At 49.3% G+C, this 57,671-nt stretch carries 27 protein-coding genes and 1 pseudogene (2 of these 28 cut by a window edge); 17 read left to right on the forward strand and 11 right to left on the reverse strand.

What is annotated here, in order from left to right:
• Positions 1-45: the end of an Nramp family divalent metal transporter gene (locus tag AT705_RS20880; protein ID WP_058798296.1), read on the forward strand. It extends 1,173 nt beyond the left edge of the window; the window shows 45 of its 1,218 coding nt (coding positions 1,174-1,218); the start codon falls outside the window, past its left edge; its stop codon occupies positions 43-45.
• Between the two features lie 78 nt (positions 46-123).
• Here the strand turns inward: AT705_RS20880 and AT705_RS20885 are convergent, their stop codons facing one another.
• Both AT705_RS20885 and AT705_RS20890 read right to left on the reverse strand, forming a co-directional pair.
• Entirely contained in the window at positions 124-357 is a 234-nt protein-coding gene (locus AT705_RS20885; RefSeq protein ID WP_058798297.1) for a hypothetical protein, read from the reverse strand.
• 583 nt (positions 358-940) lie between these two features.
• The gene (locus AT705_RS20890) at positions 941-2,935 is read right to left on the reverse strand and encodes a winged helix-turn-helix domain-containing protein (RefSeq protein WP_058798298.1); all 1,995 of its coding nucleotides are present in this window, start codon (positions 2,933-2,935) and stop codon (positions 941-943) included.
• A 243-nt stretch (positions 2,936-3,178) separates the two neighbouring features.
• Between AT705_RS20890 and AT705_RS20895 the strand changes: the two genes are divergently transcribed.
• Positions 3,179-4,312, forward strand: a complete 1,134-nt coding sequence (locus AT705_RS20895) for an alpha/beta hydrolase (protein ID WP_058798299.1) — start codon at positions 3,179-3,181, stop codon at positions 4,310-4,312.
• Positions 4,313-4,517: 205 nt separating this feature from the next.
• Here the strand turns inward: AT705_RS20895 and AT705_RS20900 are convergent, their stop codons facing one another.
• The 5 genes from AT705_RS20900 to AT705_RS20920 form a co-directional block, all read right to left on the reverse strand.
• Complete coding sequence (locus AT705_RS20900) at positions 4,518-6,368, reverse strand: S41 family peptidase (protein ID WP_058798300.1); 1,851 nt, start codon at positions 6,366-6,368, stop codon at positions 4,518-4,520.
• 219 nt (positions 6,369-6,587) lie between these two features.
• The gene (locus tag AT705_RS20905; protein WP_058798301.1) at positions 6,588-7,433 is read right to left on the reverse strand and encodes an acyl-CoA thioester hydrolase/BAAT C-terminal domain-containing protein; all 846 of its coding nucleotides are present in this window, start codon (positions 7,431-7,433) and stop codon (positions 6,588-6,590) included.
• Between the two features lie 59 nt (positions 7,434-7,492).
• On the reverse strand, positions 7,493-8,191 hold the full coding sequence (locus tag AT705_RS20910) for a LytR/AlgR family response regulator transcription factor (RefSeq protein WP_058798302.1): 699 nt from the start codon (positions 8,189-8,191) through the stop codon (positions 7,493-7,495).
• On the reverse strand, positions 8,188-9,198 hold the full coding sequence (locus AT705_RS20915) for a sensor histidine kinase (protein WP_058798303.1): 1,011 nt from the start codon (positions 9,196-9,198) through the stop codon (positions 8,188-8,190). Before AT705_RS20915 ends, AT705_RS20910 begins: the two co-directional genes overlap by 4 nt.
• A 167-nt stretch (positions 9,199-9,365) precedes the next feature.
• Positions 9,366-9,620 (reverse strand): RebB family R body protein, encoded by a 255-nt coding sequence (locus AT705_RS20920; protein ID WP_058798304.1) that lies wholly within the window; start codon positions 9,618-9,620, stop codon positions 9,366-9,368.
• Between the two features lie 206 nt (positions 9,621-9,826).
• Here AT705_RS20920 and AT705_RS20925 point away from each other — a divergent pair, with 206 nt between their 5' ends.
• The 10 genes from AT705_RS20925 (at position 9,827) to AT705_RS20970 (ending at position 21,432) form a co-directional block, all read left to right on the forward strand.
• Positions 9,827-10,510, forward strand: a complete 684-nt coding sequence (locus AT705_RS20925) for a response regulator transcription factor (protein WP_058798305.1) — start codon at positions 9,827-9,829, stop codon at positions 10,508-10,510.
• Positions 10,507-11,850, forward strand: a complete 1,344-nt coding sequence (locus tag AT705_RS20930; protein ID WP_058798306.1) for a HAMP domain-containing sensor histidine kinase — start codon at positions 10,507-10,509, stop codon at positions 11,848-11,850. The genes AT705_RS20925 and AT705_RS20930 overlap by 4 nt, the downstream gene beginning before the upstream one ends.
• An 87-nt stretch (positions 11,851-11,937) precedes the next feature.
• Entirely contained in the window at positions 11,938-14,082 is a 2,145-nt protein-coding gene (locus AT705_RS20935; RefSeq protein WP_058798307.1) for a TonB-dependent receptor, read from the forward strand.
• 81 nt (positions 14,083-14,163) lie between these two features.
• Positions 14,164-14,460: a hypothetical protein gene (locus AT705_RS20940; RefSeq protein WP_157576941.1), complete on the forward strand. Its 297-nt coding sequence runs from the start codon at positions 14,164-14,166 to the stop codon at positions 14,458-14,460.
• A complete protein-coding gene (locus tag AT705_RS20945; protein ID WP_237113871.1) occupies positions 14,457-16,025 on the forward strand; it encodes a PepSY-associated TM helix domain-containing protein in 1,569 nt (522 codons plus the stop codon). The genes AT705_RS20940 and AT705_RS20945 overlap by 4 nt, the downstream gene beginning before the upstream one ends.
• The gene (locus AT705_RS20950) at positions 16,019-16,315 is read left to right on the forward strand and encodes a DUF3325 domain-containing protein (protein WP_058798309.1); all 297 of its coding nucleotides are present in this window, start codon (positions 16,019-16,021) and stop codon (positions 16,313-16,315) included. The genes AT705_RS20945 and AT705_RS20950 overlap by 7 nt, the downstream gene beginning before the upstream one ends.
• 204 nt (positions 16,316-16,519) lie before the next feature.
• Positions 16,520-17,116: an NAD(P)H:quinone oxidoreductase gene (gene wrbA, locus AT705_RS20955; protein WP_058798310.1), complete on the forward strand. Its 597-nt coding sequence runs from the start codon at positions 16,520-16,522 to the stop codon at positions 17,114-17,116.
• 281 nt (positions 17,117-17,397) lie between these two features.
• Positions 17,398-17,778, forward strand: a complete 381-nt coding sequence (locus AT705_RS20960; protein WP_058798311.1) for a RidA family protein — start codon at positions 17,398-17,400, stop codon at positions 17,776-17,778.
• A 38-nt stretch (positions 17,779-17,816) separates the two neighbouring features.
• A complete protein-coding gene (locus AT705_RS20965; RefSeq protein ID WP_058798312.1) occupies positions 17,817-20,267 on the forward strand; it encodes a LodA/GoxA family CTQ-dependent oxidase in 2,451 nt (816 codons plus the stop codon).
• Positions 20,268-20,316: 49 nt separating this feature from the next.
• Positions 20,317-21,432: an FAD-dependent monooxygenase gene (locus AT705_RS20970; protein WP_058798313.1), complete on the forward strand. Its 1,116-nt coding sequence runs from the start codon at positions 20,317-20,319 to the stop codon at positions 21,430-21,432.
• 115 nt (positions 21,433-21,547) lie between these two features.
• Here the strand turns inward: AT705_RS20970 and AT705_RS20975 are convergent, their stop codons facing one another.
• On the reverse strand, positions 21,548-22,405 hold the full coding sequence (locus tag AT705_RS20975; protein WP_058798314.1) for a hypothetical protein: 858 nt from the start codon (positions 22,403-22,405) through the stop codon (positions 21,548-21,550).
• Positions 22,406-22,434: 29 nt separating this feature from the next.
• Between AT705_RS20975 and AT705_RS20985 the strand changes: the two are divergent.
• Positions 22,435-23,651: pseudogene (locus AT705_RS20985) on the forward strand (IS3 family transposase).
• A gap of 93 nt (positions 23,652-23,744) precedes the next feature.
• Here the strand turns inward: AT705_RS20985 and AT705_RS20990 are convergent.
• Positions 23,745-24,971, reverse strand: coding sequence for an AraC family transcriptional regulator (locus AT705_RS20990; protein WP_058798315.1), 1,227 nt, complete (start codon positions 24,969-24,971; stop codon positions 23,745-23,747).
• A 111-nt stretch (positions 24,972-25,082) separates the two neighbouring features.
• Positions 25,083-26,393 (reverse strand): AAA family ATPase, encoded by a 1,311-nt coding sequence (locus AT705_RS20995; RefSeq protein ID WP_058798316.1) that lies wholly within the window; start codon positions 26,391-26,393, stop codon positions 25,083-25,085.
• A gap of 458 nt (positions 26,394-26,851) precedes the next feature.
• Between AT705_RS20995 and AT705_RS21000 the strand changes: the two genes are divergently transcribed.
• Positions 26,852-29,020, forward strand: coding sequence for a fasciclin domain-containing protein (locus tag AT705_RS21000; protein ID WP_157576942.1), 2,169 nt, complete (start codon positions 26,852-26,854; stop codon positions 29,018-29,020).
• Positions 29,021-29,094: 74 nt separating this feature from the next.
• On the opposite strand, the gene adhP is transcribed toward AT705_RS21000, so the two are convergent.
• The gene (gene adhP / locus AT705_RS21005) at positions 29,095-30,108 is read right to left on the reverse strand and encodes an alcohol dehydrogenase AdhP (RefSeq protein ID WP_058798318.1); all 1,014 of its coding nucleotides are present in this window, start codon (positions 30,106-30,108) and stop codon (positions 29,095-29,097) included.
• A gap of 964 nt (positions 30,109-31,072) precedes the next feature.
• Between adhP and AT705_RS21010 the strand changes: the two genes are divergently transcribed.
• The 3 genes in view from AT705_RS21010 to AT705_RS21020 are tightly spaced (at most 2 nt apart) and all read left to right on the forward strand, a layout consistent with a single transcriptional unit that may run on beyond the window.
• Positions 31,073-41,089: a hybrid non-ribosomal peptide synthetase/type I polyketide synthase gene (locus tag AT705_RS21010; protein WP_058798319.1), complete on the forward strand. Its 10,017-nt coding sequence runs from the start codon at positions 31,073-31,075 to the stop codon at positions 41,087-41,089.
• Between the two features lie 2 nt (positions 41,090-41,091).
• Positions 41,092-51,003: a non-ribosomal peptide synthetase gene (locus AT705_RS21015; RefSeq protein WP_058798320.1), complete on the forward strand. Its 9,912-nt coding sequence runs from the start codon at positions 41,092-41,094 to the stop codon at positions 51,001-51,003.
• A protein-coding gene (locus AT705_RS21020; protein WP_058798321.1) for a non-ribosomal peptide synthetase crosses the window boundary here: on the forward strand, positions 51,003-57,671 show its 5' portion. 5,367 nt of this gene lie beyond the right edge of the window; 6,669 of the gene's 12,036 nt are visible here — the first part of the coding sequence; it begins with the start codon at positions 51,003-51,005; its stop codon lies beyond the right edge, outside the window. The genes AT705_RS21015 and AT705_RS21020 overlap by 1 nt, the downstream gene beginning before the upstream one ends.

The raw sequence follows: 57,671 nt of genomic DNA on the forward strand, positions 1-57,671 counted from the left end.
ATGCTGGGTATTCGTTTGATAGCAAAATCTCTGGGGTGGATTTGACACGGCAAAAGCACCAAGCGGGGAAATGAAAAGCTGGAGCGCGTTATTCGCCCCAGCTAACTTTACATCGTGATGATATTAACCCGGGTTACCTGTGCCTTTGATTTTTCTTGAATGAAATATCGCCAGGCCAATATACACGCAGGTTGCATAGATATTGATAAAAGGGATTAAAGCAACGAGCACTGCAACGGCTTTGCTGTATTGATATTTATAAGCAATCAGTAAGTTTACGCCTACACACAGGATAAACTGTAGCGCAAGTACTGTGGGGGCTAACGGAAGATCTCCATTTCTCAGCATTTCTAACATAATTTAAGTCCTTGGAAGTGGGGTAATAATAACTCGTCCAGTAGTTCCACCAACACTAACCACTGTTACGCGAATGCCATACTCGGCCGCTTTCTCTATGAAGCGCTCGAGTTTATGTTGCGAAGAAAACTCATAGGTGCCTGCGATAGATCTGCCAGCATCGGGAATCGTATTTCCGTCTGAATCTGTTGAGCTATCTGGTACGTAAGTCATCCGGAGCCTTGCTGACCGAATGGTTGATGCGCGCATTGTGATTTTTGAGCCATCATCGAACTCGAATGGCGACTCTTGTTTGCCTTTTCCATAGCAGCTTAGTCCTTTGAGTTAACTATAGTGTAATAATGTTAGCACAGATTTGTGCTTGTGTAGCTTATTTGTAGTAATAAAAGTCAGAGATTTAACCATCAGGGTTAGTTAAAGTATATCGCCTCTGACTTTTGAGGTACTGACTGACGGTTACCCTTTATCTGCTGACATGCGGCTAAACAGATAAATCATAGCTGAGTTCGCATTGAGTCATCACTTTGTTTTTGTCAAACGAGGTACAAAATTAGTGTTAGTTTGTTCATATGTGAATCGCGTTTCAATGTGCTATTTGTGAAAGCATCAGATCGCTGTCCGAATTTTGCCAGTGGGAATAATAATAGGTAAGGGCATTTTGCTCGGTGTAAAAAGCACTGGTAACAAACTGCGCAGACTCGGGTAGCGGCCGCTCAGACAACAGGGTTAGATTGCGGTCAAACTCAAGCAGGCGCTGGGCATCCTGTGTTCCTATCTGCACCAGGATACGCTCATCAACACTAAAGGCGTTGCGTATCTTACCGGTGTCGGGTTGCCAGCTCAGGCCCGCAGATGTAATAAGCGTATTGTCCTGCCAGTCAACTCTGTGTGTCTCGCTTGCATAGATAAGGTGTTCGGAGCCCGATAACAACTCTGCCTTCCCGGAGCCGATGTGATACTTCACTATATTCGCCTGTCCTGCGTGGGCCAGGTAAAGCACGTCTTGCCCTGATAATTCAGATGTGTGCCAGTACTCGACGCGTGCTATTGGCTGAGTTATAGGTAACTCAATAAGCTGGTGGGTTGCGACGTCAAAGCGATAAACTTTTTGATCCGCTGCAAAGACCAGGTGTTGTGCAGCACGGTGCCAGATAGCACGTGAAATAAAGTCTTCCTGTCCGGGATTGGTGAAAATAACCTCGGGTTGTTTACCGTGCTCTGACAGATAAAGTTGTGGGTAACCGCTGCGATTCGAAACAAATGCCATACTTCGGCCATTTGGCGAAACAGAGGCAAGATAGTCTTCATACTTACTGTCAATCAGCGCAGTGCCAGAATCTTGGCTGCTGAATACATTAATGGTTTGATGAGCCTGACTGGTGAGGAGCTTGTTTTGATATAGGTCCGCATCAGTGACACCTGCCGTAAGATCATGTTGAAACGGCACCAGCTGATTATGTGAGTCTAGTGTGAAAACGCCCGGTTTTAAACTGTCCAGTACGATAAGGCGGTCAATGTAATCAGACCAGGCAAGCTTATAGCGCCCGCCGAGTTCGGCGTTAATCATGGTGACTGTCTGTGAATCGGGCTCAATTCTAAGTAGCTTGTTGCTCTTTTTATTTACAAACAGCGAAACATAAAGGCCATCAGGTGTTGCGGCCAGGTCAATGATATCTTGTGTATCGGGCAGGTTTATCAAGGTTTTATGCTCAAAACTGATTAAGTCCAGCTGCATGATGGCACTGTGCCGAAGGCTGGTTTGGTCCTGAGCCTGACTTGATTGATATGAAACAAAGTAAACAGAGGAGCCCGGCCCTCTGAACAGGTGCTTAATGTCCCTCAGGTGTTTGGGTACCGGAAGACTTTGCTGGGCCTGAATCCCCGAGCTTGTCAGTTTGTATCGATGTAGCTTAACCCCTGCGGGGTCTTTCACTGCAACCAACAGCTGTTGGTTAGTTAACCAGGTAAAGTTGCGGATCTGTGCATTCTCAACACGCAGGCTGAGATCCGATTTTCCTTCTTGTCGCACCACTAATTCGGTTTGCTTATCAGCACTGTGACGTAAGAATGCAATCGCCTTCCCATCAGGTGCAAACTGGCCATTAAATTCAGTCAGTGAGGTAAAGGTAAATGGCACGGTAGATGTGAGTGCTGTACTCGGCCTAAAGTAATTATAAGCAATAAAAACAATAGCTAAAACTATCATTGAGAGTGCAGGTATAAGTAATTTACGCGTTTTCTCAGAGCGTGGCTTTGACCGTGAAATAGTTGCTTCTAAGCTATAGCCTTGCTTGGCATGGGTAAAAATGAGCTGAGGTGATTTCGCACTGTCCCTGAGAGCTTTTCTAACCAGCGCAATCAGCCGTTGCAATGAACTGGGTGAAAAAACACGCCCAGGCCAGATTGCGTCAAACAGGGACTCTTGTTTAATTACGGTATTGGGTTGTCCCGCAAGAATACATAATAGGGTCATTGCTTTTGGTTCTAGCGTGCAAATCTCACCCGGGTGCTGCACCTGGTTGCGGTGGGGATCAATAACTATGTCGTTTATTACAAAAGCCTGCGTTAATTTTTCCATGCCTAACTTATTGAATTATATAGCCTAAGAATTTCCTAAGGTAAAAATTAGGGCAACTGCATGGCCTAACAGCTTGCTTCGTGTTGTTTTACTTGGCGCAGTCATTGGGAGTACCTAACCCGAATATGCAACCCATTGGGCGCGTTTGTATTCATTAGCATGCTCACAAATAGACGTCTTTGGATACTCATGGGGAGAGTATTTAAGCGCTTTTTAATAATAAACACAACGGAGTAAACAGAAATGAAGCAAGTTTGGCTGGTGATATTGTTACTAGTATCTGGCACAGGCTGGAGTAATGAAAGAGAAGTTGAGATAGAGATCACCTCTACCGTATTCGAAGAAAAGCGTAAGGTGCACATCTCTTTGCCAACAGGCTACTTTGACAGGGCAAACCAAGATCGGCGTTATCCGGTATTGTATCTGACTGATGCACGAGCACAGATGACGCATACCGCAAGCATGATCCATTATCTGCAAGGGGGCATCTCTGAAATGATTGTAGTTGGAATAGAGACGCCTTCACGAAGCCGGGATTTTAGCCCATATGACGCGGACGGTCAGGTTATCGTTAACCCAGCTGAGCACTCGCTGCTTAATTTTATTCGTACAGAAGTTAAGCCGCTTGTAGCGCGACGTTATCGAACGAACTCTTTTGCTCTGCTCAGTGGCCATTCGCTGGGCGGTTTATTTACTTTGTACAGTATGCTGACAGCTCCCGAGCTTTTTGATGTCTATATTGCGTTATCACCGGCAATGGGGTGGGGGAGCAAAAACTTACTGCCTTTTATTGAGCAACACCCTGCGCGACTAAAGCTGGATAAAACACTCATCATAGCGACCGAAGCGGATACGCCATTTGAGCAACAAATACCTAATTTTATTCGTCTCAGAAAGAGCCTGGACGCGCACGCTGGTCCTCAGCTAAATTGGCAAGCCAGTCTTTATGAGGCTGAGGACCATATGACGATAGCGCATATTGGTTTATATGATGCTGTACGTTACGTCTTTCGTAATTGGTGGATCACAGGTGAGCGGATAAAGGGAAACAAACTTAAATTTGATGCGCATTATCAGGGGTTGTCCGACCGCCTTGGCTATGAAGTCGTGCCTGAGTTTAATGAAATGTGGGGGCTGACTAATTACCTGGTCGTCAAAGCGTACCTCGAAGAGGCAGAATACATCGTAAATAAGTGGATCCAATATTATCCGCATACGGCAGAGCCTTACGCTATGCTGAGCCGGGTGTTTATGGCCAAGGAGTCACCACAGCGGGCACTGGAAGCGGTGAACGAGGCCATAAAACTGTCAGTGAATGATACGCGTCAGCTGGACAGGCTAAAGAGACAAAAAGATAAGATCCAACACGCACTGTAATGTAAAAAGAACAGATGGGTATCTACCTGGTTCAGCTATCTGGCTGGCATGATAAATAAGTCTGATCAAAGCGCTATTATCTGCCAGCGTTGTTGCTGTAGGCGCTCTCGGGCAGTAATCCAGCTCAAGTGAGCCGATAGCTATCAGGCTCAGTGCTTTCATCTTAAGGTTTGAAGACTGCACTGAGCGTGTCGAACAAGTTGTTTTACTCAAGCTGCGCTTTTAAGTACTCCACAGCAGCGTCCAGCTGGTTATCTTGATGTGTTATGACGCTTTCTATCGTCCGGGGTACCCATATGTCAATTTCGACGCCCGCGTTGATCAAAGGATCACCATTGAGCCGGTTTGCAAGCATATTGGTAAAGACAAAAATACTATCCCGAGACAAGTTATCCGAGAAGTTAAAGAAATCCGCTTTAAAGATTTCCCCGTTGATCCCTGATGTGGCTTCACCCAGGACTTTTATTCCGCCAGCGCGTGCAAACACAAGTGCATGCTCATTCTGACTTTGGCTTTCCCTAGAGGCCAGTGCAATTGCCGGAATATTCAGTGAGTCTTGTGCGATGCGGATTGTCTGTGGCAGGTTTTGTATCTGCACGTCAGTTTGATTAGGAGCGCCTTGCCAGTAGTGGGCAAGCGTGTTGTTAACGGCATCCGTTTCAATAAACCAACTGAGTACCCCCTGCCAGCCTTGCCAACTGGTTGGGTAATGGCGCATATCCAGCACAACGGCTTTGGCATCTGCCAACTGTGACTTGAGTGAGCTGAGGGCTTGCTGCTCGACATTATAAACGTTGATACGATAAATGTTGTCACCTAAAGGTTCCAGCACATCAGGGCTGTGAGGTACATATCTGAGACCGCTGAAATTGAGAGGGCTCTCGCTCTTAAGCGGGGTTACGGTTTGCTGGATCAGACGCTCATCTGGCTTTTTTATCTCGTAGCGAACGGGTGTTGAAGAGGTTTGGTAAAAGTGCATGCGTGCAACCCGGTTAACCCCTTGTAGTTGGTTGTAGAAAGAACTAGCAGTTTGGTTTTGCAGATAAGCCTGCACCGCTTCACCGTCAATGGAGATTATCTCGTCGCCAATCTCGATTTCCGACGGATTATTTTGCTCCGTGCGCGTAACAATGGCTTTTCCTTCAACAATTTCGAAGAAAAAGGGCATGTAATAATCAAACGGAGGCAACTCGGGGTTTGGCAAGACAATATTGAGGTGGTTGTCATTGAGCTTTGTAAATTCGCTATAAATACGCGTGTTTCTTTGCGTAAGGTCCGACTCAGTACAGGCATTTAATAATGGCTTAAGGCTTTGCGTCCAGTTCAGTTGGACCTGGTGAAAATAAGGCCAAAAGTGTTGGATCATGGCCCACATGCCAGCGACGGTTGCCATACATATTTCCGGATGTTCAAAGTTTTCTGTCAGTTGCCAGCGCCCGACCTGAGAAAACGTATCGCCCGTCAACTGAGTTTGTGCAGGCAGGTACAACGGGACATAAACTCTTTGCTGGCCGTAGTCCAGCGTCGCATATCGGTTGCTGGGCAAGTATGGCTGGTTACTGAGTGAGGCGTAGTTGCCTGAGCGCAGATCTCTTTCATAGAAACGCTGAGAAAAAGGCGCATTTTGTTGCCAGGCCATCACTTGTGTTTGCTGCTCTAGTGTGGGCAAGTGGTCTAGTTGTGTTGTGACATAGGGGGCGATTTGTCTCAGTAACTCTATGCCCTTGTCTGAACGAGCTGTCTCTTCTGTCTGGCTTAACTCGACAATACTTTCGGCAATAAAGAGTGGCCAGTCTGACGCGCTTACTTCTTCAGAGGGATAAAAGTACTGCACTGAATGGGCCAGCGTGACAAAGTGTTCTACGTCTTCAATCAGTGCTTCATTAAATGTGATATCGGGACGCGCCTGGGGAGAGTTTGGTAAGCGGTTATTATCTGGAGGAGACACAGGGCTTGAGCCAGGAGGTTGGGTGTTCTCATTGCCATTGTTACCCCCACTGCCGCCACAGGCCGTCAAACACAAGCTTACGCATATAAAAAGCAACTGATTTCGCATCACACACTTCCTTTTTTATCATTATTAGGTACGAAACTAGCGTTAATTTGTTCAGCTGTAAACCCCATAAGCAGGGGGGAATTTATATGTTTGCTTCAGTGAGAGGGGGGTGGACACGAAGGTTGCGTTATTGGTCGACAACCTCCTTCAGCGAATTGGCCTGAAAAACCGACTAGTTACGAAAAGTGGGCCTGTGTGAAAGCCAATTGTAAAGCCCGGCTACTGACACTGGTTAACCAGTGTTCTGGTTAGAAACTGATTGACCTGGTTTTGGGTCTCTCGGTTAAAACTATAGTGGCCACCGGGTAGTGCTATGTGTTGATATGGATGAGAGAAGTTAGCCTGTTCGAGCGATTCTGTGATTTTGTTTGCCATCGCGTGAGACGGCCAAATCTCATCTTGTTTAGCTGAGACCAGGAGGATTGGCCCGTTGGTTGTTTCCACCGGGATCCTGGCTGCTTCCAGGGTCGTGGTGTCGGCTTTCTCCAGAGCGGCGTTAAATGCGGGTGTGTATGTGCCGCTTATCACGCCCTTTTGCATCTGCCAGGAGAGCAGTGGCGCATCTACGTAAGCAAGTGGTGTTTTGTTCAGCTGCCAGCCCGGTTGTGAGGTAACAGTTTTTACTGCGTTCCAGCTGACATGACTGGGCATTATTGCGACAGCATGGTTAATGTGCTCAAAGTGAGCTGCCAGTAACAGCGCCAGCTCAGCCCCTTTGGAAAACCCATACACCGCAATGCAGTTTGAGTTGATTTTTGGGTCATTTGCTAAAGCACTAATTCGCTCTGCAATGTCATCAAGTGGCAACGCGATTTGTCTGGATGGTGTGCCCGAAGTGCCATAATAGGCTAGGGCCGCAACCGACATGCCGTGGTCATGAAAGCGCTCAAGCAAGGGTGCAAAATGGGGCTTAGCCAGTGTGTTACCGCCCTCGCTGCCACCGAGTAAAATGACCAGCGGATGGGGCTTACCATCATCAATAAAATGGCGTTTAACATCGGGGTCTGAGGATGATGAGCAGGCACTAAGAAGCCCCGCCAACAGAATCGGCATTGCGTGTTTCATATATATTTCCTTTGATTGTTATTGTTTGTCAGGTCGGTTTTGCAGGGGCCGACTTTGGTTTAAATTTGCAGTTTTTTCCTCAGTAGCCTGGCGCCACTGCGACTGCTTATCACCTGCTGCCCTGAGTGTGCAAATCCGATCAGATAACCTCCAGTGACCCAACGCTCTAATGTGATGATCTTTAGACGGTTCACAATGGCGTTGCGATGGACGCGTATAAAGGTATCAGGCAGGGTTGCCATCAACTCTTCCAGGGATGAATCTATGGGGTAGGTGCTGTCGGTGGCGTAAGCGATGGCATGCCCATGCTCCAGCTTAATGACCTCAATTCGACCTGCTTCTATACGTGTCACTTTATCGCCAACTTTGCTGGTAAGCATCAGTTGCCCTGGGTCGGGTGTGTGGTGCGCTGCTACACGAGACAATGCCAGTGCAAGCCGTTCATTGGTATAAGGCTTAAGTAAGTAGTCTGTTGCGCCAAGAGTAAAGGCATCTACGGCAAATTCACTGTAGGCGGTGGTAAAGACAATCTGACCTTTGAATCCGGCATCCCGGAGTTGTTTACTGAGTTCTACGCCATTGAGCCCCGGCAGGTTAATATCAAGAAAGAGCAGATCAACCTGGTGTTGTCTGAACGCAGATAAAAAGGCTGCGGGTTCCTCGCTATGGTAAACCAGTTTGTAATGACCCAGTTGCCCAAGTTGCGCTTTGAGCTTTTGTAAGGCTGGCAATTCATCTTCAATAATCGCGATATTCATCTGTACTCCCTTAGTGCAAACTGGGCCTTGGCTCCCCCGTTGGGCAAATTTGAGAGTTCGAGTTGCGCGTTAGCCTCCAGTTTGAGCCTGGAGCGGGTAATTGCCAAGCCGAGGCCACTTTGGGCATCACCATGTAAAATAGCTTCAGCAAAGCCAACCCCGTTATCAGAGACAGAAATAACCGGCCGTCCCTGTTCACTCTGAGCACGTATCTCTATATACAGAGGCCGTTGCTTAGCGTGTTTGATGGCATTCTCAATCAGTGGCTGGATAACCATAGCTGGCAGAATTACGCAAAGCAAAGCTTCGTCTATGTCGAACTCAATCTGTAAATTATCGCCAAACCTGCACTGTTCGATTTCGCACCATTTGTGTAACACTAAGAGTTCATCCGACAGGCTAACAGCTGGGGGGACTGTATTATCAGATACAGCATGCCTGAGTGAATAGCGTAGTATTGCAGACAGGTTGTGAACCAGTGTCTCGGCTTGTCTCGGGCGAGATGAGGTTAGTGCGGCTATGGTATTGAGGCTATTGAACAAAAAGTGCGGGTTTAGCTGGCTGTGGAGTAACTTAAGCTCAGCCTGCTGGCGTAGTGATTGTTCATCCTTGAGGTGTTTTTGGGTCAGATAAAACTTTACCAGCAGAAATATTCCGCTACTCCAGGGTAATGCGATAATCAGTGCTTCGCTCAGTTCAAAAGACCTTGTGCCAAGCAAGTGTGCTCTGAGCCAGCTAAATGCCAGGGCACCGGCGGCCATTGCCAGGTAAAGAGTTGAAAAGTGGGCCATCCAGTGCGAGATTTTGACGCGTTGTATCAGCACATAACTGACCATCATAGGCAGCCAGTACAGACATAGTACTGCCGCCATAGATGAAAAAAGAATGGGCAGAGAAAGTGGGATTGCGCGCTGTATCCAGTCGGTAAAGCTAATGGATACACTCACCATTGCGATAATAGCCAGTGCTATAACCTGCTCATTACGTTGTAAAGAAATTCCTGACATCTCAATATATTAGGTATAAATTTTGACGATAGTTTACCTTAAATGAAGACTGATGCAGTAAAAAGCACAGCGAGCTGTCATTTTTTCAGGGCGAATGGCTAGATACCAATTAGTGTACAGTAATTTGCGTGTAATATGGGTACACCCCGTTGCGCTACATAGAAGTATTATCTGAATATCCTGCTAGTGCCTACAGCTGTCGTAGCCGTGTCTATGCTGTACAACAGGTCCACGCCCTGTGCAACTGGGGTCCTGGAGAACCTTTGTGAGAGCGTAGCCTGGTGCGCAGCATTGGTTTGTGCCTGATTTGTAGTCATCATAAAGTTGCCTGTCGCGACGGCTGGGGTGTCTCCAAGTACCTTGGTATTTGCTTGTGAGACGGAATCTGTGATCTGACTGTTTACTGCGGTAGGAAATGCCATGAGCTTACTCCTTGTTGGGATTATAAAGTGCTTTATTATTATGGTTCAGTCTTAACCTCTGCACGATTACACCTTATTGCAGCTGTGTTCATCAGCTAGTTGCGCAAACATCACTATTCCTCATGTGCGTACAATTTACATTTACTATTTCAGTCCTTATGATAGCCACCTGCAACTGATTATCATTTTTATTCTTGGGGTCTTGTGTGGTACAAAAAATACTCTTAATTGAAGACGACAGTACGTTAAGCGCCTACCTGGCTGATTTATTGCGTAAGGCGGGCTATCACATAGATCAATGTTTTGACGGTGAAAGTGGGCTTGAAGTAGCAAGAACTCAACAGCACCATTTGGTCCTACTGGATAAAATGTTACCTAAGCTCGATGGGGTGACTTTGCTGCAAAAACTACGTGAATCCAGCCAGCAGCCAGTGATCATGGTCTCTGCTAAAGGTGCAGAAGAAGAACGGATTGTGGGCCTCAGTCACGGTGCGGATGATTATGTAGCAAAGCCGTTCAACGCAACGGAGTTATTGCTGAGAATTGAGCGCCTGTTAAAGCGTAGTCACGGTAATACTGCACCTATCACTCAGTCTGAAATTACCGTGGATGGTCTCAGGCTCGCTCTGCAAACGCAGTCTATAACGCTGCATGGCAAGCCGCTGGATTTTACGCCGATCCAGTTCAAACTGCTGTGGGCACTCATATCACAGCAAAATACCATAGTCCCTAAAGCTGATCTCTATCTGTCGGTACTGAACAAAAAGCTTGGTGCATACGATCGCAGTCTGGATATGCATTTAAGCCGGGTACGCAGAAAACTCAATGATGCCAACTGGTTTGGCGAGCGGCTGCAAACGGTACATGGTCAAGGGTACTGTTTTAAATGAAACGCACATTTCTCTGGAAGTTATGCATTATTGTGGCAACGGGCTTAGTGGCATTTTTCTACCTGTTACATGCACTGACATTAAAAACAGAAGAAAGCATGAGCATGATTGCAAAAGCGGATCGTGCAGAGCTGACGCAGTGGCGCATCAAGTCCGAACAACTCTATATGGCAAATAATACCCAGGTACTGAATGCCTGGTTAGCGCAACTGATGAAGGAAGAATCGACCTGGGCATCGGTTGCCAGTTTCAGAGCGATCCATCTTGCCGGCGAACCGATAGACAAAGACATTGTCGGCACTTACCATTTTGGGCGCAGTATTGAGTGGAAGATTCATCTCTACTTTTCCGCAAATCCGGTGATGGAATTACCCTTTGAACACAGCAATGCCAGCTTGCTGATAAAGCTGCCCAGCAGGATGCGCCCCGGTACTTACTGGGCAACCACTAAGTTTTTGCTTCAGGTCCTGATCCCAATGGGGGTATTAGCTGTGCTGTCAGTATTACTTTATCAGCACATTATCACTCCGCTGCGCAAGCTGGACAGTGCCACATCGGCGTTTAGTCGGGGTAACTTTAAGGTCAGGCTGGGCAGATATTTGGGTAAACGTAACGATGAGTTTGCTCACCTGGCTGCTACCTTTGACCAGATGGCGGCCAAAATTGGTGAGTTGATCGCCAGTCAGCGACAGCTCATTGCCGATCTGTCTCATGAGTTACGCACGCCGCTTACTCGTCTCGACATTGCGGTAGAGAGTTTTGAAGTGGATGATGCTCAGACACACCTTGCACGGATCGCACGCGAGTCCGCTCAGATCCGAAAGCTCGTTGAAGATGCATTGACACTGGCTTGGTTGGAAAATGAAAAACCAGTGCTAAAAAGAGAAAACGTCGACTTGGTGGATCTGCTCGATGTGCTGGTGGAAGATGCCAGGTTCGAGTTTCCTGACAGGCGTATTGTTTTTGAACCACCCGCTAATGCCATTGTACAAAACAGCTGTCACCGTGCTTTGTGTCCTGCCGTAGAAAACGTCATTCGCAATGCGCTGCGTTACACGCCGGTGGGCAAGCATGTGCAGATCACGCTAACACTGCAAACTGAGCTCTATTGCATTCAAATTCAGGATCAGGGGCCCGGTATCCCGGAGGTGTTTCTTGAGAAGGTGTTTGAACCATTTTTTCGCGTTGACAATGCCCGTCTTGCAGAAAATGACAGTTTTGGCCTGGGTCTGGCGCTGGCAAAGCGCCACCTGGCGAGTGTGGGGGCCAGTATCTCGGCACAAAATCCCAGCACCGGTGGTCTTTTGGTTACGATAATGATTCCCATTTCCCAAATGTAACAGTTGTAAAAGTGATTGCCTGAAAAGTCTAAATGACAATAATTCCGATTTAGACTTTTAACTTGTTGTTTGACTGAGATGTAAATCATGCCATTTGCCCCACATATAAATCATTTGTTTAAGAAAAGTTTGTTAGCCTGCTCGGTTGCTTTGAGCTGTTTTGGAACCAGCGTTTATGCTGCGCAGACTAGCGATGAGACGGACGAGCAGAAAATAGAGCGGATCGCGGTCGTTGGTGCCACAACCAATTCAGAGATCACGTCTGAGGTGTTAGAAAATTATCAGGCGAATGATCTGGAAGACGTTTTTCGCCATACTCCGTCGGTTACGGTCGGCGGCTCGTTGGGGATTGCACAAAAGATTTTTGTCCGGGGCCTGGAAGATTCCATGGTGAATGTCACGGTGGATGGCGCGCCGCAAACCAGTACTTTGTTCCACCATATTGGCCGGGTTGCAATAGAGCCTGAATTGCTGCGCAGCGTTGAAGTGCAAGCGGGGGCTGGTGAGGCAACGGCAGGTTCGGGCGCCGTGGGCGGTGCTATTCGTTTTAAAACCAAAAGTGCTGATGATTTACTCAAGGCCAGTGAACGATTTGGCGGTACAGTTAAAGCGAGTTATTTCACCAATGATGGTCACAAAGAAAGTGTGTCTTTATACGGTAAAGTCACTGATTCGATAGGTGTGCTGGCCTCGTATGTCACTGTTAGCCGGGAGAACATGGAAGATGGAGATGGTCAGGAAATTCCGGGCACTGCTGCTGATCAGACCCTGGGTTTTGTGAAAGTTAACACGCAACTGACTGATAATCAGGAGTTGGTTGTTAGTTTTGAGCGCCGAAAAGAAGAAGGTAAATTTGGTAAGCAAACCAACTGGGCACCGCTGGAAACCGATCCTTTGTTCTCATCTTGGGGTGAGCGCGAAACCTTGGTACTGAACCATACCTGGTATCACAGCGCTTGGGTTAATTTAGAAACCACAGTCTATCAGACTGAGTCATCGTTTAAGCGTGAGTTGTATACCTGGGATGCATCTATTGAAACGACCGGCTTTGATATTCGCAATACCAGTGACATCGGTGCGCACACCGTGACATATGGTATCGAGCGCAAAAATGACAAAGTAGACTCTGAGTCTTATGGCGATTTTGGCGGCATCTACGATGAAGATGGCACAGTGACTGGGCTCTATGTACAGGACCACTGGCAACTGCGCGATGATTTACTGTTAAGTTTTGGCCTGCGTCACGATAGTTATGAACTCGATCACAGCGGTATTGATGCAAACTGGGTGAAAGTGGATGGTGTCTGGGTAATCGAAAAAGATACCAATGGTAATCCGGTGACAACCAGCAACGCATTTTCAACGAAAAAACAGGATGGGATCAGTACGAACTTTGGTCTTGTGTATGAGCTTGCCGAAAACCTCAAGCTGTCGGTGGGCTATGCCGAAGCGCTGCGTGGCAGGCAGGTGGCTGATGCCTTTACAGTCGGTGAGTTAACACCCAACGAAAACCTGAACCCTGAAGAGGTTGAAAATACTGAACTGGGCTTACAATACAACGATGGTACCTGGATGCTGGAAGCGTCACTGTATGTCAGTACCATAGATGATGTGGTGTTTGACAAGTTTAAAGGCCGAGAGGGCGTTTTTTATGAAAACATCGGTGAGTTAGAAAGCAAAGGGTTTGAGCTGGTTGCTGGATATCAGGCGGATAATTTTGATGTGATCCTCAGCTATAACAACAATGATGTTGAGCTGAATAACGCCGTATTTAACTTGCCAGACCCGGCAGCCCCGGATTCGACTAAACCCGTTACAATCAATGGTATCGATATGGCTGCCTATGAATATGGCGGGCTGGGGAATGCGGTTGGCGATTCGGTTAATGTTAATTTTAACTACCGCCTGAATGAACAGCTCAAACTGGGCTGGAATTATAACTATGTCGCAAGCCTAAATGATATCGAGGTTTTCCATCGTTCTATGGAGCTGGGCTGGGTTACTGAACTGGAAACCATCAGCAAGCCAAGTTATCAACTGGTTGATGCTTACATCAGCTATGCGCCGTTTGAGGCGTTAAAAGTGGACTTGTCTGTTCAGAACCTACTCGATGAATCATATCGCAGTCACGGCAGTGTCGCCGACTATGGTCATATCCCTGGCTATGAAAAAGTGGCTGGTATCAAAGAAGCCGGTCGTGACATTCGTTTGACGCTGGCCTATCAGTTCTAACCTCAAATCATCTTAGCCATAGTACTCGTTTAGGCTGTGGCTGAGATGGCGCCTATTTCTTCATATTATGGTTTTAATATCATGAGCTTATCAGCAAAGCCTGTTCAAGCTTTTGCGCTTGGCTGGCGGGTATTACTTGCCCTGGTTGGGGGATTTGCGATTGCTAACCTCGCCGCCATAGCCATTTCTCAATTACCCGGGGATAACAAAGTGGATGGCATCGTTGCCGGTATGATGTGGAGTTTTGTTGTTTATACGCTGGTTGTGATCAGTGTATTTACAGTCAGAACTGCATGGCGTGCAACAGTGCTGGTATCGACCCTAATAGCCTTGCTGTATGGCCTAATCCACTTACTTTCTGTATCGGAGGCCCTATGAAAGCAAGGTTTAGACAGTCCATGGGCTGGCTGCACACCTGGAGCGGCGTGGTGTTTGCCTGGTTATTGTATTTTATCTTTGTAACTGGCAGCGTCGGTTACTTTGAAAATGAAATTGACCGCTGGATGAAGCCCGAAATTGTCATAAGCAATGATATTTCGGACAAACAAGCCATTGATTTGGCGATGGCACAGCTTGGAGAACACGCTGATGATGCGTCTCAGTGGTATGTGAGCCTGCCTACCTCGCGGGATCCTTACATTGAAATCTCCTGGTTACAGCCCGGCGACCCTGAGAAGCAGGTTCGTCGTCAGTGGTATGAGAAGCCGCTTGAGCCAAATACGGGAGACATTACGTTTATCCGGGATACCAGTGGCGGAGAAACCCTGTACCGGCTGCACTATAACTTGCATTACGTGCCGCCGCTGGTGGGTTATATCCTGACCAGTCTGGCAGGCATGCTTATGTTAATTGGCTTGGTGACCGGGGTGATTATTCACAGGAAGATTTTTGCTGAGTTTTTTACTTTTCGAGGTGCAAAAGGCCTGCGTTCCTGGCTGGATATTCACAATGTCTTCAGTGTGTTGCCATTGCCGTTTCATTTAATGATCACCTACAGCGGCGTTATGCTGCTCATGGGAGTGACCATGTCCAAGGTCATTGATAGCCAGTATGGTGAAGGCAGGCAGATGCATCGTCAGTTTTATGATGCCTCTCAGCTGGAGGATTACATCACCCTAACCACAGAGATTTTGCCAGCCCAGTTAAATGTGGATGCAGCTCTGTCTGACGCAAAACGGCGAGTGACCGATCAGGCGATCAACTTTGTCGGTGTCATTGACAGGGGCACTGACACTGAACACATAGAGATCTGGTTTGAAACCAGTGAAGGGGTTGAGTTTGCCTCATTGCTCAAGTACCACGTCCGCGCAGAGCGGGTTGAAGTTGAGATAGCAACCGGCAAAGCCGGACGGGCTGCGGCTGTGTATGATCTGCTTGAGCATCTTCACGAAGGCCTGTTTGCCGATATTTATTTGCGCTGGGTTTATTTTCTCTGTGGGTTATGTGGTGCTGCGATGATTGCCTCCGGGATGATCATCTGGCTAAAAAAGAAGTTGATGAAAGAGGTCACACCTTCATTACTTATTAACTTAATTGTCAGACTAAACAGAGGTGTTTTACTCGGCCTGCCAATTGCGATTGGCTGCTATTTTTTAAGCAATCGACTGCTTGTGCCTGATATGGCGGACCGGGCTGCCTGGGAGATGCATGTGTTGTTTACAGCTTGGGTGCTGTGCTGTTTGTATTGTTTAATCAATCGGAGTCGGGAACAGTGGTCAACTTTGCTTTGGAGCGCAGCTCTGGTTTACTTTGCGATTCCTCTGGTCAATATGCTCACCACACACCACAGTGTCATAACCAGCCTGTTCAACGCAGACTGGCTGATGCTCGGTTTTGATCTCAGTATGTGGTTGTTTGCAGGCTGCTTTGGATTGGCAGCGACTGTCGTTTCTCGAAAACATAGAGGCTCGACTATGGCGAAAAAGGAGCCGTTAGTATGCTGATCACTTCGATACTGGTGTTATTGTTGCTCGGTTTTGCGCTGCTCTGCGTGGCAATGCACCGTAATTTTAGTCGGGTTGCTGCTCCATCTGTATACCTGTCTAAGCAGCGGTTGTGGTTATTGCGTATCAGTGGCACTGGTTTGAACCTGATCGCTTTGTTTGTCTGTGTTTTTGTCTGGGGCGTGACACGGGGACTTGTATATTGGTTTGGGAGTGCAACTATGGTCGTGTTTACGCTTGTTGTTATTTTGGCATATCGTCCCTGGCTGCTTAGATGGCTTTGTAGGTAAGTGGCGGGATGCGACAGTAACATTCTTTTTATTAGAACAAACCTATCACTTTTTACGTAATTACGTTCTTAACCAGCTATGCAATCATGTCATCGGTTTAAAGGTACACGTGCCTATATTTAACGAAAGAAGTAATCAAACATGTTTAGTTGGTTAAAACAATGGTTGTTGGGGAGCCCTTCAGCAGCACATGGAGAAATGAAGATGACAAAAGTACTGGTTTTATATTATTCAAGCTATGGCCACATCGAAACCATGGCACATGCCGTTGCTGAGGGAGCTGGATCGGTTGATGGTGTTGAGGTAACCGTTAAACGTGTTGCTGAGTTAATGCCGGAAGAGGTTGCTAAGAATGCCGGGGTTAAGTTGGATCAGGCGGCTGAGATTGCCACACCGGCAGAGCTCGAAGGTTATGATGCCATTATTTTTGGCACCCCCACGCGATTTGGCAATATGGCGTCGCAAATGAGAAACTTTTTAGACCAAACCGGTGGTTTGTGGGCAGCAGGCAAGCTGATTGGAAAAGTGGGCAGTGTATTTACTTCAACGGGGACAGGTGGCGGTAACGAAACCACCATACAGTCTTTTCATACGACCTTGTTCCATCACGGTATGGTGGTGGTTGGGTTACCTTATGCTGCGGCTGAGTTAACGGATATCTCAGAAGTCAGAGGTGGATCGCCACTTGGTGCAGCCTGTATTGCGGGTGCAGATGGCAGCCGTCAGCCATCAGACAAAGAGCTTGCGCTGGCTAAGTTTCAGGGTCAACACGTAGCCGGTATCGCTGCGAAATTGCAGTAACACGGTTTAACAAAGCGTAGTGCGGTGTCATTACGCTTTGTTCTTGCTCAAATAAGCCTCTCCCACAATCAGACGCTATCTCACATCATACTGAACCGTTTAGTTTGCAATCGATGCGTTTGGATCCCGTGCTTATCTTCCAGGTGTAACAGCTTGTAATGGAATAATTTTAGTTTCTCTCTAGACTTTAGCCCGGTTCTTACGACTGAGACCTATTTGCAGTTGAATGCGTAGCCAGTCGGTTTTTATGTATATATACGGCAATTTCTTAAGGAGGAATTATGTCTATTGAAGCGGTTCAGGCTCCCCTTTATCCACCCTGTCGGGTTGTTGGCGATTTGGTCTTTGTATCTGGCCAGAATGCAGAGGTAAATGGCTACATTCAGTCTGACAATATCGTTGATCAGACCAAGACAATTTTTGAGTTACTGGCTGTCACCCTGGCCAGCGCTGGCTGTAGTTTTCAGGATGTGATTAAAGTTAACGGTTTTTTGCATACCGAAGATGACTTTGAGCAATTCAATCAGGTGTACCGGGAATATTTCGGCCCTCAGCATGGCAGCTATCCTGCGCGCTCCATGGCGTTGGGTGTTCTGACCCAAAAGCATCAACAAAACAAAGCGCTCATTGAAATCGAGTTGGTAGCACAGAAGCGCGCTTAACGCAGTGCTCTGACTATATTCATTGCTAAGGAACTAACATGTCAAACAGCAAATACAAAATTTATCCGCCACTGGGGATCGCACGCGTCGGTAACGGACCTGCGTTAAAATCGTTGGCAATCCAGACTCCCGAAGTGCCATGGGCGCATTTGTACGATACTGAGGTTCAGTATCTGGTCACCGAACAAGAGTTATCTTCATTGGTTGACGATGTACTAGATCAAGCTGTCAGAAAAGAACTTGAAGAGATTTATCAGTCCCTGAATAACAGTGGTAAACCAGTGCTGGAATCAGCAACAACAGCGCGTATAGTAGCTTTACTGAGTTTGTCCCATATTGTTACTGCACCACAAATTATTCGAGAACTAGACGATCTGGCACTGGAAGCTGCAAGCGATGCCGATGGGTTTGTTGCGTTAATCAGAAAAGTAGCACTCAAAGTATTGAGTAACCAATACTTACATGCGGTGAAGAAGCAAGCTCAGAATTTTTATATTTATCAATGTGATGAAGATGGTAACCCAACTGAAAGGCTCCAGCTTGAGGCGGGAGACAAGGTAACATGGCATGTTGAGGTCGCGAACAAAAAGTCGTTCTGGTACGACTATAATAATGCGCTCGATTTGTCTTTAATGACAGAAGGCAATGGTAACTTGAGCCAAAACGTCAGCAAACACCGCCTTGCACCCGCACAGACTGCGAAAAGACGTAACCCTAATGTGATCACAAACAGCCTGCGTAGACAACTCGTCATTGCCAGTCAGGGCTGCGTTTCGAGCGAAGCAAATTCACAAGTGCCACTGCGCGGCAAGTTTCCCGCCAATGAGCCCGACTCGCAAAACCGCCTGAGTGATTTACTGAATATGTCACAACGGCACAAAGTACTTCAGGGGACGATAGAGTGTAACAGTGAGGGTGTATTGACCTTTTTTGCGGGTGATGGCATTTCACAGGCGTTGTCTCCGTCTTCATTGAATACGGACTTTGCAGATAACTCTAACTGGTTTGATGATATCTGTGATGGTCGTGTTACTGCCGTTGTAGAGCTAAAAAATGGCGACACATTCACTATCGACAGCGAGTCGGACAGTGCCTGGGTTGCGACCACGCCTCCGGATTATGCACCTCAAATCGAGCCTTTGGTGACTATGTATGACATGGTGTCAGGGGCATCTCTGAAAGAAAAAGAATTGGCTCAGTTAAACACGCAATTCAGCGACGTTTTCCCGATTTTGTACCGGCTATACAGAATGCAATGGGTGAATCAGGCGGACTTTACTGACAATGCAGTGAACACCCAAATTCGTGAGCTCAACAGTGAAGGGGCTTTTGGCCGCTTACTGGATAGTTCTGCGACTGAAAAAACACTCAGAGAGAACATTTTCAAACAGTTCAGAAATCCGTTATTTGATCAGGACGTTGACGTCGAAGACGCGGGCCAGTCGAGCAGTGAGTGGGTTAGCACCAGCCGTATTATTCCGAGTAAAGATGCCACCAATATTGCAAATGAGCCAGCAACGTCCCGATTGCAAATCCCATTTTATCCCAATGATGGAGTTGATTATCCTGGCAGTCCGGTACAGTGGTTTGCAATTCCTCCGTTTATGTATCAGCACCTACAAAACTGGGCAAACGGTGACTTCAGCGTGACCGATGCAGAGAAAGCCTGTGCAGCAACCATAGATGAACTAGGTCGCTTCTACAGTGAAGTGTTCCAGCGCTCTGAAAACAGTGCTTTACTATGTGCTCGTGGTGCCCTCGACGCCTTGTATGGCGGTGGGTTCCACCCTGGTGTAGAGCTGACCTGGCCTATGCGTCACGACCTGATTTACAGTGACAACCAATACCAGGGCGGAGTCACACCAGAGATTAACCTGCTGGGCTTGAGAGAGTTCAGACTGAGACAAGATCCAGCCGGTTTGGCGTCTGCCAATATGTATCAGGATTTTGGTCATGTCATCAGTGTGGAGAATGTGGCAGAGTCAATCATTCCGGGCTCTAAAGCTGCCTGGTTGTGGCAAAATACGCCTGGCGATCTGACTAAATGGATGGGGATCCCCTGGCAATCGGATGCCGCGAGTTGTCAGGCTGTCTACACGCCAGAAGACTTCCCAATTCCTTCATGGTGGGCGGCTAATTTGCCTGTTCATATCTTGCCATTGGCCAGATATAACAAGTTTAAAGACAGTCAGTCAGTGGATGCGCCTGTTATCAACGGTATGCAACACTCTGTGGCACAGGGGATGTCTCAAGAGACCTTTGAACACTTGCGCCTGGAGCAGTTTTCGCAACGGCTTGATTGGCTGCATACCGCCGACCTCGGGTTTGTGGGCTACCATGCGGAAGGTGGTTATACCAATGGATTGATCCAGATGGTTAGTCAGTGGAAAAATATGGCGATGGTTATGGCCCGGCCAGTGGATAACCCTGGAACGTCCGGTATACCAAACGTCGTGTATGTTGCATACAGCGAAGCCGACAAGGACTAGTACCAGATTTGAGAAGCACTCAGGTGCTTCTCATCAATGAGGAAGTATTATGTGTGAGAGCAATAAGTATGATTGCGTTATTATTGGTGGCGGGATCTCGGGCACAGTCGTTGCCTGGCAATTGTTCAAGCAGGGCCTGAAAGTGGTGATAGTTGACCCCCAGAATACACCTGTTATGCATCTAGCTGAGAGCTTGCCTGCCAGTGTTGAACCCATGATGCACCGCCTGGGGTTGTTTGAATTACTCCAACAGGAGCCACACTCTTTGCATTCTGGGCAGCTTTCGTCATGGGGAGAATCCGTGCTGCGTAAAGCACCTCTGAGTGACCGCCATCATGGCTGGAAAGTTGATAAATCAGCGCTGACGACACAAGTTCAGGCACAGTTGCCGGAACACTGTCTGTTTAGCGGAAAAGTCGTCGAGGTTTCTGAGCACAAAGAGGTATGGTTTTGTCAGGTAAAATCGGCGCAGGATGGGTCTGAACATAGTTTGGAGAGCCGGTTTATTGTCGATGCCAGTGGTCGGCAAGGGTACTTGCCCCGAGTATTGAACCTGCCAAGACACACATTCGATAAACTGACCGCCTTTGTCGCCAACGTACCGAGCACCGTTAATCCGCAGGGTATATCTCCATCTGTGGTGGTTGAAGCCTTCGAACATGGCTGGACGCTGATATCTCGCCTGAATGCAGAGCAAAATATGCTGGCAATTTTCTGCAATCAGCACACGCCCGGCTTCAGTCAGCTTAAACATAGTCGCAACTGGCACGATATAGCAGCCAACACGCCAGCCTTTCACAACGCTTTACCTGAGCAGCCTTTTACAGTGAAAGCCATTAATGCCAGCAGTCATATTCTGGGGCGTTTGAGTGGCCAAAACTGGCTGCTAGCCGGAGATGCAGCTATGGCTTTTGACCCATTGTCCTCTCATGGTATGACGACGGCGATTTATATGGCAGAAAAAGCGTCGCTGGCCATATCAGCAGCACTGAAAGGTGAAGCTACAGCTTTACCCCAGTACAGTAAGTCTATGACTGAAATCTATAACAGTTATCTCAATGAGTTGTTTGGGTATTATCGCCGTGAACAGCGCTTTCCCGACTCCGAATTCTGGAGGAGTAAGCAAGGTATACAACAGGCTGAGGTCCGTAATGTGATCGGCTAGTATCGCAGAAAAGACGTCAGCTAACTCTATCTGCATTTATTGATACAATGTGCATTATTGGCCTGCCACGATGTTTCTTAGTTATGGAAGAGGACCGTGGCAGTTACTTACTTAATTATTGTTGATTGCTTGGCAAGTATTGCTCCCAGGATGACACCATAAACGGATATTCTCCGGTGACATCAACCCTGCTGCGCCAGAATTGCATCGCACCTGTGTTAATACCCTGATAGGTAAAAATCACGTCCGCGACTAATCTGTCGCCACTTTGGCTGGTTTCGACATTCACATTGACCAACTGGTAGCCATTGGGGTTTGGGCCGTCACGGCGGCTTTGATAGCATAAATGGTAAGATTGCTGATAAATAGTCGGGTTGTTGTATAGCGTATAATTGAGTGCGCGCGTTGCATCAGTATCGCCGGCGGATATATCGAGAGACGAGATCTCTTTTACCAGATTTTGAAATTGTTCTTTGCCATGGTTATCTCCATGCGACAGCTCACCAAATGGGAGCACACTGACTGGCACTATGGCCTGTACCTGTATGGTGTTGAGGGGTTGCACTTGCCCAATAACCACTACTTGTGCCGCTTCATCGTTTTGTGTCCGTCCAAGTGCTGCAATGCACTGTGTAAGCAGTTCATCGGTTGGGATGAGCAGGGTATACATTTGTTCATTGTACCGATTGTCTAACAGCCACTGCATGCCAGAGGCAATATAACGGTTTTTGACCAGACTCAACCCTTTAAACAGTGTTTGGTATAGCTGGTTATTTCGGTTTAATCGTTGTAATGCGATGTCATCATTGATGTTCTCGAGCATAGGTAACTGGGTTTCGTTACTGCCCATCAGGCTATTCTGATAGAGTTCTTTTTCCAGGTTTAGATTGGGGAACTTTGCGTTTATAAATCCAACGGCATAGGCAATGTAGTGGCATAGTGATTTTGGCCACCTAAATAGAGGTGTTATGATTTATCTCATAGCAGTAATAGGTGACACAAATGACGAAGAAATCTCGCCCAAATTATCCGGCTGAATTCAGAAGAGAGACAGCCCAGCTTGTTTTAGACAATGGCTATTCGCATTAAGAAGCAGCTCAGGCAATGGGGGTTGGTTATTCAACTGTTGGTAAGTGGGTCAGACAGCTCAGAGTTGAGCGTAAAGGTGAAAGCCCTAAGGCTGCACCTATGACGCCAGAGCAAATCAAAATTCGTGAACTTGAAAAGCGCATTAAAGATATTGAATTAGAAAAGGAAATTCTAAAAAAGGCTACAGCTCTATTGATGTCGGACTCCCTGAACAATTCTCGATAATCGAGAACCTCAATAAGAGCAAGAAATATCCGGTTAGTAAATTGTGCGAGGTATTCGGGGTTCACCGCAGCAGCTTTAAATACTGGCGCAGTAAGCCTAAAACAATCGATGCTGAGCGCATTCAGTTACAGGCTGAAGTTGCTGAAGCCTTTAACATAAGCCAGGGCTCGGCAGGTGCCCGAACAATTTCAGGGATATTAACGACTAAGGGCTTTAATGTTGGCCGTTACCTGGCACAAAAGCTCATGGAAGAACAGGGCTTGGTGAGTTGTCAGATTCCATCACACAAGTATCAAAAGCAGAGTAAAGAACATGTTGAGATCGCGAATCTGCTTGACCGCCAGTTTGCCGTTGTCGAGCCAAACCAGGTTTGGTGCGGTGATGTGACCTACATCTGGACAGGTAGCCGGTGGGCCTACCTGGCAGTGGTGATTAATCTATTTGCGCGCAAACCAGTGGGCTTTGCTATGTCGTTATCACCGGATAGTGAGTTAACCAGCAAAGCCTTGAAAATGGAGGGGTTAACGCGAGGTAAGCCTAAAGGTGTAATGTTCCATAGCGACCAGGGCAGCCATTATACCAGCCGCAAGTTCAGGCAAGCGGTTTGGAGATGCCAGATGAAACAAAGCATGAGCCGTGCTGGCAACTGCCTGGATAACAGCCCCATGGAGCGATTTTTTAGAAGCTTGAAATCGGAATGGGTACCAAAGACAGGATATAAGAGTTTCGCTGAAGCCAAGAAAAAGATCACGGATTACATTCTTGGATATTACAGCTAGGTCAGGCCGCATCAGTACAATGGCGGTTTGACACCAAACGAATCAGAGCACAGGTTCTGGTTAGACTATAAAACTGTGGCCAATTTTAGTTGGCCACTACAGGTAGGAATTGGCAGTAACGATTAATCTGATTGGTATATCTGAGTGACAAGTTGGTAGATTTGTTGATGTCTGTCAGTGCTGACAATAGATATCATCAGCGCCAGGTTCGTTGGGCGGTTAGTGTTTAGTCCTCTGGTCACGGTAAACACCGGGGCTGACACCCACGACCGATTTAAACTTTCTGACAAAAAAGCTTAGATCAGAAAAACCAACATCATCACACACTTCAGTTACCTGACTGTATGGATCTTCCCGTAACAGGGCCATTGCCGTTTTGATTCTGATCCTCAATAAAGTTTGTTTGAATGACTGACCTACGTAGCGTTTGAATAAAAATGACAGGTGAGAAGGGCTGACACACGCATAGCTGGCGACCTCGCTCAGGCTAAGTGGCTTTTTGAAATTTTCATCTATATATTCCAGCGCTCGGGCGAGCGCCGGATGAGGTTTACTGGCCGCTTGCAATTGAATAACCGGGGCGGGATACAGATCTGAGTCTGTATGCTGAGATTCAAATTCATGTGGGTCTTCGCAGGCCGTCAGAGACTGAATTAATGCGCTGAATTCATCATTTACTTGCTTTGCGGAAACGGGTTCTAGTGTCTCTGAATATTGATTTTGTGCATCATTCATAGCGGGAAAGATCTTAACCAATGTTGGTTTGGTGATTTCCTGCTGATGACTCAAAAAAGACAGCTTATCCAGGCAACGCTTAAGCTGTTTTGCATTATGTGGCCAGCAGTAGTTTGTCAGCAGTACCATGGCTTGTTCATCTAATTGAAGCTTTGCGATGTGCTGACAGGTTGATTTGTAGTGATTGAACAGCGCCGGTATGTCTTCCCGTCGCTGTGCCAGCGTGGGGATACTCAGTTCAAGACAGTGATAATGTAGCCAGTTCAAAAAAGAACTTTGCTGTGTCTGTGTTAATGCTTGTTGATGCTTTTGTATTGAGGTTGACGTTATCAGCCTCGGTGCCTGGGAATTGGTGTTGAGGTTAAGCCAGTAGTCTTTGATAGCTTCAGCCTGGTTATTAGCTAACGCATCTATGTTTTTCAGGTATAGCGTGCCTTTCAGTGATTGTGAAATAAGCGTATCCAGTTGCGTGACTGCACACCTGCCATCCCAATGGTTCACACATGAAACGATCAGTGGCTGTGATTCGGTCTTGCCGATTTGATGCAGATGACTAACTGCTAAGTGTTTACCGCTGCCTGGCTGGCCAATGATATGGACAGGCAGATTGCATTGAGCGAGCAGGTTGATTTGCTGTTTTAAACTAAAAAGAGCGTCACTACTGCCAATCCAGGGCTGTGTCTCGGGTGTTACCTTTATAAGTGTTGACATGGTATTTCCTTGTTTTCAGAGTGTATGAAAAACAGGCGCTTCCAGCGGGGGCTGGAAGCGCATGCCGTGTGGTCAAGGAAAATGTATTTTTTTATGTGCCCCGATATTGGGTCAGTTACTGGTCACTTGATTCGGGCATTGATTGGGATGATGGTGCCTGGGGTAGGTGTACCAGCTGAATTCACTGTGTGTTGTCTGGCTCTTAAGTGCTTCCTGAACAAGCGGATGTACAAAGCAAAAGTGTTCATCACTTTGTTTAACCAGCCCGCTGCAGAGCATTTTGTGTAATACACATAATGGCGCGCGGATTTTTTCATTGTCATTGAATTGTTGTAGTTGGTGGGTGTTGAAACACAGTCCGAGACTAGCTGCGAATTTAAGCGTGCTGGCTACTTCACAGGGCATTGAGTTTAAGCAAGTGCGGGCAAAGTGTTGTAGTGCATCAGGGAGAGTGACAACGGGATCCAGGTCAGATAAAAGCTGCTTCAGGAAATAGGGGTTACCTTGCGCACGCGTTATGGCATCAGCTGTCTGCTCCCTGTGTTTATCAGGCACTTTGCCCTGGCAGAGTAATGTGTGACTGGCAATCTGCATCATGGTGTCGGGGTCTAACGGTTTAAGGGTGATGGTGTGGGCATGGCTAAGCCATTTTGGTGGGTGAATAAAGGCGTGTTTTTGCTGCGCCGAAATAATAAATGCGATCGCTTGTTGAGCGTCACACGAGGTGAATAATTGAATGAACTGGAGTGCATTGGCTGGTAAGTTGTGTGCACCATCAATCACAATCACTGCCACCCCTTTGTGGTGTGCATAAGCGAGCAGGTTCCGCGCAATCTGTTTATCTAATTGTTTAACTCGAGTTTGGGATAACAGAGTAAGCGTATCAGCTTCACACTGAGTTAAGTTGTTGCCCAGCCATTGACGTAAGCGCAATGTGCAAAGTGCACTGCTGGCTATCAGGTCTATTTTGTGGCGAATGTCATGGCTGGGCGTTGTATCATTGACAGACATGAGTGCTTTGATAAAAGACGGCACAGAGAAAGGGGATTGCGCGTTTTCAGTCGAAGCATCACATGAAAAAATAAGGTTGCGTTTACCCGCTGTGGTCAGTTGTGTGGCAAAAGTAGTCAGCAAGCTGGTTTTCCCGGCGCCTGTCATCCCTTGCAAATAAAGCGTTTGCAACGCACAGCGGTTGAGCGCCAGGTTGAGTAGAGAATGGAGGTGATTGAGCTCCCAGTCTCTGCCATAGCAGGGATTGGGCATATCTTTTACTAAATGACGATAAATCCAGGGGGGCGCATCGGTATCGTTAATGAGGGTGTCAATACTGACCTGAAAGTAATTGGCAAGGCTCTGTATAGTGCGACCGAGTACTTGTTTTCCAGCTTCAGCACGCTTTATTGTGGAAACCGAAACAGGCAATCGTCTATTACTGCACTCCTGGGCAAGCCTCTCCCGGCTAAGTGCTTTTTTTTCTCAGCAAACGCAGAGTTGTTTTATTTACTGCAATTCTTCCGTGGCTGGAAGTGTTCATAGTTAGCTCCTTTGGCATGTATTTAATTATTACGACATTATTACTATCAAATTATTTACTATCCATGTCTTTAATTTTATTTTTATGTTAATAGTTTTGATATTACAAGTTATTACACCTACTTTTAGGGTGTTTATAGGCGAATAGGTATTTTTGCTTTCTGGTGCGTGCTCTTGAAGGCTCGTTTGAAGCAATTTAAATGGGAGTATTTGCCTGTCTTATATATTTTTGCACGCGCTTTAACCGCAAATAAAAACGACATGTTTAAAGATTTTTAAATTTTCTTGATCTTTGTTTCACAAGAGTGCGTATTGCTCGATTGTTGACCACCTTGATGGAGAAGAACGTGAAAGCACTGATAAAAATAATGTTTATAAGTACCCTGGCCTTGCTCGCGGCTTGTTCCGACGACGATAATGAAGTCGTGATTACACCACCAGAAGAGAACTCGGTTTATGATGCTGCAAAGGCAGCTGGTAGTTTTAATACGCTGGTAGCGGCTATTGATGCTGCGGGTCTGACATCAACGTTAGACAATACCTCGAACACCTTCACTGTGTTTGCACCGACTGATGCAGCCTTTGCTGTACTAGGGGAAGAGGTCATCAATGGCCTGCTCGCAGACCCGGATACCCTGGGTAAAATACTGACCTATCATGTCCTTGCGTCAGAAGTAAGAGCCGAAACAGCGCTAAGTCTGGCTGGACAGACAACTGAAACTGTGAATGGCGCTAAGCTTGCCTTGTCGCTGTCGGGCGAGAACCTGCTTATCAACACGGCGACAGTCACACAAACCGACATCATGACAGACAATGGCGTGATTCATGTCATTGATGCTGTCTTGATGCCGCCCAGTGACGCAACGTCAACGGCAAATATTGCACAGGTAGCGACACAGGCAGGCAATTTTACAACCCTTCTGAAAGCGGTCGAAACAGCGGGATTGACCAGCGCACTCACTGGCAGTGACGAGCTGACCGTCTTCGCTCCAACCGATGCCGCTTTTGCTGCATTGGGCACGGCAACCATAAACACCTTACTGGCAAATCCTGATGTGTTGGGCAGTATTCTCAAGCAGCATATTGTAGCGGGCAAAGTGGACTCTGTGACTGCTATGTCATTGAACGGCAAAAATGCCACGACATTGGAGCAAAACCAACAAAGCGTCGCGATTGATGCTGCAACTGATATGCTGAAATTTGCTGGTGTAACGGTAACGCAAACCGACATTCCAGCTTCAAATGGGGTGATTCATGTGCTGGATGCCGTGGTAGTTGGCGATATTAGCGTACCTGAATCTTTGGGTCTTATTCCTGAGGTCGCAGCAGGTGCTGGTTCATTTAACACTTTACTGAGTTTAGTAACCGCGACAGGGCTGGATGCAACACTCGGAGATCCGACTACCAAATTTACCGTCTTTGCGCCCACTGACGCTGCCTTCGCAGCGCTAGGTCAGGAAACGCTCGATGCGCTGGCCGCAGACACCGACAAGCTAAAAGACATTCTACTTTATCATGTTGTGGCAGGGCAGAGTGTGATGTCAGATGCCGCAGCGGGGATTGCCTCGTCAACAGATAATATGGTGGCTATGGCAAATGCCGACAAAAGTGCTTTGAGCATAGTGGATAGCATGCTGTTTATTGATGACGCCGTTATTCGCACTGCCAACGTGAAAGCAGACAATGGCGTTATTCATGTACTCGACAAAGTGATCATGCCTCCTATGGATAAAATGGCCAGTGAAAAAACCATTGTAGATGTCGCGGTTGAAACGGATGAACTGTCAACTTTGGTCACAGCACTTGAGGCAGCAAACCTGGTTGAAGCGCTATCCGATAGCACCAAGCAGTTCACCGTTTTTGCGCCAACTAATCGCGCATTCCAGAAAATCCCAGCGGCAGAACTGACTGCATTGTTGGCTAATCAGGCAGGGTTAACACAAGTGTTGACTCAACACGTATTACCACTGGAAGCATCGTCTTCACTGGCTTACAGCTTAAACGGCAAGCAGGTCGAAACACTGGCGACCAATATGCTGGACCTGAAGGTGGTTGATTTTGTGTCTACGACCAACACTGAGAACGACATGATAGCTTATGATGCAGCCAACCAAAGACTGGTATCTGGTGCCGGTGCAGCTATGGCAGGTAAAACATTGTACGTGTTCGATGATGACCTGACTTTTGCTAACAGTCAATGTGTTGATGCGTGTGCGACCAACTGGCCACCTGTGATTGCAACGCAGGAGCAGGTCGCGAATATTCCGGGCTTGTCACTGCTCGCCAGATTGGATGGCAGCATGCAGGCTGTCTATTTAGGTCGCCCACTATATATGTTCGCGCAAGACGCTAACCCAGGTGATGCAACAGGACAGGGTGTTGGCGGAAAATGGTGGCAGGTGAGCTTGCCCACGTCTGGTTTACAGGTTGAAGGTAGCAATATTACCCAGGTTGATATTTACACTGCCAATGGCGTAGTACACCTGATTGATACCGTGATCACTGCGGTGGATTAATTCCCTTCCTCATCTTTCCTATGAGGCTTTGGCGCAACGACCTTACTGTTGCGCCTTTTTTAATGGGATGATTATTAATCAAGCGTCAGAACAATTCTGCCAGTGATGTTATTATTGAGCATGCTATCAAAGACTTCATTGATGGCTTCGAGTGGTTTGGTCTCAACAATGGCTTTTACTTTACCTTCTGCTGCAAATTGCAGGCATTCAACCAGATCCTGGCGGGTACCGACGATACTGCCAACGACACTGATGCCCTTGAGCACGGTATCAAAAATGGGAATAGGCATTTCCTCCGGTGGCAGGCCAACCAGAACACAGACTCCACCACGTTTAACGCTATAAAAAGAAGCCGTAAAAGCTGATTTAGAAACAGCTGTACATACTACCGCCTGAACGCCGCCAAGTTGTTCTTGTATCGTGGTGGCAGGATCTTGCTGTGTATAATCCACGACCATATCGGCACCCAGAGAGCGAGCCAGAGCCAGCTTATCGTCGCCGCTGTCTACGGCCACGACATTAAGGCCCATGGCTTTGGCATATTGAATTGCCAGATGGCCTAAACCGCCCGCACCTACAATCGATACCCAATCACCCGGTTTTACCCCTGAAACTTTAAGTGCTTTGTAGGTTGTTACGCCAGCGCAGAATAACGGTGCTGCTTCGACAAAAGGCACATTTTCGGGGATTTTAACAACATAATTGGCATCAGCTTTAGTAAATTGCGCATAACCACCATCGACCGAATAGCCACTATTTTGTTGATCTGCACAGAGGTTTTCTTCTCCTTTTAAGCAGTGTTCGCAATGGCCACAGGCACTGTGCAGCCAGGGCACGCCAACTCTGTCTCCGAGGGACAAATGGGCCACATCGTCGGCCTTTGCCACGACTGTGCCCACACCTTCATGACCTGGGATCAGAGGGAGTTTAGGTTTTACGGGCCAGTCTCCGTGACAGGCATGTAGATCTGTATGGCATACACCACATGCAGCAATTTCAACCAGTACTGACCCCGGGGTTAGTGAAGGCTTGGGTACTGTTTGAATTTCTAAAGGTTGTTTAAATGCATGAACGAGTGCGGCTTTCATAAGAGTCTCTCCTCAAGGTGTTAGCCACGAGTATAGAGATTTAAAACTGACATAGTTTGATCCGGCGCAAACTCGCCAGCGACTGTGTATTCATTTTAGGCTCGTGACTGCGCTGCTAACTTTTGTTCAGAACGTAACGATTGTCATACACCTGGTTCAAGATATCTGTGCGTTTTTAAAAAGAGCAACTAAACTTCATGCAAAATAGCAGCTTGTATTAACTTCCTTTCACTAAGCGAGTGATGTCACAGAAATCAAGTTGATCCTTTTGTAGGTACGTAAGCGGCTGTAATTTACCAAAGCAACCAGCTGCGTTAAATTTGGCATATAGTCTGTCTTGTCATTCATCGCTGATTATGTGGCGTTCAACGCAGGCAGCATAAGGGGTTGGCGCTTACTCCGACTTAACATGCAAAACGAACGCGGTTGCATATTTGTTAAATTTGTATTCTATTTTGCTTTATTTTTTAGTGCTTTGTGATAGCATCAGTATGAAAACCACCAAAAAGGAAACGTTATAGCTGTTTATAAAATAGCTACAAGTAGATAAAAACAACGTTAGGGAATGGTATTTTTAGTTCAGTAGTCGTCCCGCCAGATTAACACTAACAAAGAATTTGAACCTGATTGAACACAGTATGTCTTGGTTAATTTTATTATTAATCAAAAGCTTGTGCTCTTCGGGTGTTAAAGGTGTAGTTGATTAGCAAGGCTTGCGGTTTTAAGCGGTTAGTTAACCTTTAAACCACAATGACAGGTTGATACGACTTTGCGGTTATCAGCAGCCACAGAGATAGCACTTTGTCATTGTGCTTATGTAATTAATTGGTTTTTTCCAATTTTACGGTTCAGACAACTGTGCTTAATACCAACCGTGGTGCTAGTTAATATCGCCCATGCAGGGTCATTGAGTCAGATGTTCTGATCAAAGGAACTTACTCAATAAACCTTGTATGGGTATGGCATGAATAACGACTTAGTGGCTACATTAGTGACATTGGCCCGGACACGTGGCGATGACATTGCATATCAGTATTTCTTCGAAGATAACCAACCGGCAGTTTCCCTGAGCTACGCGGAGCTCGACTTAAAATCCAGAAAAATCGCAGCACGTTTGCTCACTTACTTTGACAGAGGCGACAGAGCTTTGCTTCTGTACAACTCAGGGTTTGAGTTTGTTGAAGCCTTTTTTGCCTGCTTGTACGCCGGTATTGTAGCGGTGCCTGTATATCCGCCAAAAAAGAATCAAAATACCGATAGACTGAGGAGCATCATCGAAGATGCTGGCGCGACGGGTGCGCTGACCAGCAGCAAGATTTATGAAATCGCTCAGCCGCTATTTGAAGCTGAAACCAGTCTCAGCAATGTGTCTATCATTGCCACCGACAGTGAAGGAGTCGAGCAGGTCGAGCCTATGGCCTGGCAGGATATTCTTATAGCACCGCAAGATTTGGCCTTTTTGCAATATACCTCAGGCTCGACGGGTAGCCCCAAAGGGGTGATGGTGAGCCACGCGAACATCATGGACAACGAAGAAATGATGAAGCTGGCCTTCGGTCATAGTGCACAAACCCCCATCGTCAGCTGGCTGCCGCATTTCCATGATATGGGGCTCATCTTTGGCATCCTGCATCCCATTTACATTGGTGCCCCAGCGGCACTGATGAATCCGACATCGTTTCTGCAAAAACCTCTGCGATGGCTGAAGTTACTGAGTGAGACCAAAGCGGTGACTTCCAGTGCCCCAAACTTTGCCTATGACCTGTGTGTTGACACAATCAAAGAAGAAGAGCTGGCAAACTTAGACTTATCGCATTGGCAAAGTGCTCTGAATGGCGCTGAACCTGTTCGGGCCAGTACACTTGAGCGCTTTTATCAGAAATTTAAACGCTGCGGTTTTCGTCGTGAGGCAACTGCGCCTTGTTATGGCATGGCTGAAACCACCTTATTTGCCACGGGCGGACGTTTAATGAAAACGCCGTCAGTGCTGCAGCTGGATAGTAGAGAGATGCATCAGGGGAAAGCATCGTTACTGACTGAACCTGCGGCGCGCACAGAGTTGTTTTACGATCTGACTGTTGCGGATAACACGCCAACAGATAATCAGCCCTATTATGCGGTGTCATGCGGCAGCACCTGGCATGGTCACACCCTGGCGATTGTGAACCCTGAAACTAAACAGCGTTGTGAGGATGGGCATACCGGTGAGATCTGGGTAAAAGGCGCCAGTGTTGCTCAGGGCTACTGGCGCAAGGCTGAGCAGACGAAAGAAATTTTTCAGGCGCGTATTGCCGATGATAATGACGGCCCTTATTTGCGTACTGGCGACCTGGGTTTTGTTCATCAAAACGAGCTATATGTCACGGGGCGTGCCAAAGACGTGATGATTTTCCGCGGTAAAAACTATTACCCTCAGGATATTGAGCTCACTGTGGTGGAGGCGCATGCTGCTATGGACAATAATGGCGGCGCGGCGTTTTCCTATTTGTCTGAACAAGGCGAAGAGCGTCTGGTTATCGTGCAGCAGGTTAAACGTACGGCCGTACGCAAACTGAATGAGCAAGAGATCTTTGCGGCTATTACTTCAGCGATTACCGAACAACATGGCATTACACCTCATGAGGTTGTGTTGATTAAGCCCGGGCGGATCCTGAAAACCTCTAGCGGTAAAATTCAGCGTCAGGAAAATAAACGCCATTATCTGGCAGATACCTTTGATGTGTTAGCCCGTTCACGAGCCCAGCAGAGCGGGTCAGACAAAGCGTCACACCCAGCAAAAAATACGCATTATTCAGACATTGAAGCAACGTTACGCACCGTCTTGCAGGAAGTGGTGGGGCTCGAAGTTGACCGCCAGCCGAACAGCCTGGATGTTGACGCCACCTTTTTATCTCTGGGTGTCGACTCGATGAAAGCCGTACGGATCTCGGGCGAGTTGATGGAGCTGCATGATATTGAGCTCGAAGCCACGGTACTTTACGAGTATCCATCGATTGCCCTGCTTGCAAATCATCTGAGTCAGTTTGACTCAGTGCGAGAACGATTGAGTGCACTAGTGCCTGAACACTCAGCGCAGCAAGCAACAAATTCGACGACCACGCAATACAAGAGCGAAGCGCGTGTGTGCACGGATAATATCGATGTGGCAGTTATTGGCATGGCATGCCGTTATCCGCAAGCCACAGGTCTCACAGGATACTGGCAATTGCTGATGGATAAACGCGATGCCATTAGTGTGCCAAACGCAGTGCGACAGGCGCTGTGTCCAGAGCTGGGCCAGACGCGTCTGGGTGGTTATCTGGATAATATTGAGCAGTTTGATGCCGGGTTATTCGGTATTTCACCGGCAGAAGCCAGATACATCGACCCACAGCATCGTTTGCTGCTTGAAACCAGCTTCCATGCCATTCAGTCTGCCGGCATGATGCCCGCAGAATTGGCCGGTCAGCCCGTTGGCGTATATGTGGGTATTTCTCAGAATGATTACTTCAATATGTCGAACAAGGCACAGCAGGGTAATGCGTACCTCGGTACCGGCACTGCACTGAGCATTGCGGCCAATCGTCTGTCCTATACCTACAATTTTACGGGCCCGAGTCTATCGGTGGATACGGCCTGCTCTTCCTCTTTGGTTGCTTTGCACCATGCGCTGACCGGGCTCCGTGCGGGTGATATGCCTATGGCGCTGGTGAGTGGTGTTAACCTGATCCTCAGTAATGAGGTCACGGACGCCTGTGAGAATGCACAAATGCTGGCACAGGATGGTCGCTGCAAGACATTCTCACGCGCTGCCGATGGCTATGTGCGCAGTGAGGGCGTGGGTTGTGTGTTATTAAAGCCGCTGACTCAGGCAATGGCCGATAAAGACCCGATCTACGGAGTACTGAAAGGCAGTGCAGTGAATCAGGACGGGCGCAGCAATGGGATTACGGCACCGAATGGTGCATCGCAACAAAGGGTGATCAAGTCGGCTTTGTGCAATGCGGCTGTATCACCTGCGGATGTGCAATATATTGAAACCCATGGCACGGGCACTGAACTGGGTGATCCGATAGAAGTATCGGCACTGGCTAAAGTGTATGGAGAAGGGCGCGCGCCCAACCAGCCTTTGCTGCTGGGATCGGCGAAAGCCAACATTGGTCACTTGGAGTCCGGTGCAGGTCTTGCCGGGCTGATTAAAACACTGTTGTGCCTTGATAAAGGGCAAGTACCCGCGCAGTTACATACCGCGCAGCTCAACACCCATATTCCATGGCAAAAGCTGCCGGTGCAGGTTGCGACACAAGCACAGAGCTGGCCTGCTCAGACGGACCAACACAGACTGGCAGCGGTCAGTTCGTTCGGGTTTGGTGGCACCAATGCCCATGTGATCTGTGCCCAGGCACCTGCTTATGCTACTCAGGATAACAAAACCTCATCGCAAAACTCGGGGTATGTGCTGCCATTGTCGGCAAAATCTGCCAAATCACTGACTGAGCTTGTTAGTCGTTATGCTGATACACTGAGCACGGCAACGCCACAAGCATTCGATGCCCTGAACAGTCAGACCGCGAGCATGCCGCATTTCAAGGAAGCCCGTCGCGCTTTTGTCGGTGAAACCAGAGAGGCGCTCGTCGCGGCGCTAAAAGATCATGCTCTGTTAACTGGTTCTGCAAATGACGCGCTGGCGTCAACGCGGGAACTGGTGTTCCTGTTCACCGGGCAGGGGGCTCAATATCCGGATATGGGCAAAGCTCTGTATGAGTCGCAGCCGGTGTTTCGTGATGCCATCAATGAATGTGACCGTTTGCTTAGCGATAAGCTGGGACCAAGACTGACCACAGTTTTGTACAGCGATCCGAGCGAGCAGTATCTGGCGCAGACTCAATGGACTCAGGTGTGTTTATTTGCCATCGAATATGCACAAGCTCAGTTGTGGCTTAGCCGGGGTGTTAAGCCGTCGCGTCTGGTGAGCCACAGCGTTGGAGAATATGCCGCGGCCTGTATAGCTGGCGTGTTTTCGCTTGCCGATGCAATTAAGCTGATTGCAGAGCGTGGTCGGCTAATGCATGCGCTGGCGGATAATGGTCGTATGGTGACTGCGCGCTGTGAGCGTGCTCAGGCTGATGCGTTGGTGGCTGATATAGCCGGTCAGCTCTCGGTATCGGCTTACCATGGTGAGTCGGGTGTGGTGTTTTCTGGTCACAATAGTGCCATGGATACTTTGTGCAAGGCGCTTGACGATGCAGGTATGCGCCACAAAGCTATCAACACGGCGCGGGCATTTCATTCTCCGCTGATGCAACCTATGCTCAGTGAATTCGCTGAGGTAGCAGCACAAGTTACCTATCACCAGCCAACAATCCCTTTTATTTCGTCAGTTACGGGTCAGCAAGAAGCGCTGCGGCTGTGCGATCCTGGCTATTGGGTTGAGCAGATCTGTGCGCCGGTCCAGTTTGAATCCTGCATAGCTCAGCTGTCTCAGTCAGACGCTTATTGTGCCCTTGAGCTTGGGCCTAAACCGATGTTATGTGGTCTGTTGCAGGAAAGTCACCCTGCTGAACAGTGTGAGTTTTTACATGTATTGCACGCTAAAGGTGCGGATTTACCACGCTTGTTATCAGCACAGGGGCGTTTGTTTGAGTTGGGCGTAACACTTGACTGGAAGCAGTTATATGCGGATGGCAACGAATCTAAAGTGCCATTGCCTTTGTACCCGTTTGATCACAGTCCTTACTGGATTGCGGAACTAACGACTGCATTGAGCGCGCAGCCCGATACTGAGGGAGCGCAGTCGCAAGCAGCTCAAGCAAGCATCACCCGAGAAGAGGCGATCCGTCATTTTGTGCTCAGTACTTTGTCGCGCTTGTTATCTATGCAAGTCGGTGACATTCAGACCCATGTGCCGCTATTGGAAATGGGTGTGGACTCGTTGATGATTATGAATGCTGTGCGGACTTACGAGCGGGAATTCGGATTAGAGTTTAGTGTACGCCAGTTCTATGAAACGCTTAGTACGGTTGATTTACTGGTAGCGTACATCATTGAACATAGTGATTACCAATGTCAGGAAGCAACGCCGATGGCCTTGTCAGGACAAGGCGGCAGCGACCCCGTACTTGCAGCACAGGCTGAACCAACGTCAGTTTCTGTACCCACTGAGTTGGTTGCGACCATTTGTCGTGAACAATTGCAGGCTGCTGCGTCAGTCACCAATACCAGTGCAGCAACCAGTGTTGAAGCCATCGCAGCGCGTCAATTAGCCATGCTACAAGGTATGAGCGGCCAGATTGGCACACAGCCAGTTAGTACGGCACTTGCAGCGGCATCTGCTCCGCAGGCTGTAACCACGCAGACTTTAGCTGAACAACCAATGACGCAGCAAAGTGAAGCCGCTCAGGTTTTACCCGGGTTCGCTCAAAAGCAGATAACCACGGCTGCCAGCAGCCAATCTGTACAAAAGCATCTGGCTTCACTGATTGGGCGTTATTGCGCCAAAACCCCTTTGTCGAAAGCCATGGTGTCTGAACATCGCGTACACCTGGCGGACTGCCGCGCGTCGGCAGGGTTCCGCATGTCAAGCAAAGAACTGCTGTATCCGGTGTTTGGGCAACGCTGTGAAGGCAGTCGGATCTGGGATATTGACGGCAATGAATATATTGATATTACCATGGATTTTGGGGTCAACTTGTTTGGTCACAAGCCTGATTTTGTCACCAAGGCGCTGAATCAGCAAATAGAGAATGGTCTGCAATTGGGGCTGGCAAGTGCACAAGCGTGTGATGTGGCAGAGCTTATCAGTGAGTTAACCGCACTGGAGCGCGTTACTTTTTGCAACTCCGGTACTGAGGCGGTGATGACTGCGGTACGTCTGGCGCGCAACAAAACCCGGCGTAACAAAATCGTGCAGTTTGAAGGGGCTTATCATGGCCATTATGACGGCACGCTGGCTCAAAACGCGCCGGGTGGGGAGTCGGTTGAACCTATGTGCAGCGGCGTCAGAGCGGGGGCTATCAGCGATAATCTGGTGCTTGAATACGGCGCAGAGTCCGCGCTGGATGCTATCCGAGCGCAGGGCAGCGACATTGCAGCTGTGCTGGTTGAGCCGGTGCAAAGCCGCCATCCGGGGCATCAGCCTTGGGCATTTTTGCAGTCACTCAGAGCACTGACTGCCGAGCTGGGGATCGCGCTTATCTTTGATGAGATGATCACCGGGTTTAGAGCGCACCCAGGTGGTGTTCAGGCTATGCAGGGGATCCAGGCGGACATGGCTACCTATGGCAAGATTGTTGGTGGCGGTTTGCCTGTGGGGGTTGTTGCAGGTAGCCACGAATATATGGATGGCATTGATGGAGGCGTCTGGCAGTATGGTGATGCCTCTTATCCGCAGGCGGATACCACCTTTTTTGCCGGCACTTTTTGTAAACACCCGTTGGTGATGGCCAGTGCTAAAGCTGTTCTGAGTGAAATTAAAGCGCAAGGTGCGCAGCTACAAGAAGCGATTACTGATAAGACTCAATATCTTGCACAAACACTGAATACGTTTTTTGCGCAGCAGCAAATTCCGATGCAGATAGAGCATTTTGCTTCTTTGTTCCGCTTCCGCTTTAGTCAAAATCTGGACGTGTTTTTTTATGAAATGCTCAATCGTGGCGTGTTTATCTGGGAGGGGCGTAATTGTTTTCTGTCGGCCGCGCATACTGAAGCAGACGTTAATGCCATTATCCAGACCGTTAAAGACAGTGTGTTGGCGCTAAAAGCGGCCGGTTACTTTGGAGAACCGGACCCAACAGATACACAGCCTGAGCGTTTCCCGTTAACGGGGGCGCAGCAGCAACTACTGGCGCTGGCGCTCAAATCTGAGCAGGGCGCTCAAGCGTATCACTTACAGGCGGTATTGCGTCTAAACGGACTATTGGACAAAACCCGTCTCACGCAGGCCATTGCTCAGCTGCTTAGCGATTATCCTTTGCTGAGTTACACCGTAGATCCGCTCACCTTGTCGCATGTACAGCTAACGCAACAGGATTTAGCATTGACTGAGCATGAGTTCAGCGACAAATCACAGTCACTTCAGACCAGGCTTACGGAATTACGTTATCGGCCCTTTGAGTTTGGTGTCCAGCCACTGTGCCGCTTTGATTTATTGCCATGCGGTACTCACGAGTATGTACTTAGCATTAGCGCGCACCACGTGCTGTACGATGGGCTCAGCCTGCAACAATTGATGAGTCGTATTGCGGACAATTATAGCCGGGCGGATAGTCAAGCAACACCACCTGCTATAGTGCATTTTAGTGCCTATGTTGAGGGCGTGGATCATTACCTGAATAGTGAAGGTTATCAGCAGGATAAAGCTTATTGGCTGGGTAAACTGGCCCCGTGCGAAGCGCTGACTCTGCCAATGTGTCCCCGGGCAGACAGTCAGGAAAGCTTTGCTGTTGAAAAGCAGGTGTTTACACTGGATGCGTTACCTCAAATTAAGGTGCTGAGCCAGTCTCAGGGATGTGGTCAGTTTGCCACCTTACTGGCTGTCTATACCTTATGGTTACACAAGCTGACGGGGCAAAAACACATAGCAGTGGGCATACCGGTCTCTGATCGGGGCATACTCAGTGACAACTACGACCCGGATGACCTGGATCTGCACTTACCTGGTTATTGCACCAATATCTTACCTATCGTCGCTCAATTCACTGGCCCGCTGACTGTGGGTGAGTTAATTAAGCAGGTGCAATCCAGCCTGCTTGAAGCCTTTGAGCATCAGCACCTGCCATACAGCGAACTAACGCATGAGCCAGTGTGTCTGCCACAGACACTCTTTAACCTGGATAAAGTGCAACACTTGCCTGAATTTTCTGGGCTGACGGTGTCGACTTGCACAACGGATACCCGCTTTGGTCAGTATGAATTAAGCTGCAACCTGTTGTGTGTGGATGGCCAGTGGACACTGGAGTTGGAGTATCTGAGCGCACGCTACGATAGCGATATGATGAACAGTTATGCGCAGTCGCTGATCACACTGTTTGCGAGTCTTGAACCTGAGCAGGTGTGCAGCCATGCAAGTTTGCTGGACAGCGAGACTCGGGCACAGTTGCTGGCGCCGGTTTCTGACAGCCAAGTGTTGCCGTTACTGCTGGATGCACTAACAGAGCAAGTGACGTGCTCAGCGCAAGAGACTGCGTTGATTTGCTCAGGGCAGTCGCTCAGTTATGAGCAATTGCAAGCGCGCGCTAACCAGCTTGCAAATTACCTGGCAGCACAGGGCGTGGGTCGTGACTCTCTGGTAGCCATTGCGCTGCCAAGGCGGACCGAACTATTGGTGGCTTTACTGGCCGTGTTGAAAACCGGTGCCGCGTTTTTACCACTTGATTTGAGCTTTCCGCAGGCCAGGTTGCAGGACATGCTAAACGACAGCCAGGCTGCTTTCTTGTTGTGTGATGAACTGAGTGAAGCGGCGGTCGCCATTGCTAATACCCATATTGAGGTTGTTGACCTGGATGCCCGGCAAACTGATATTGCTTCATGCCCAGGCACATTTGAAGTTCAGGCAATCTCACCTCAGCAACGTGCTTATGTGATTTACACATCAGGCTCCACTGGCAGGCCTAAAGGGGTTGAGATCAGCCATGGGGCGCTGGCAAACCTGTTACATACTATGGTGAAGGAACCGGGCCTGTGCCGCACTGATTGCCTGTTGAGCGTGACCACCATTGCCTTCGATATCGCATTGTTGGAATTGTTCGGTCCCCTGATGGTTGGCGCAACGGTACTGCTGGCCAGCGACGAGGCCTGTAGCGATCCAAATGCACTGCTTGAGCTCATTGGCCAACATTCGGTGACTGTCATGCAGGCCACGCCAACCTTGTGGCAATTACTGCTCTCGGCCCGTCCTGATTGTGTTGCCGGATTAACCGTTTGGAGTGGTGGTGAGCCCTTAAATGAGATACTTGCTGCGCAACTGCTTTCGCAGGCAAAGGCGCTGTGGAATATGTACGGACCAACCGAAACCACCATTTGGTCTGCAACCACTCAGATACTCGACCCTGAACACATCACTATCGGCAAGCCAGTCGCCAATACTCGCCTGATTGTATTAAGTGAAGATGCGACATCGGGTGCTGACATACAGCCTGATGGCGTATGGGGGGAGTTGTGGATAGGCGGGGCTGGCCTGGCCAATGGCTATTTGGCACGACCTGAGCTAACCGACGCACGTTTTGTTACCTATGTGCTTGATGGTGAACACGGTGAACGACTTTATCGGACCGGTGACAGAGCTCGCAGGCTGGCTGATGGCCGCTTTGAGCTCGACGGCCGCCTCGATCATCAAGTCAAATTGCATGGTCACCGGATTGAGCTAGGTGAGATAGAAGCGCAGTTGCGTAAGGTGCTGAGTGATGTCGATGTGCGCGTATTTATTAAAACCACAGCGCAAGATCAGATGGCGTTGTGTGCCTATGCCATTGAACAGGGCGAGGCGGCACAGCGCTGGAATATCAGTGCGCTGCGCAGTGCGTTAGCCAATCATTTACCAGCTTATATGTTGCCGGAGTATTTGTGCTGGCTCGTTCAGTGGCCAACCACGGCCAATGGCAAGCTGGATCGTAATGCGCTGGCGGTACCCGACACCAACTATGCGACACAAACCACCCTATGCGCGCCGGTTAACCCAATAGAAACTCAGATCCTGACCTTTTATCTTGAGTTGCTAAACACGGAGCAGCTGGGTACCCGACACAACTTCTTTGAATGTGGTGGTAATTCGGTGCTGGCCATGCAGCTGGTCTCCCGGTTAAACCAACACTTTGCCATCAGAGCGACAGTGGGAGATATCTTTGATAACCCCAGTGCCATGCAATTGGCAGTGCGTGTGGATGAACTGGTGAATGCAGGGCCGATGGCTGGCTCACAAGGCGTTGAACGCCTCAGTAATATTGTCAGTGGTCGCGATATCAGTGTGGCATTAGATGATCAATCCATGACGGAGATGGACTTGTAAGTATGGAAAATTCAGCAATTGAAGCGTTATTGGCCGAACTGGATGGTCAGGGGATTTATGTTTATCTGCAAGAGGGTCGCCTGAAACTGCGTACCCACCTTGCAACTGTGCCAGCTGCACAGCTCAATAAAATTAAAGCGCACAAGCCGGCGCTGATTGAGTATATGCAGGCGCACCATCAGAAGCAGGGAATGCTATCCGCCTCCCAGCAGGGGATCTGGCTTATCGACCAGTACCATGGAGGCGATGTTGCTTACACTATGTCTGGACTACTCAGGCTATCACAGCCTGTCGGTAAAGCGCAGCTTGAAGCTGCCCTGAATACCTTGCTGGCCCGTCATGATATTTTGCGCAGCCAATTTTTCGCTACAGAACAAGGCGGGTGCCAGCGCGTGAATACCGAGTTGTCACTGATCTTAACCCAGTTGTTTGTTTCTGAGCCTGTGAGCCGGGGACAGATTGAAACCGAGTTACAACCTGTGTTGCAGCAAGGGTTTGATCTACAAAAAGCGTTACCGATACGCGCCACTTTGATTAGCACAGAGTGTGAAAATCAAGGGCAGTGGGTCTATCTGATGCTGCATCATCTGGTGGCCGATGGTTGGTCGGTTCAGCTACTGGTGAATGAATTGCTGGATATATTGCAATCAAAGGAGGGGCTACAGACAGCACCGCTACAATATCTGGATTATGTACATTGGGAAAAGCGCTTTTTACAGTCGGATGATTACCAGCAGCAGCATGCCTATTGGCAACAACAGCTTACGGACTTTTCGCCTTTTTCAATGCCAACGAGCTTTGTCAGCCAGGCTGAGAGCTCGTTTCGCGGTGCAAGCCATCAATTTACACTGAATGAGGCACTGTGCCAGCGTTTTGAACACAGCTGTCAGCAACTGGGCGTCACCCCATTTTCTGCGCTCCTGAGCGTGTTTTATGTGTTGCTCCATCGCTACAGCCAGCATCAGGACATCACGGTTGGAGTCCCTGTGCTGGGCCGTGAGCAGAGGGAGTTTGAGTCCATGATCGGCTGTTTTATCCATACACTGCCACTACGTCAACAGCTGGATGGCGATATGCTGTTTAACGAGCTGGCTCGTAGCACACAGATAAAGGTGACACAGGCACTGGAAAATCAAAGTGTCTCTCAGGACGCACTTGCCAGGCTGGCGGATACCTCTCAGTTGTTTAGTGTGTTGTTTAACTATGATGCGCTGCCACCAATGCCATTGCGCTCAGGCGCACTGGAAGCACAACTGTTCACGCTGAATAACCACACGGCTAAATTTGACCTGACCTTAAATTTGGTGACGCATGGCAACGGCATGCTGGCTGAACTTGAATATAATGTTGGCTTGTTTTCATCCGAGTTGATTGCTCAGGTTGCCCGCGATTTCGAGGCGTTACTGCGCACATTAAGTGACGACCTAGCTCAGTCACTTGCTGGGGTTAAATTACCGTCAGTGGAAGCTGCGCAACAACAACTGAACAAGGCGACTGGCACGACACCAGCGCCTTTGGTGTTACCTCAGATCCTGGCACACGCTCAGGCGACTTCGAAACACATGGCAATTGTGGATGCTGACAACCCATCTCAGTCGGTGAGTTATGCAGAACTCGGTGTACAAAGCGCCAGTCTGGCTGGAGCGCTCAATGACGTTGCGCAGGATGAAGAAGTTGTTGCCGTACTGGTCAATCGCCAGGTACACAGTCTGGTTGCTCTGATAGGCGTGATGCGCGCTGGGGCCGCTTATTTGCCCATAGAGCAGGATACCCCTGTGCTGAGGATCATAGAAATTATGGTGCAGGCTGGCTGTCGTACACTACTGGTGTGTGATGCTGAAACGATTACAGAGCAGGTGCAGGAAGCACTAAATGAGCGCGAAATTGTCACGTGGGAATACCATCAGCTGTTAAAACGCAATAGCACGCTATCAGAAGAGTCAGAAGTTGCGCTGAGGCGCGATACACAGGATCTGGCTTATGTGATTTTCACCTCCGGGTCGACGGGTAAACCAAAAGGTGTGGCTATGAGCCACGGTGCCCTGGCCAGTTATTGTGACTCGATTACGCTTCGTATCGATTTTTCGTCGCATACTCGCTCTGGCATTGTCACTGGGCTCGCGACCGATCTGTGCCTGACTGGTATCTATCCGGTGCTTGCGCAGGGTGGCACAGTCGTTATGCCTGGAAACCGCACACTCCCAGAACCGCAGCAGTTGGTAGAGATGCTCACGGTACAGCAGGTCAATTTGCTAAAAATAACGCCGTCGTTTGCTCGTGAGTTATTACCTCAAATTGCAGCTATGGGTGAGAGCCAGCCCGCGATAGAGCAGTGGATACTCGGTGGTGAAGCTCTGGATGTGGCCCTGGTGAGCGAGTTACAGGAGCATTATCCGGCAGCACATATCGTCAATCACTATGGCCCCAGTGAAACCTGTATTGGGGTGACAACGCATACCGTTACTGCTCTGCGACATGCCAACAGTGAACATTACCCTATTGGTAAGCCGCTGGCACATACCCAGGTATTGGTACTGGGTGAACAGGCTAGGCCGGTGCCATTGGGTATGCCGGGTGAGCTTTACATTGGTGGTTCGTCCCTGGCCGATGGCTATCTTCGTGCACCACAACTAACAGATCGTTACTTTGTTCATTGCGAAACGCAAAGCGGAAAACCAGCGCGCTTTTATCGCTCAGGTGACAGAGTAAGGTTAACTCATCGGGGTGAGCTGGAATACCTGGGCCGACTAGATAACCATCCTAAGATCCGTGGCTACCGCGTCGATATTAATGAAATTGAAGCGAAACTGACGGCCCTGCCGCAAGTAAAAAGTGCCGTTGTAATAGCCCGAAAACAGGCTGGTATTGATACCTTAGTGGCATATTACGTCGCTGCCCGAGAGGGAAAAGAGGTTACCTCTGAAATTTTACGAGATGCACTCAGTGCGCGCTTACCCCAGGCAATGATCCCCAGCCATTTCAAAGCACTGAAAAAATTGCCTGTGCTCGGTAATGGCAAGGTCGACCGCAAACAGCTGGCGGCCTTATCGCTTAGCGACGGGCGCAATTATACGCCACCAAAAACAGAGTTACAGCAACAGCTGGCCACTTTATTCAGTGACCTGACTGGTGTTACGCAGGTGTCGGCTGACGATGACTTTTTTGCTATCGGTGGTCATTCTTTACTGGCGATGCGCCTTGCTAATCACATTCGCACCAGATTCGAGCGAGTGTTGTCATTGCAAGCCATTTTTGCCAACCCCACAGTGGCTAAACTTGAACGCTGCCTGCTCGAACAGGACATTCACGTAGGCCACAACTTTGTGACGGTCGACCAATCTGGTGCGCATCCACTGTCTTTTGCACAGCAGAGGATTTGGTTTGTTGATCAGATGCAGGGCCACAGCAAACAATATAATTTGCAGGGCGCTTTCACGATTAAAGGTGCGTTGAATATCGCGGCCTTGTCTCAGGCCTTCGAACAGGTGGTTCAGCAGCATGCCATTCTAAGATTTAATTATGACCAAAACGAGCAGGGCGAAGCGGTCCAGTCTTTAAATGACACCCTGAACTTTGTGTTACAGCAACGGGATTTAAGTAGCTTTGATGATGAACGGCAGGCAGACACGCTGCGTCAGCTGCTGGCAGAGGATTATCATACCGGGTTCGATTTGAAGCAGGATCTGCTGTTGCGGGGCAAGTTGCTGCAACTCGATGCACAACTGTATGTGCTTATCGTGACTATGCATCATATTGTGTCGGATGGTTGGTCAATCGGGGTGTTGTGCCACGCACTGGAAACCGCTTATCGTCTGGCCTGTGAGGGCACTCAAACAGGATTGCCAAAGCTCTCGCACAGCTATATTGACTATGTGCACTGGCAACGTGGCCTGGCCACTCAGCCCCAGTGGCAAACCAGTTTGAATTACTGGCAAAGTCAGCTGGCCGGCTTGCCCCGGGTGCATGAATTACCTCAGGATAATGCCCGGGAAAACCGAGTGATTAGTGGTGGTGCCTTGCACTGTTACGAGCTCCCGGCTGAGTTAACCCAGGTACTGCGCCGCTTTGTTACGACAAGCGGACAAACTTTGTTTGGTGTGCTGGAGAGTGCCTTTGCGTTATGGATGAGCCGCCTGTCGGGTCAATCAGACGTGGCTTTGGGTACGCCGGTTGCGGGGCGCGAGTTCAGCGAGCTCGAACCTGTTATTGGCAACTTCATCAATACTCTGGTGCTGCGTCATCGTATTGAGTCTGATATGACGTTCAGCGATGTGTTGACAACAAGCAATGAGACACTGCAAAGTGCGATGACTCATCAGCATATTCCATTTGATACACTGGTTGAAGCGCTCAACAACGAGCGGAGTTTGGGCATTCATCCGTTGATTCAGGTGGTCTTCCGGGTTAACAACCAGATCAACGAAGCACTGCAACTGGAAGGCCTGGATGTCACCGTGAATGACACCGGCGTGCGCAGCGCTAAATTGGATCTGGAAGTGTCAGTGATTGATTGTGGCGATACCTTGCAGGTTGAATGGCTCTACGATAGTGCCTTGTGGCACGAGCACAGCATTGAGTCTTTCGCCCGTCAGTATACCCAGTTGCTGAGCGCCTGCCTGGAAACACCACAGCGCCGAGTGAGCGAGCTGAGCTTGATAGACTCAGAGCAGCTAACACAAATACTGGCCTATAGCACCCCCCAGAACGAACAAGAAAACAGTGATATTGGCTGGCACCATCACTTCAGCGCGATTGCTGAGATCCAGCCTCATAGCATTGCACTGCGATGTAATGGTGAATCATACAGTTACCTGGAAGTGGAGCAGCGTGCCAATCAGCTGGCGCACTGTCTGCTTGAAATGGGATTTGACGAACAAAGCCGGATTGCTTTATTACTCCCGTCCGGTCCTGCCATGGTTATTGCTGTGCTGGCTATTCTTAAAACACGTCACGTCTATGTGCCTCTGCATTACGATACACCAGAGAAGTCCCTGTCGTATATCGTAGAGGATGCCGATATTGTGATGATTTTGGCACTCAGCGAAGATACCGAAAAGCTCATCGACAGCGGCACCGACTTTCTGTTCCTGGACGATTTATTTGACGTTGAGTCAAATTTTGCCGGTTACCCAGTGTCTGTTCCTGGCTTAGAAGAGTTAGGGGAATCACAGAGCTCAGATGCCCAGCGCTTGTGTTACATCATTTATACGTCAGGTTCTACCGGGCGGCCAAAAGGGGTGATGATCAGCCATGGCAATCTGAATGTTTACTTATCTCATGCTATGGATACGTATCTGGACGCTGACGCGACCTTACCGCTTGCGGTGGTAAGCACACCTTTGGCATTTGATGCCACGATCACCGCGCTGGTCCCCCCCTTGCTGTGTGGCGGAGAGGTTGAGATCGTGACTCAGGGTCCCCATCAGCTCGCAGCCATTACTGAGCTCCTGTTCAATGCCATCCGGCCGCGTTTATTCAAACTGACACCGGCACATTTGCGGGCTGTACAGGCGCTGATGGATGAACTGGGCAGCAATAGCGCACCTCACACCTTAGTGATTGGGGGCGAGGCACTGGATAGTGATTTATTGATTGCGCTGCGTGCTAAGTTGCCTGCGTGTACCTGGGTTAACGAATATGGTCCGACTGAGGCAACCGTAGGATGTAGCGTTTTTTCGCTGACCCCAGATCTGAATCCGCAGGCCGCACTGCGTTATCCGGATGTACCTATCGGTCTGCCCAACCCCGGTGTTGCAATGCTGGTCGTTGATCAGTGCGATCAGCCGGTGCCTGCTAATACACCAGGTGAGCTATTGATTGGAGGGGCAGTAGTCAGCCCGGGTTACGTCAATCTGGACGAGCTGAATCAAACCAAGTTTGTCACTTTGAGTGTGGCTGATCAGCCGCCAATGCGCTTCTATCGCAGTGGGGATTTGGTACAGTGGCAGAGCGACGAGCAGGGCAGGCTGAGTTATTTAAGATACTGTGGTCGTACCGACGAGCAAATTAAACTGCGCGGTTATCGCATCGACCTTAATGCGATTTGTCATTATCTTCGTGAACTGGATGGTGTTCGTGACTGTGCGGTGACAGTTGATGAAGGGCAGCAGTTGTTGCAGGCCCATCTCCTCTACCTTAACGGCAATGTACCGCCAGACAGTCATTTGCGTAATCATCTGGCGCAATACCTGCCGCCGTATATGATCCCCGGACAGTTCAATCGTGTTGAGGCTATCCCGCTTACCGCCAATGGCAAAGTAGATAGCAAAGCTCTCAAAGCCCTGGCGCAACAAGGAGAGGGCAGAGCCAGCAGAAGTATAGATCTGACAGCGCTGACAGTCATGCAATCTTATTTGTATCAGCTCTATCGCGACACATTGCTGACAGAGCATATCGATCTGCACGACAGCTTTTTTGACCTCGGTGGTCATTCCTTACTGGCCATCAAGCTGATCAGCCAAATTCGTCAACAAAAACACCTTGAGGTGACGTTACCTCAGCTGTTTAAAACACCGACCATAGCGTCATTGGCGCAGGCACTGGAGCATTGTGAGCCTATCGCAGCTATGCATGCTATTCAGCCTGTATCACGGGAACAGGCATTGCCGTTATCGTTTGCCCAGCAGCGGCTGTGGCTGATTGAACAGCTTCAGGAGTCGAGCACGCAGTACCATATGCCAGCCGGATTTAAATTCAGTGGCACGCTCGATAAGGCCGCTTTCAGTGAAGCGCTGAAGGCGCTAATTGCACGTCATGAGGTGCTGAGGTCGCGGATAGTTAAAGCTGCGGGGGCGGCTGAACCTGTGCAGCAGGTGCGTGATCAATTCGAGCTGCCGTTAACTCAGCTTGATCTGACGAAAATGAGCGAACGTGCCCGGCAACAGCGCTGGCAGCAAGGAGCACATGACAACGCGACTGCGCGATTTGACCTGACTCAGGATCTGCTGGTGCGGGTATTGTTGGTTGAGTTTGCCAAAGACGATTATCGGGTGCACTTCAATATGCATCATATTGCCAGCGACGGCTGGTCGATGGCAATTCTGGTGCGTGAGTTTATCGCATTCTATCGCCATTTTGCTAAAGAGTCCGGCTACCAGTTGCCGGCTGAGCTGACTCAGCCATTGGCTGTGCAATATGGCGACTTTGCACACTGGCAGCGCAACATTTGGGCGAAAGTGGCCAATCAGGCAGATTTACAGCACTGGCAGACAACCTTAGAAGGCCATCCTCCGCTGCACCAATTGCCACTTGATTATCCGCGTCCTGCCATGGCTCAGCTGAGTGGTTCGCGACACACACAACGCCTGAGTGCCGCACTCACCCGAGCCATTCATGAACATTGTAAAGTACAAGGTGTGACCTTGTTCATGTGGCTACATACGGTATTTTCATTGCTGGTACAGCGTTACAGCCAGTCAGACGATGTGGTGATTGGCTCACCCGTTGCGGGTCGTGAACACAATGAAGTGGCTAATTTGATCGGCTTTTTCGTCAATACGCTGGTGATTCGCTCGCGCACCCAGTCTGGGCAAAACTTTAATCAGTTACTGGAGCAGCAAAAACAGGTGATCCTGGATGCGTTTAAGCATCAGGCGTTGCCTTTTGAGCAGTTGGTGGAAGCGCTTAAACCTGAACGCAATCTGGGGCATCAGCCCATTTTCCAGATTTTGTTTGCACTGCAAAACAACGAAACCACTGATTTGGTGCTGCCACAGTTGCACATTGAAGTCGAAGCGCCGAGTGAACCCATGATGAAGTTTGACCTGGAGGTCAATGCAATTGAAAAGGGCGATGGCATTGAGCTGGAATGGAACTTTAGCTCAGCGTTGTTTAAAGGGGCGACAATCGCAGCACTGGCTGACTCTTTTGAGGTGTTGATCAGTGCCATTCTTAAATCTCCCGAGCACAAGGTAGAACGCTTAGCCTTGCTGAGTCAGTCTCGTCAGCAGCAACTGGTGAGCATCAAAGGCGCAGACAGGGCCATATCAACACAGTGCATTCACAGCCAGGTTACTGCCCGGGTACAAAGTGCCGCAAACCAGCTCGCAGTGCGTGATGCGGATGCATGCATGCTCAGCTATCTGGCGTTAGAGCACAAGGCCAATAACCTGGCCAGTTACTTGCTGGAGCAGGGCGTAAAGCCGGGAGCACGCATTGCCCTGTGCCTCGGGGCTGGGTGTGACCAACTAGTTGCTATGCTGGCGGCCTTTAAAGTGCGCGCTGCTTATGTGCCGATTGATCCAACACTGCCCGCGTCGCGCTGCCAGTTTATTGTGCGAGACAGTGGCGCTAGCTGGTTGCTGACCAACAACAAACTCCTGGCACAGTTAGAGCCTGTTATTGATGCTGTGCAGCAGCCGCCGCTCTCGGTACTGGTTATGGATAATCCAAAGAGCTGGCAACCGAGGCAGCTGCTTGAGCGTTTTACCAGCAGTGACCCCTCAGATCTTGCCTATGTGATTTATACCTCGGGCACCACAGGCCAGCCCAAAGGCGTAGCGATAACGCATGGCAACCTGGCGCTTTACCTTGACCATGCTTGTTCTGCGTACTTCGACGAGCAGCCCAGTTTTAGCGTCGTTAGTACCCCCTTGGCGTTTGATGCCACTGTAACCGCTATTTGGCCTGCGTTATTGCAGGGAATAAGCATAGATATGCTGGCTGATGACGAGCGAATGTTAAAAGAGCTGGCTAACCGCCTGTGCGGCAATATTGCCGGGGTCTTTAAAGTAACACCGGCACATTTGCAAGGGGTTGTTGCAGTACTAAAACAATGTGGCTTGTCAGAAGATCGCTGTTTTAACGCTGCACATAAGGTGGTTGTGGGCGGTGAGGCGTTACCTGTTGCGCTGTTGGCCGAACTCAGCGTGCGATTGCCAAATGTCTGCTGGATTAACGAATACGGTCCAACTGAAGCCACCGTGGGCACCAGCACTTACCTGTGCGATAAACAGGAAATTGACCGCCTGGCGGCACAATCGATTGCCCAGGTTCCTATCGGTCAGCCTATCGCCAATACGCATTTACTGGTGCTGGATGAACAGATGCAGCCGGTCCCGGCTGGGGTCATGGGGGAGCTGTACATTGGGGGTAATAACCTGGCTCAGGGCTATCTGAATCGTGGCGACCTGAGCGATGAAAAGTTTGTCTGGCTACCCGTTGGCGTGCAGCAAAGTGAGCAGCGCTTCTATCGCAGTGGCGATCTGGTGCGTTGGTCTGTTAATGATGATGGCACGCCGGGCGCACTGCTGTTTTGTCACCGACTTGATGCACAACTGAAACTCCGAGGTTATCGCATTGAGCCACAAGAAGTTGCTCAGCAATTGCAGCAAGACCCGCGCATTGAGCAGGCGGTGGTGGTGTTGAATGAAGCCGCGGATAACCTGGAGGCCTACCTGGTCGCTAAGTCAGATGAGGAGCTGGGACGACCTGAACCGACTGAGCTGGTGACTACCAGAATAGCCACCGAACTGTCGGCGTCACTAAGTGAATCGCTGCCCACTTATATGGTGCCCTACCGTTATGTACTGATCGATGCAATCCCCCTGACAGCCAACGGCAAGGTCGACGCGCGGGCACTTCATGCGCTGGGAGCACAATGTGACTCGGTGGCCAAACTCATTGCGCCACGCAATGACGTAGAGGCCGCTTTGGCGGAGATTTTGGCGTCAGTGCTGAAGCGTACTTCAATCAGCGTTGAAGACAACTTCTTTAGCCTGGGTGGTCATTCACTGCTGGCGACGCAATGCATCGGACTGATTGAAGAGCGACTGGGTGTCGGCATGTCAGTCAGAACGCTGTTTGAGCGGCCGACCGTGGCAGCACTGGCTCATTGGGTTGAAATCCAACAGGCCATGGCACAGCAGGCACAGGATGATAACGAAAACGACACTTCAGAAGAGATGTTTTTGTAATGACGGAACAGTTGATAGTAATTGAGCAGTTAATCGCAGATGCATTGCGTGCAGGCATCACTTTGTATGAAAAAAACGGTGCACTGGCGTTTAGGCAACAAGGCGCGTTTCCGGACGAGCTCAAACAGCGCATAGTGGCGAATAAAGCTGAGATCATTGCCTATTTTCAACAGCAGCAGGATGAGGTGCGGGCGTCGGGTGGGCACTCGACGATAGCAAAAGCCGACCGCTCACGGCCTTTGCCAGCCAGTTATGCTCAGCAGGGGTTGTGGTTTATCGAGCAGTTACAGGGTAGTAGTCAGTACTATATGCCCGCTGAATTTGTCCTTATCGGCCATCTGGATATCGAAGCGCTCAAGGCCAGCATCAACGCCCTTATCATTCGTCATGACGCTTTACGCAGTCATTTTATCGCCGACAGTCAAGGCGAACAGGGCGTTGTTGTGCACGTGGCTGAGGCCTTTGAAACGCCGTTTGAGTGGCGCGATGCCAGCGCCTGGTCCGAGACCGGGCGGGTGCAGACAATCCGCACTCAGCTGACCGAGTTTCTGGCTCAGCCATTTGATTTAACGCACGATGTATTGTTACGAGCCTTAGTGATATCTGATCAGCAAACTCACTATCTGGCGTTCAATATGCACCATATCGTATCCGACGGCGCGTCGATGCAGGTGTTGGTCACAGAGTTAGAAGCGCTTTATCGTGCAGCGTTAAACGAGGATAAAGCCCCTCAGCTGGCACCTTTGACGATACAGTATGGGGATTATGCAAACTGGCAGCAGCGTACCCTGAAACCCGAGTATCTGGCAGACAAGCTCTCGTTCTGGCAACAAGCGCTGGCAGAGTTGGATCCGATCCAATCTTTGCCCGGTGACTTTGTTCGTCCGGCGCTACAAACACACGGTGGCCGGGTTTATCGCCAGACCCTGAATCCACCCTTGGTTGAGGGAATTCAGGCTCAGTGTGCCAGCCAATCGGTTACGCCATTTATGTGGTTGCTCAGTAGTTTTATGCTGTTTGTTGGGCGGTTAACGCAAAATGAGCAGGTGGTTGTTGGTACGCCTGTGCTGGGACGTGACCACCCTGAATTAGCGCCCTTGATTGGCCTGTTCGTCAATACGCTGGTGATCCCGGCCAAAGTCATAGAGTCAATGCGTTTCAACGACTGGCTGCAGCAACAAAAAGAACAAATCCTGACTGTATTTGAACATCGGGAGGTGCCGTTCGATAAAGTCGTTGAGGTGCTAAAATGCGAGCGTGACATGAGTCACCATCCGCTGGTACAGATTTTGTTTACGCTGGAACAAAACGCATCGGCACATACCCTGGATCTGCCTGGTTTAAGCGTGGTAGAGCAAACCGCCTGCAGTGATGAAATCGACATAAAATGTGACCTGGAGCTCAGTGCCACTCTGGACAATGAGACCCATTCATTGACACTCAACTGGAAGTACGACAGCGACCTGTATCGCAGCGATACCATAGTTCACTGGGCAGAGAGTTTCGCGGTTATGCTGCAGCAGCTGGTTGAGGCGCCGCATACGCAGGTTGGGCATGTTGCGTTGCTTAGCAAGCAGCAAACTCAGGCAATTCTGACACATGCCCAATATACAGACACACTGTGGGATACCAGCCAGACGCTGGTGAGCCTGTTCGAAGCGCAAGTTGAGCGCTTTGGCCAGCGGATCGCCGTGGTTGATGAGCAGGAACGTTTGAGTTATCAGGCGCTGAACAACCGGGCAAATCGGCTTGCCAGAGTGCTGGTGAAACATGGCATCACACCTCAAGCCATGTTGCCCGTCAGTGTCACCCGCTCTGTGAATATGGTGGTGACTTTACTGGCGATTTTAAAAGCCGGGGCGGCTTATGTGCCCATTGACCCGGATTACCCCAGGGACCGCATTGAGTACATCATAGGTGATGTTGGTAGTCGCTGGTTGATTTGTGACCACTACACTCAGGCACGTTTTGACACCTGCGCTGAGCAACTCATCAACATTGACGATGAGACCCTCTACGATGGCGTTGCGATTAGCGATAATTTAGCGCTGGATATCGAGCCACATCACCTGGCTTATATGATCTATACCTCAGGTACCACTGGTCGCCCTAAAGGGGTGCAGATAGAACACCGCCACGTTGTGCGCTTATTACACGTAGAACCGGCTTTATTCGATTTTAATGAGCAGGATGTGTGGACCTTGTTCCATTCATTTTGCTTCGACTTTTCGGTTTGGGAAATGTACGGTGCTTTGCTGTTTGGCGCAAAACTGGTGGTGGTTAGCAAGGCCGTGAGCCAGGACACTCAGGCCTTTGCCCAGTGTTTACTGAACGAGAAGGTGACAATACTCAATCAGACCCCCAGTGCGTTTTATGTTTTGCAATCTGCTATGTGCGCATTATCAGAAGCAGAGCAGGCGCGCTGTCAGGTGCGCTATGTGATTTTCGGGGGAGAAGCCTTGCAGCCGGGCAAGCTCAGGCCCTGGGCTAACCGATTCGAAGCCTGTCAGTTAATAAACATGTATGGGATCACCGAAACCACAGTGCATGTGACCTTTAAGCGACTAACGCAAGCGGATTTAGCGTTGGGGGTGAGTAATATCGGCCACGCTATTCCAACCACGTCGTGTTATGTCCTGGACAAATATCAACAGCTGCTGCCAATGGGCGCGGTAGGTGAGTTGTATGTGGGTGGTGAAGGGGTGTGCCGGGGTTACTGGCAAAGAGAGACGCTCAATGCTGAGCGTTTTATCGCCGACCCGTTTGCCGCATCAAGTGATAAAAAACTCTATAAGACCGGCGATTTGGTACGTTTTCTGCCGGATGGCGAGCTGACATACATCAGCCGGGCCGACGATCAGGTCAAAGTACGGGGTTATCGGATTGAGCTGGGAGAGATTGAAAATCAGCTGCGCCAGCATCCGCAACTACAAGCTGTTAGTGTATTGCTTAACTGCAATGACCAGCAAGGTGCGCGGATCAGCGCGTTTGTGGTCCTTTGCCCCGGTGTTGAGCTGGCAGAACCGCTCACTCAGCTGCAAGCGTATTTGCGCAGCTCTCTGCCTGAATTTATGCTGCCTACCAATGTGGTCGTTGTTGACACTTTACCCCTGACTAGCAATGGCAAAATTGACAAAAAGGCGCTGCTGGCGCTGGACGTTTTGCAGCAAGAAGCGGTGTATCGTGCACCAACTACGGATGTTGAACATGCTATCACCACGTGCTTTTCGAGTTTACTGGGGGTGGAGCAGGTTGGCCTGAATGACCATTTCTTCCGCCTTGGTGGACACTCTTTGTTAGCCACGCAGTTGGTAAGTCAGCTCAGGGAGCGCCATGGTCTGCCTGTCACATTAAAAGACGTATTTCAGAACCCGGGTGTTGCTGAGTTGGCAAAAGTGGTCACTCAAGCGGGTGCACAGAGTGCATCTTCGTTTGATATTCCACGTACACAGACCACGCAGTCTTTGCCCTTGTCTTTTGCGCAGTCGCGACTGTGGACAGTCGAACACATGACTCCTGAATCAGCGCAGTATCATATGCCAGCGGCTTTCACCCTTCATGGCCCATTAAACCTGGCTGCATTTAAACAAGCCTGGCTGGCTATCATTGAGCGCCATCAGGTGCTGCGCAGTAAAATACTGCTCGATGAGACGGGCAGACCACAGCAGGTGCTTAGTCCCGACTTCGAACTGCCTTTGCATTACATTGATGCACGTGCTTTGGCACCAGAGGCGCAGCAGCGACGCTGGCTTAGTGCACAGCGTGACGATGCCATGCAAACTTTTGACCTGAGTCAGGACATCATGGTGCGGCTGACCTTGATGTCATGCAGTGATAGCTTGCACCAATTGCGCGTTAATTTGCATCATATCGCCGCAGATGCGCACTCTTTGGAGATTTTAACTTCCGAGTTGGCGGCATTCTATCAATACTACGCTAAGGGGCTGCCACTACCAGATCTGCTGTCGCAACCTTTGCCATTGCAATACGCAGAGTATGCACAGTGGCAGCGCGAGACTCTGCAAGGTGAAGCTTTGCAGGCACACAGAGACTTTTGGCTAGCGCACCTGGCAGATGCACCGCCGCTGCATCAGTTACCACTAGATCGGGCCAGAACTAACTCATCGGATACGCATGGTGCGGTGCACATCGCACACCTTGAACAGTCGCAGTTGGAATCTATCGAAGCCCAGTGCCGACACAGTGATATCACCCTGTTTACCTGGTTGCAGACTGCGTTTGCATTATTTGTGGGTAAATACAGTCGTTGCGACGATGTGGTGATTGGTACGCCATTTTCAGGTCGGGAACATAGCCAGTTGCAGCCTATGGTAGGGTTTTTCATCAATACCTTGCCCATTCGCACGCATTTTACACCACACATGACTTTCGGCGAGCTGCTGAGTCAGCAAAAAGCGCTGATGATAGATATTCAGGCCCATCAGGCAATGCCTTTCGAGCAGATCCTCGATGCGCTTAACGTGGCACGCGACCTCAGTCATCAGGGCGTTTTTCAGCTGAGCTTTTCACTTAATCCCCGGCTGGACACACAGCTGCAACTGGCTGATATAGAAGTATGCCCGCAGCAAGCGGTATCCGTGGAAGCTAAGTTCGATATTGAACTGAGTGCAGCACAAACCGATGACGGACTGCGTTTCACCTGGTGTTACAACACAGGTTTGTTTGATGCCGCCAGTATTGCTGGTATGAGCGAAGCGTTTAACGTGATGCTCAACGCACTTGCCTATAACGCTGAGCTTCCCATCGCCGATGTGCCTTTGACGCTTCGGCGCCACCAGGCAATTAACGGGGAGTCGCACAATGTGTCCAAACACACCACACTGGTTGAGCGACTTGCCCTGTTTGCCCATCAAACACCCGATAAAGTCGCAATTAAGGACCCCGCAGCGGATAGCATGCTCACCTATAGTGAGCTTGATACTCGGGCCAGCGCTTTGGCCAGGTATCTGGTTGGGCAGGGTCTGAAGCCACAACAAAGGGTACTGATCAGTTGCGATGCCGGTGTCGATTTAGTGGTGGCCATGCTGGCGACCTTCAAAGCCGGTGGGGCCTATGTGCCTGTGTCGGCGGATTACCCCGAAACGCGCATCAGACACATTGTCAGCGACAGTGGAAGTCGATGGTTGTTGACGCAAAAGCGCTTCACCAGTCAGTTTGAGGCCTATCAGGACTGCCAGCAGGTATGGCTGGATAGTCCTGAACTGAACGCGCAGTGTGCCACCTATGCCCAAATGACGTTACCAGCAATCGATGCTGGTCAGCTAGCCTATGTGATTTATACCTCAGGTACCACAGGGCAGCCCAAGGGCGTTATGATCCCACATAGTGGGCTAACAAACTTGTGTCACTGGCATCAGCGAGCCTTTGCTCTGGACCAGCACAGTGTCGGCAGCCAGACCGCCAACATCGCCTTTGATGCGGCTACCTGGGAAATTTGGCCTTATCTGAACGCCTGTGCACAACTGGTGTTTGTCAGCGGCGCGCAACTGAATGATCCACATTTATTGTCAACATTGTTGACCGAAGAGGGAGTAAGCCATTGTTTTCTGGCAACGCCAATTGCAGAAGTCATGTTGGCAGACTCAGCCTTTGCACCGGCAAAGCTAAAGTATCTGTTAGTCGGGGGTGACAGGCTGGGTCCAGCCCGTGGTCAGCATAATTTTAAATTAATCAATAACTATGGACCAACAGAGGCTTCTGTAGTGGCAACCTCAGGTGAAGTTGCCTGGCACAGTGAGCAGCAGCCGGACATAGGCCTGCCGGTAGACAATTGTGCGATTTTCATTATGGATGAGCACGGTCGCAGCGTGCCCGACGGCATGGTCGGAGAGCTCTATATTGCAGGCGCTGGGTTGGCCCTGGGCTATCTTAATAAGCCTGAACTGAGCGATGAAAAGTTCACTGAACTGACACTGGATAATGGTGATCGTGTGCGTGTTTATCGCAGTGGCGACCTGGTTCGGCGGCTCAATAATGGCCATATTGCCTACATTGGGCGTAATGATGCGCAGGTTAAATTGCGTGGCTATCGCATTGAGCTGGCTGAAATTGAGCACCAGTTGCGTGAGCAGTCTGGTGTTGCGGACTGCGCAGTATTGATAACGCAAACGCATCCAGGTAATAAACAGTTGACGGCATTTGTGGTGCCTGAGGCTGCGCAATCGGAGCTCGACTCCGGTGAAGCTTGGCGTGCTGCACTGTGTGCTCGTTTGCCAGATTACATGGTACCAAGTGTATTTATGGTTTTGCAGGCGTTGCCTTTGACTGCACATGGCAAGCTTGATCATCGTGCACTGGCGCAGTTTGCTGCGCAGTCTGATGGTGAACAAATCACACCGGTTGAGACGCGCGGCACAGCAAACGCTGAGCACAATCCGATTTTAACGCTGATGCGGTCATTGCTGAATACAGGGGACCTGCAAGCTCAGGATGACTTTTTTGCCAGTGGCGGTGATTCCATTTTGGCCATTCAGCTTGCCAGTCGGGCCAGAGCAGCAGATATTGCCATTTCGGTTGCTGATATTTTTACCTACAGTACAGCACAAGCGCTGGCTGCAAACTTTATCACCAACACAGCACAAACCAGCATAGCCGGGTGTGAATGTGAACAGCAGCATTTTGTCGGCAAACTAACCCCTCACCCAATC

Origin of the sequence: Pseudoalteromonas rubra, assembly GCF_001482385.1 — a bacterium.
Lineage (GTDB): Bacteria > Pseudomonadota > Gammaproteobacteria > Enterobacterales > Alteromonadaceae > Pseudoalteromonas > Pseudoalteromonas ardens.

Bases quoted from the DNA above. Each gene is read 5' to 3' on its own strand.
- AT705_RS20950 (WP_058798309.1), top strand. From the start codon at position 16,019: ATGCTGATCACTTCGATACTGGTGTTATTGTTGCTCGGTTTTGCGCTG.
- wrbA (WP_058798310.1), top strand. From the start codon at position 16,520: ATGACAAAAGTACTGGTTTTATATTATTCAAGCTATGGCCACATCGAA.
- AT705_RS20900 (WP_058798300.1), bottom strand. From the start codon at position 6,368: ATGCGAAATCAGTTGCTTTTTATATGCGTAAGCTTGTGTTTGACGGCC.
- AT705_RS20920 (WP_058798304.1), bottom strand. From the start codon at position 9,620: ATGGCATTTCCTACCGCAGTAAACAGTCAGATCACAGATTCCGTCTCA.
- AT705_RS21015 (WP_058798320.1), top strand. From the start codon at position 41,092: ATGGAAAATTCAGCAATTGAAGCGTTATTGGCCGAACTGGATGGTCAG.
- AT705_RS20895 (WP_058798299.1), top strand. From the start codon at position 3,179: ATGAAGCAAGTTTGGCTGGTGATATTGTTACTAGTATCTGGCACAGGC.
- AT705_RS20935 (WP_058798307.1), top strand. From the start codon at position 11,938: ATGCCATTTGCCCCACATATAAATCATTTGTTTAAGAAAAGTTTGTTA.
- AT705_RS20965 (WP_058798312.1), top strand. From the start codon at position 17,817: ATGTCAAACAGCAAATACAAAATTTATCCGCCACTGGGGATCGCACGC.
- AT705_RS20940 (WP_157576941.1), top strand. From the start codon at position 14,164: ATGAGCTTATCAGCAAAGCCTGTTCAAGCTTTTGCGCTTGGCTGGCGG.
- adhP (WP_058798318.1), bottom strand. From the start codon at position 30,108: ATGAAAGCCGCACTCGTTCATGCATTTAAACAACCTTTAGAAATTCAA.
- AT705_RS20970 (WP_058798313.1), top strand. From the start codon at position 20,317: ATGTGTGAGAGCAATAAGTATGATTGCGTTATTATTGGTGGCGGGATC.
- AT705_RS21010 (WP_058798319.1), top strand. From the start codon at position 31,073: ATGAATAACGACTTAGTGGCTACATTAGTGACATTGGCCCGGACACGT.
- AT705_RS20890 (WP_058798298.1), bottom strand. From the start codon at position 2,935: ATGGAAAAATTAACGCAGGCTTTTGTAATAAACGACATAGTTATTGAT.
- AT705_RS20990 (WP_058798315.1), bottom strand. From the start codon at position 24,971: ATGTCAACACTTATAAAGGTAACACCCGAGACACAGCCCTGGATTGGC.
- AT705_RS20885 (WP_058798297.1), bottom strand. From the start codon at position 357: ATGTTAGAAATGCTGAGAAATGGAGATCTTCCGTTAGCCCCCACAGTA.
- AT705_RS20915 (WP_058798303.1), bottom strand. From the start codon at position 9,198: ATGTCAGGAATTTCTTTACAACGTAATGAGCAGGTTATAGCACTGGCT.
- AT705_RS20945 (WP_237113871.1), top strand. From the start codon at position 14,457: ATGAAAGCAAGGTTTAGACAGTCCATGGGCTGGCTGCACACCTGGAGC.
- AT705_RS20905 (WP_058798301.1), bottom strand. From the start codon at position 7,433: ATGAAACACGCAATGCCGATTCTGTTGGCGGGGCTTCTTAGTGCCTGC.
- AT705_RS20910 (WP_058798302.1), bottom strand. From the start codon at position 8,191: ATGAATATCGCGATTATTGAAGATGAATTGCCAGCCTTACAAAAGCTC.
- AT705_RS20930 (WP_058798306.1), top strand. From the start codon at position 10,507: ATGAAACGCACATTTCTCTGGAAGTTATGCATTATTGTGGCAACGGGC.
- AT705_RS20960 (WP_058798311.1), top strand. From the start codon at position 17,398: ATGTCTATTGAAGCGGTTCAGGCTCCCCTTTATCCACCCTGTCGGGTT.